At 60.0% G+C, this 47,125-nt stretch carries 54 protein-coding genes and 4 tRNA genes (1 of these 58 running past the window's edge); 54 read left to right on the top strand and 4 right to left on the bottom strand.

Features of this window, described 5'->3' with window-relative positions; translation table 11 throughout:
* Positions 1-194 precede the first annotated feature (194 nt).
* The 11 genes from QCE73_RS13475 (at position 195) to rplL (ending at position 5,380) form a co-directional block, all read left to right on the top strand.
* A tRNA-Tyr gene (locus QCE73_RS13475) sits at positions 195-280 on the top strand.
* Positions 281-310: 30 nt separating this feature from the next.
* Positions 311-384 (top strand) — tRNA-Gly (locus QCE73_RS13470).
* 16 nt (positions 385-400) lie between these two features.
* Positions 401-475: transfer RNA gene (locus tag QCE73_RS13465), tRNA-Thr, on the top strand.
* A 62-nt stretch (positions 476-537) separates the two neighbouring features.
* Positions 538-1,728 carry an elongation factor Tu gene (gene tuf, locus QCE73_RS13460; RefSeq protein WP_309881592.1) on the top strand — a complete coding sequence of 397 codons (1,191 nt, stop codon included), beginning with the start codon at positions 538-540 and terminating at the stop codon, positions 1,726-1,728.
* Positions 1,729-1,795: 67 nt separating this feature from the next.
* Positions 1,796-1,871: transfer RNA gene (locus tag QCE73_RS13455), tRNA-Trp, on the top strand.
* 34 nt (positions 1,872-1,905) lie between these two features.
* Positions 1,906-2,286 (top strand): preprotein translocase subunit SecE, encoded by a 381-nt coding sequence (gene secE, locus QCE73_RS13450; protein WP_008343790.1) that lies wholly within the window; start codon positions 1,906-1,908, stop codon positions 2,284-2,286.
* A 1-nt stretch (position 2,287) separates the two neighbouring features.
* Positions 2,288-2,845, top strand: a complete 558-nt coding sequence (gene nusG / locus QCE73_RS13445; RefSeq protein ID WP_187609765.1) for a transcription termination/antitermination protein NusG — start codon at positions 2,288-2,290, stop codon at positions 2,843-2,845.
* A 147-nt stretch (positions 2,846-2,992) separates the two neighbouring features.
* Positions 2,993-3,424 carry a 50S ribosomal protein L11 gene (gene rplK / locus QCE73_RS13440; RefSeq protein WP_008343796.1) on the top strand — a complete coding sequence of 144 codons (432 nt, stop codon included), beginning with the start codon at positions 2,993-2,995 and terminating at the stop codon, positions 3,422-3,424.
* Positions 3,425-4,123: a 50S ribosomal protein L1 gene (gene rplA / locus QCE73_RS13435; RefSeq protein WP_238295825.1), complete on the top strand. Its 699-nt coding sequence runs from the start codon at positions 3,425-3,427 to the stop codon at positions 4,121-4,123. It abuts the gene before it with no gap.
* Positions 4,124-4,424: 301 nt separating this feature from the next.
* Positions 4,425-4,922, top strand: coding sequence for a 50S ribosomal protein L10 (gene rplJ, locus QCE73_RS13430; RefSeq protein WP_034473109.1), 498 nt, complete (start codon positions 4,425-4,427; stop codon positions 4,920-4,922).
* 83 nt (positions 4,923-5,005) lie between these two features.
* On the top strand, positions 5,006-5,380 hold the full coding sequence (rplL, locus tag QCE73_RS13425; protein WP_035511392.1) for a 50S ribosomal protein L7/L12: 375 nt from the start codon (positions 5,006-5,008) through the stop codon (positions 5,378-5,380).
* 81 nt (positions 5,381-5,461) lie between these two features.
* On the opposite strand, the gene QCE73_RS13420 is transcribed toward rplL, so the two are convergent.
* Positions 5,462-5,626, bottom strand: coding sequence for a hypothetical protein (locus QCE73_RS13420; protein ID WP_309881591.1), 165 nt, complete (start codon positions 5,624-5,626; stop codon positions 5,462-5,464).
* A gap of 122 nt (positions 5,627-5,748) precedes the next feature.
* On the opposite strand from QCE73_RS13420, the gene rpoB reads away from it, so the two are divergent.
* The 38 genes from rpoB (at position 5,749) to dsbD (ending at position 38,000) form a co-directional block, all read left to right on the top strand.
* Positions 5,749-9,855, top strand: coding sequence for a DNA-directed RNA polymerase subunit beta (gene rpoB, locus QCE73_RS13415; RefSeq protein ID WP_035511394.1), 4,107 nt, complete (start codon positions 5,749-5,751; stop codon positions 9,853-9,855).
* A gap of 21 nt (positions 9,856-9,876) precedes the next feature.
* Positions 9,877-14,121 (top strand): DNA-directed RNA polymerase subunit beta', encoded by a 4,245-nt coding sequence (gene rpoC / locus QCE73_RS13410; protein WP_309881589.1) that lies wholly within the window; start codon positions 9,877-9,879, stop codon positions 14,119-14,121.
* 176 nt (positions 14,122-14,297) lie between these two features.
* On the top strand, positions 14,298-16,145 hold the full coding sequence (gene recQ / locus QCE73_RS13405) for a DNA helicase RecQ (RefSeq protein ID WP_309881588.1): 1,848 nt from the start codon (positions 14,298-14,300) through the stop codon (positions 16,143-16,145).
* 218 nt (positions 16,146-16,363) lie between these two features.
* The gene (gene rpsL, locus QCE73_RS13400; RefSeq protein ID WP_006998493.1) at positions 16,364-16,744 is read left to right on the top strand and encodes a 30S ribosomal protein S12; all 381 of its coding nucleotides are present in this window, start codon (positions 16,364-16,366) and stop codon (positions 16,742-16,744) included.
* Between the two features lie 183 nt (positions 16,745-16,927).
* Positions 16,928-17,398 (top strand): 30S ribosomal protein S7, encoded by a 471-nt coding sequence (gene rpsG, locus QCE73_RS13395; RefSeq protein WP_006053291.1) that lies wholly within the window; start codon positions 16,928-16,930, stop codon positions 17,396-17,398.
* A gap of 118 nt (positions 17,399-17,516) precedes the next feature.
* The gene (gene fusA, locus QCE73_RS13390; protein WP_061179122.1) at positions 17,517-19,619 is read left to right on the top strand and encodes an elongation factor G; all 2,103 of its coding nucleotides are present in this window, start codon (positions 17,517-17,519) and stop codon (positions 19,617-19,619) included.
* A gap of 67 nt (positions 19,620-19,686) precedes the next feature.
* Positions 19,687-20,877: an elongation factor Tu gene (tuf, locus tag QCE73_RS13385; RefSeq protein ID WP_309881587.1), complete on the top strand. Its 1,191-nt coding sequence runs from the start codon at positions 19,687-19,689 to the stop codon at positions 20,875-20,877.
* Between the two features lie 140 nt (positions 20,878-21,017).
* Positions 21,018-21,329 (top strand): 30S ribosomal protein S10, encoded by a 312-nt coding sequence (gene rpsJ / locus QCE73_RS13380; RefSeq protein WP_006998489.1) that lies wholly within the window; start codon positions 21,018-21,020, stop codon positions 21,327-21,329.
* Between the two features lie 209 nt (positions 21,330-21,538).
* On the top strand, positions 21,539-22,198 hold the full coding sequence (rplC, locus tag QCE73_RS13375) for a 50S ribosomal protein L3 (protein ID WP_035506792.1): 660 nt from the start codon (positions 21,539-21,541) through the stop codon (positions 22,196-22,198).
* Positions 22,198-22,818 carry a 50S ribosomal protein L4 gene (gene rplD, locus QCE73_RS13370; protein ID WP_035506767.1) on the top strand — a complete coding sequence of 207 codons (621 nt, stop codon included), beginning with the start codon at positions 22,198-22,200 and terminating at the stop codon, positions 22,816-22,818. The genes rplC and rplD overlap by 1 nt, the downstream gene beginning before the upstream one ends.
* Positions 22,815-23,129 (top strand): 50S ribosomal protein L23, encoded by a 315-nt coding sequence (rplW, locus tag QCE73_RS13365; RefSeq protein ID WP_008343846.1) that lies wholly within the window; start codon positions 22,815-22,817, stop codon positions 23,127-23,129. Before rplD ends, rplW begins: the two co-directional genes overlap by 4 nt.
* Before the next feature lie 2 nt (positions 23,130-23,131).
* Positions 23,132-23,959, top strand: a complete 828-nt coding sequence (gene rplB, locus QCE73_RS13360) for a 50S ribosomal protein L2 (protein WP_035506766.1) — start codon at positions 23,132-23,134, stop codon at positions 23,957-23,959.
* A gap of 10 nt (positions 23,960-23,969) precedes the next feature.
* Positions 23,970-24,245 carry a 30S ribosomal protein S19 gene (gene rpsS, locus QCE73_RS13355; protein WP_008343850.1) on the top strand — a complete coding sequence of 92 codons (276 nt, stop codon included), beginning with the start codon at positions 23,970-23,972 and terminating at the stop codon, positions 24,243-24,245.
* A gap of 12 nt (positions 24,246-24,257) precedes the next feature.
* The gene (gene rplV, locus QCE73_RS13350) at positions 24,258-24,587 is read left to right on the top strand and encodes a 50S ribosomal protein L22 (RefSeq protein WP_007730533.1); all 330 of its coding nucleotides are present in this window, start codon (positions 24,258-24,260) and stop codon (positions 24,585-24,587) included.
* An 11-nt stretch (positions 24,588-24,598) separates the two neighbouring features.
* On the top strand, positions 24,599-25,393 hold the full coding sequence (gene rpsC, locus QCE73_RS13345) for a 30S ribosomal protein S3 (RefSeq protein WP_035506762.1): 795 nt from the start codon (positions 24,599-24,601) through the stop codon (positions 25,391-25,393).
* Between the two features lie 2 nt (positions 25,394-25,395).
* Positions 25,396-25,812 carry a 50S ribosomal protein L16 gene (gene rplP / locus QCE73_RS13340; RefSeq protein WP_008343852.1) on the top strand — a complete coding sequence of 139 codons (417 nt, stop codon included), beginning with the start codon at positions 25,396-25,398 and terminating at the stop codon, positions 25,810-25,812.
* A gap of 10 nt (positions 25,813-25,822) precedes the next feature.
* The gene (gene rpmC, locus QCE73_RS13335; RefSeq protein ID WP_007180130.1) at positions 25,823-26,017 is read left to right on the top strand and encodes a 50S ribosomal protein L29; all 195 of its coding nucleotides are present in this window, start codon (positions 25,823-25,825) and stop codon (positions 26,015-26,017) included.
* Positions 26,014-26,286, top strand: a complete 273-nt coding sequence (gene rpsQ / locus QCE73_RS13330; RefSeq protein WP_008343854.1) for a 30S ribosomal protein S17 — start codon at positions 26,014-26,016, stop codon at positions 26,284-26,286. The genes rpmC and rpsQ overlap by 4 nt, the downstream gene beginning before the upstream one ends.
* Positions 26,287-26,588: 302 nt before the next feature.
* Positions 26,589-26,957 carry a 50S ribosomal protein L14 gene (gene rplN / locus QCE73_RS13325; protein WP_006998478.1) on the top strand — a complete coding sequence of 123 codons (369 nt, stop codon included), beginning with the start codon at positions 26,589-26,591 and terminating at the stop codon, positions 26,955-26,957.
* A 9-nt stretch (positions 26,958-26,966) separates the two neighbouring features.
* On the top strand, positions 26,967-27,275 hold the full coding sequence (rplX, locus tag QCE73_RS13320; protein ID WP_035506760.1) for a 50S ribosomal protein L24: 309 nt from the start codon (positions 26,967-26,969) through the stop codon (positions 27,273-27,275).
* A 14-nt stretch (positions 27,276-27,289) separates the two neighbouring features.
* Positions 27,290-27,829 (top strand): 50S ribosomal protein L5, encoded by a 540-nt coding sequence (gene rplE, locus QCE73_RS13315; protein ID WP_016346472.1) that lies wholly within the window; start codon positions 27,290-27,292, stop codon positions 27,827-27,829.
* 7 nt (positions 27,830-27,836) lie between these two features.
* Positions 27,837-28,142, top strand: a complete 306-nt coding sequence (rpsN, locus tag QCE73_RS13310; protein WP_016346471.1) for a 30S ribosomal protein S14 — start codon at positions 27,837-27,839, stop codon at positions 28,140-28,142.
* Between the two features lie 14 nt (positions 28,143-28,156).
* Positions 28,157-28,552, top strand: coding sequence for a 30S ribosomal protein S8 (gene rpsH / locus QCE73_RS13305; RefSeq protein ID WP_035506756.1), 396 nt, complete (start codon positions 28,157-28,159; stop codon positions 28,550-28,552).
* A gap of 18 nt (positions 28,553-28,570) precedes the next feature.
* Positions 28,571-29,104 carry a 50S ribosomal protein L6 gene (rplF, locus tag QCE73_RS13300; RefSeq protein ID WP_035506752.1) on the top strand — a complete coding sequence of 178 codons (534 nt, stop codon included), beginning with the start codon at positions 28,571-28,573 and terminating at the stop codon, positions 29,102-29,104.
* 12 nt (positions 29,105-29,116) lie between these two features.
* A complete protein-coding gene (rplR, locus tag QCE73_RS13295; RefSeq protein ID WP_008343872.1) occupies positions 29,117-29,482 on the top strand; it encodes a 50S ribosomal protein L18 in 366 nt (121 codons plus the stop codon).
* A 14-nt stretch (positions 29,483-29,496) separates the two neighbouring features.
* Positions 29,497-30,015: a 30S ribosomal protein S5 gene (gene rpsE, locus QCE73_RS13290; protein ID WP_008343875.1), complete on the top strand. Its 519-nt coding sequence runs from the start codon at positions 29,497-29,499 to the stop codon at positions 30,013-30,015.
* A 10-nt stretch (positions 30,016-30,025) separates the two neighbouring features.
* On the top strand, positions 30,026-30,208 hold the full coding sequence (gene rpmD / locus QCE73_RS13285) for a 50S ribosomal protein L30 (protein ID WP_028199571.1): 183 nt from the start codon (positions 30,026-30,028) through the stop codon (positions 30,206-30,208).
* Positions 30,209-30,239: 31 nt separating this feature from the next.
* Positions 30,240-30,674 (top strand): 50S ribosomal protein L15, encoded by a 435-nt coding sequence (rplO, locus tag QCE73_RS13280; protein ID WP_309881583.1) that lies wholly within the window; start codon positions 30,240-30,242, stop codon positions 30,672-30,674.
* A 41-nt stretch (positions 30,675-30,715) separates the two neighbouring features.
* Positions 30,716-32,062, top strand: a complete 1,347-nt coding sequence (gene secY, locus QCE73_RS13275) for a preprotein translocase subunit SecY (protein WP_008343935.1) — start codon at positions 30,716-30,718, stop codon at positions 32,060-32,062.
* An 8-nt stretch (positions 32,063-32,070) separates the two neighbouring features.
* Positions 32,071-32,289, top strand: coding sequence for a translation initiation factor IF-1 (gene infA, locus QCE73_RS13270; RefSeq protein ID WP_004521905.1), 219 nt, complete (start codon positions 32,071-32,073; stop codon positions 32,287-32,289).
* A gap of 20 nt (positions 32,290-32,309) precedes the next feature.
* Positions 32,310-32,426, top strand: coding sequence for a 50S ribosomal protein L36 (gene rpmJ / locus QCE73_RS13265; RefSeq protein ID WP_004199844.1), 117 nt, complete (start codon positions 32,310-32,312; stop codon positions 32,424-32,426).
* 41 nt (positions 32,427-32,467) lie between these two features.
* On the top strand, positions 32,468-32,833 hold the full coding sequence (gene rpsM / locus QCE73_RS13260) for a 30S ribosomal protein S13 (RefSeq protein WP_008344037.1): 366 nt from the start codon (positions 32,468-32,470) through the stop codon (positions 32,831-32,833).
* A 28-nt stretch (positions 32,834-32,861) separates the two neighbouring features.
* On the top strand, positions 32,862-33,266 hold the full coding sequence (gene rpsK / locus QCE73_RS13255) for a 30S ribosomal protein S11 (protein ID WP_035506748.1): 405 nt from the start codon (positions 32,862-32,864) through the stop codon (positions 33,264-33,266).
* A gap of 151 nt (positions 33,267-33,417) precedes the next feature.
* Positions 33,418-34,041, top strand: a complete 624-nt coding sequence (gene rpsD, locus QCE73_RS13250; RefSeq protein ID WP_035506745.1) for a 30S ribosomal protein S4 — start codon at positions 33,418-33,420, stop codon at positions 34,039-34,041.
* Positions 34,042-34,175: 134 nt separating this feature from the next.
* Positions 34,176-35,153 carry a DNA-directed RNA polymerase subunit alpha gene (locus QCE73_RS13245; protein WP_035506743.1) on the top strand — a complete coding sequence of 326 codons (978 nt, stop codon included), beginning with the start codon at positions 34,176-34,178 and terminating at the stop codon, positions 35,151-35,153.
* A gap of 139 nt (positions 35,154-35,292) precedes the next feature.
* A complete protein-coding gene (rplQ, locus tag QCE73_RS13240; protein ID WP_016346459.1) occupies positions 35,293-35,688 on the top strand; it encodes a 50S ribosomal protein L17 in 396 nt (131 codons plus the stop codon).
* 154 nt (positions 35,689-35,842) lie between these two features.
* Entirely contained in the window at positions 35,843-36,175 is a 333-nt protein-coding gene (cutA, locus tag QCE73_RS13235) for a divalent-cation tolerance protein CutA (RefSeq protein WP_309881579.1), read from the top strand.
* A complete protein-coding gene (dsbD, locus tag QCE73_RS13230) occupies positions 36,168-38,000 on the top strand; it encodes a protein-disulfide reductase DsbD (RefSeq protein WP_309881577.1) in 1,833 nt (610 codons plus the stop codon). Before cutA ends, dsbD begins: the two co-directional genes overlap by 8 nt.
* A gap of 52 nt (positions 38,001-38,052) precedes the next feature.
* Here the strand turns inward: dsbD and hemB are convergent, their stop codons facing one another.
* A complete protein-coding gene (gene hemB / locus QCE73_RS13225; RefSeq protein WP_035506735.1) occupies positions 38,053-39,051 on the bottom strand; it encodes a porphobilinogen synthase in 999 nt (332 codons plus the stop codon).
* A gap of 256 nt (positions 39,052-39,307) precedes the next feature.
* Complete coding sequence (yihA, locus tag QCE73_RS13220; protein WP_309881575.1) at positions 39,308-39,970, bottom strand: ribosome biogenesis GTP-binding protein YihA/YsxC; 663 nt, start codon at positions 39,968-39,970, stop codon at positions 39,308-39,310.
* Between the two features lie 302 nt (positions 39,971-40,272).
* Between yihA and QCE73_RS13215 the strand changes: the two genes are divergently transcribed.
* From QCE73_RS13215 to msrQ, 5 genes are all read left to right on the top strand, one after another.
* Positions 40,273-40,947 carry a cytochrome c gene (locus QCE73_RS13215; RefSeq protein ID WP_238295328.1) on the top strand — a complete coding sequence of 225 codons (675 nt, stop codon included), beginning with the start codon at positions 40,273-40,275 and terminating at the stop codon, positions 40,945-40,947.
* A gap of 176 nt (positions 40,948-41,123) precedes the next feature.
* Positions 41,124-43,355, top strand: coding sequence for a cytochrome c biogenesis protein ResB (locus tag QCE73_RS13210; protein WP_309881572.1), 2,232 nt, complete (start codon positions 41,124-41,126; stop codon positions 43,353-43,355).
* 4 nt (positions 43,356-43,359) lie between these two features.
* Entirely contained in the window at positions 43,360-44,562 is a 1,203-nt protein-coding gene (ccsB, locus tag QCE73_RS13205; RefSeq protein WP_035506727.1) for a c-type cytochrome biogenesis protein CcsB, read from the top strand.
* A gap of 151 nt (positions 44,563-44,713) precedes the next feature.
* Positions 44,714-45,706, top strand: a complete 993-nt coding sequence (msrP, locus tag QCE73_RS13200; protein WP_309881570.1) for a protein-methionine-sulfoxide reductase catalytic subunit MsrP — start codon at positions 44,714-44,716, stop codon at positions 45,704-45,706.
* Positions 45,707-45,709: 3 nt separating this feature from the next.
* On the top strand, positions 45,710-46,360 hold the full coding sequence (msrQ, locus tag QCE73_RS13195) for a protein-methionine-sulfoxide reductase heme-binding subunit MsrQ (protein WP_309881569.1): 651 nt from the start codon (positions 45,710-45,712) through the stop codon (positions 46,358-46,360).
* A 47-nt stretch (positions 46,361-46,407) separates the two neighbouring features.
* On the opposite strand, the gene lysA is transcribed toward msrQ, so the two are convergent.
* Positions 46,408-47,125: the 3' portion of a diaminopimelate decarboxylase gene (gene lysA, locus QCE73_RS13190; protein ID WP_187609316.1), read on the bottom strand. Its footprint extends 545 nt past the window's final position; the window shows 718 of its 1,263 coding nt (coding positions 546-1,263); its start codon lies beyond the right edge, outside the window; the stop codon is at positions 46,408-46,410.

Below are 47,125 nucleotides of genomic sequence, written 5' to 3'. Positions count from 1 at the left end.
CGATGATAGTGCGGATCACCCGTGTGAAAGTAGGTAATCGTCAGGCTCCTCATGCTAAAAACAAAAACCCCACCCCATAAAGGTGGGGTTTTTGCGTTTCTGTTTTCACCTATAGGTGAGAGCATCGAATGTTTCGGAGCGTAAGAAACGCTTGACAATGGCGTGTTGTTACCCCATAATCGATAGTTCTCTGCGGAGGGGTGCCCGAGTGGCTAAAGGGGGCAGACTGTAAATCTGTTGGCTTACGCCTACGTTGGTTCGAATCCAACCTCCTCCACCAGAATTCAAGCGGTAAGGGAATCCGGCCCTCGCGGGTGTAGCTCAATGGTAGAGCAGAAGCCTTCCAAGCTTATGACGAGGGTTCGATTCCCTTCACCCGCTCCAGTACCTGTTTTGTAGTGCCCATGTGGCTCAGTGGTAGAGCACTCCCTTGGTAAGGGAGAGGTCGGCAGTTCGATCCTGCCCATGGGCACCAGTTGTATCAGTCTAGTAAGTTGCGCGCGGCGCAAGGTGCGAAAATCCTGTTAGGAGTCGAAAATGGCCAAAGGTAAATTCGAGCGGACCAAGCCGCACGTGAACGTGGGCACGATCGGTCACGTTGACCACGGCAAGACCACGCTGACGGCAGCGATCACGACGGTTCTCACGCAGAAGTTCGGCGGCGAAGCCAAGGCGTATGACCAGATCGACGCAGCGCCGGAAGAAAAGGCGCGTGGTATCACGATCAACACCGCGCACGTCGAGTACGAAACGGCTAACCGCCACTACGCACACGTCGACTGCCCGGGCCACGCTGACTATGTGAAGAACATGATCACGGGCGCGGCGCAGATGGACGGCGCAATCCTGGTGTGCTCGGCCGCTGACGGCCCGATGCCGCAAACGCGTGAGCACATCCTGCTGGCCCGTCAGGTTGGCGTGCCGTACATCATCGTGTTCCTGAACAAGTGCGACATGGTGGACGACGCCGAACTGCTCGAGCTCGTCGAAATGGAAGTGCGTGAGCTTCTTTCGAAGTACGACTTCCCGGGCGACGATACCCCGATCATCAAGGGTTCGGCCAAGCTGGCGCTGGAAGGCGACACGGGCGAGCTGGGCGAAGTGGCGATCATGAACCTGGCTGACGCACTGGACACGTACATCCCGACGCCGGAGCGCGCAGTGGACGGTTCGTTCCTGATGCCGGTGGAAGACGTGTTCTCGATCTCGGGTCGTGGCACGGTGGTGACGGGTCGTATCGAGCGCGGCGTAGTGAAGGTCGGCGAGGAAATCGAAATCGTCGGTATCAAGCCGACGGTGAAGACGACCTGCACGGGCGTGGAAATGTTCCGCAAGCTGCTCGACCAAGGTCAAGCGGGCGACAACGTCGGTATCCTGCTGCGCGGCACGAAGCGTGAAGACGTGGAGCGCGGCCAAGTACTGTCGAAGCCGGGTTCGATCACGCCGCACACGCACTTCACGGCTGAAGTGTACGTGCTGAGCAAGGACGAAGGCGGCCGTCACACGCCGTTCTTCAACAACTACCGTCCGCAGTTCTACTTCCGTACGACGGACGTGACGGGCTCGATCGAGCTGCCGAAGGACAAGGAAATGGTGATGCCGGGCGACAACGTGTCGATCACGGTGAAGCTGATCGCTCCGATCGCCATGGAAGAAGGTCTGCGCTTCGCCATTCGCGAAGGCGGCCGTACCGTCGGCGCCGGTGTCGTGGCAAAGATTATCGAGTAAGAGCCAGAAATCTTCTCGATAGTTAGTGGTTTCGGGGTCGGCGAAGTCCGTCGACCCCAAATGGTTTAGGGGTATAGCTCAACTGGCAGAGCGTCGGTCTCCAAAACCGAAGGTTGGGGGTTCGATTCCCTCTGCCCCTGCCAACTTCTCGCGCCAAGTGGCGCTGTTTAAGGTGTTATGGCGAATCCTTCCGTCGAAACTGTAAATACCTCCGGCGACAAGTTGATGTTGGTGGCGGGCGTATTGTTGGTCTTGGCCGGGTTCGTTGGGTTCTTCTGGCTCTCGGGCCAAGAATGGTACGTCCGCGGCGCAGCGCTTGCTGTCGGTGTCATCGCGGGTGTCGCAGTCGGTCTTCTCTCTGCGCCGGGCAAAGGGTTCATCGCGTTCGCCAAGGACTCGTACAAGGAAGTCCGCAAGGTTGTCTGGCCAACTCGCAAAGAGGCCACTCAGACGACTCTGGTGGTCTTCGCGTTTGTTCTGATCATGGCCATTTTTCTCTGGCTTAGCGATAAGTCGATCGAATGGGTGATTTTCTCGGCGATTCTGGGTTGGAAATGATATGAGCGATACTCCGGCATCCCCGAGTGGAAAGCGTTGGTATGTGGTGCACGCCTACTCCGGCATGGAGAAGAGCGTGCAACGTGCGCTTCAGGAGCGCATTGACCGTGCGGGAATGCAAGATCAATTCGGTCAGATTCTTGTCCCGACGGAAGAAGTTGTTGAAGTAAAAGGCGGTCACAAGTCGGTCACAGAGCGTCGTTTCTTCCCGGGCTATGTCCTGGTCGAGATGGAAATGACGGACGAAACATGGCATCTGGTCAAGAATACGGCCAAGGTGACGGGTTTCGTCGGTGGCGCGCGTAACCGCCCGAGTCCCATTTCGCCGCGTGAAGTCGAAAAGATCATGTCGCAGATGCAGGAGGGCGTCGAGAAGCCGCGGCCGAAGACGCTGTTCGAGGTGGGCGAAATGGTCCGCGTGAAGGAAGGTCCGTTCACCGACTTCAATGGCAACGTCGAGGAAGTGAACTACGAAAAGTCTCGAGTTCGTGTCTCCGTCACGATTTTCGGGCGCTCGACACCTGTCGAACTCGAGTTCGGTCAGGTCGAAAAGCTCTAATTGAATTCATCGCGCGTGGCTTCCGAGTCATCGCGCGATTCGCGCTTACGGTCCGCATCATGACCGTTGAGGAGCGTCAGTAGCCGGCAACGGCAAACGCGCGCTATCACTCATCGGACGCTCAAGCGTCCAGCAGAGGTTTTCAACATGGCAAAGAAAATCATCGGCTTTATCAAACTGCAGATTCCTGCAGGTAAAGCCAACCCGTCGCCGCCGGTCGGTCCGGCACTGGGCCAGCGTGGCCTGAACATCATGGAGTTCTGCAAGGCGTTCAACGCGCAGACTCAAGGTATGGAGCCGGGTCTGCCGGTGCCGGTCGTTATTACGGCATTTGCAGACAAGAGCTTCACCTTCATCATGAAGACGCCGCCGGCTACCGTTCTGATCAAGAAGGCGGCCGCTGTGCAAAAGGGTTCGAGCAAGCCGCATACCGACAAGGTCGGCAACATCACCCGCGCTCAAGCGGAAGAAATCGCGAAGACCAAGATGCCGGATCTTACGGCAGCTGATCTGGATGCCGCCGTGCGGACGATCGCCGGCAGCGCGCGTTCGATGGGCATCACTGTGGAGGGCGTGTAAATGGCTAAGCTTTCTAAGCGCCTTCAGGCATTCGCGAGCAAGGTTGATCGTCAAAAGCTGTACGCGATCGAGGACGCTCTGGCTCTCGTCAAGGAATGCGCGAGCGCGAAGTTTGACGAATCGATCGACGTCGCAGTTCAGCTCGGCATCGACGCGAAGAAGTCTGACCAAGTCGTTCGTGGTTCCGTCGTTTTGCCGGCTGGTACCGGCAAGTCGGTTCGCGTGGCAGTGTTCGCTCAAGGCGACAAGGCCGAGCAAGCTCGTGCAGCTGGTGCAGACGTGGTCGGCATGGAAGACCTGGCCGAGCAAGTCAAGGCAGGCAATCTGAACTTTGACGTCGTGATCGCTTCGCCGGATACGATGCGTGTCGTTGGTACGCTGGGTCAGATCCTCGGTCCGCGTGGTCTCATGCCGAATCCGAAGGTTGGCACCGTCACGCCGGACGTTGCTCAAGCAGTCAAGAACGCAAAGGCGGGTCAGGTTCAGTTCCGCGTCGACAAGGCCGGTATCATCCACGGCACGATCGGTCGCGCATCGTTCGAACCGGCATCGCTGCGTCAAAACCTGGCTGCGCTCATCGAAGCGCTGCAAAAGGCGAAGCCGGCGACGAGCAAGGGTGTGTATCTGCGCAAGATCGCTGTGTCGAGCACGATGGGTGTCGGCGTTCGCGTGGATCAAGCCACGCTGGCGCAACAATAAGAATTTGTGGCGTGGCCGCAAGGTCGCGCCGTTAAAGGGCTTTGGGCGGTTGCAAGATTGCGGTTCCGGGTCGAGCAACCGGTTGTCAAAGACCGTTGGTGGTGATGCAGCAAGCAGGCAGCACCTTAATTCAAGCCAACGCAGATGGCGAACCCGAAACAGTTTTGCAGTGGTTGAAGTCGGTTGTCGATCATCCTGAATGATCACCGATCGATCGAAATACTCCTAACAGTCGGACGCCGTTGTTGAACGTGGTGCATGAGGGTTGTGGCCCGAGTGCATCGAATCTGGAGGTTTAACCGTGCCACTGAACAAAGAAGATAAGCAGGCAGTCGTCGCTGAAGTCGCCGCGCAAGTCGCGAAGGCTCAGACGATGGTGCTCGCTGAGTATCGTGGGATCACGGTTGGCGATCTGACCAAGCTGCGCGCGAAAGCGCGTGAGCAACAGGTGTATCTGCGCGTGTTGAAGAACACGCTGGCGCGTCGCGCTGTCGAAGGTACCCCGTTCGCTCCGCTGGCCGAGCAGATGACCGGTCCTCTGATCTACGGCATCTCGGAAGATGCCATTGCCGCTGCCAAGGTCGTCAACGACTTCGGCAAGAGCAATGACAAGTTGATCATCAAGGCTGGTTCCTACGAAGGCAATGTGATGGACAAGGCAGGCGTGCAAGCGCTGGCCAACATCCCGAGCCGCGAAGAACTGCTCTCCAAGCTGCTGTTCGTCATGCAAGCACCTGTTTCCGGCTTCGCGCGCGCTTTGGCCGCGCTCGCCGAAAAGAAACAAGGCGAAGCTGCATAACGCACGCACTTGGGCACCAGTTGCTCAGTTAGGTATTAGCTAGATCGCTAGCTCGATCCGAATTCAATTTAGGAGTATTTCAAATGGCAATCGCAAAAGAAGACATCCTGGAAGCCGTTGGCTCGATGTCGGTTCTCGAACTGAACGAACTGGTCAAGGCGTTCGAAGAGAAGTTTGGCGTGTCGGCTGCTGCTGTCGCAGTTGCTGGCCCGGCTGGTGGCGGCGCAGCTGCTGCTGTCGAAGAGCAAACCGAGTTCACCGTGAACCTGCTCGAAGTCGGCGCAAACAAGGTTTCCGTGATTAAGGCTGTTCGTGAACTGACGGGTCTCGGCCTGAAAGAAGCGAAGGACCTGGTCGACGGCGCACCGAAGCCCGTGAAGGAAGCGGTGCCGAAGGCTGCTGCTGAAGAAGCGAAGAAGAAGCTGGAAGAAGCAGGCGCGAAGGCTGAAATCAAGTAAGTTTCATTGCGCCGTGCGAAGGCTGGCGGTTTTCCACCGCCGGCCTTTTTGTGCTTTGTGGGGACCGAGTTTTGATGCCTGTCAGCAGGTATAAAAGTCCTCATAGAAGCCAAAGCGAACGGTCGGATCGGTATGAATTTCCGGCGGTTCGCTTTGTCTTCTGAAGCGACTGCAGAAGGCAAGTTTGGTCGGGTAGCGGGAAACACAGGCATCCGCTGCCGTCAGCCAGCGGTTGGTAGCGGCCAACCACCAAGCTTCTAGGCTCGCGCGTCCTCCCCGGACATGTGCGCGGGTCTCAGTCGGTGAACACCGGGCTGTGACACCGAGGTATCCCGCCTCGGTAACACCCGCCGTGATTCGGAGATCGTATGCAATATTCCTTCACCGAGAAGAAGCGTATTCGCAAGAGTTTCGCGAAGCGCCCCATCGTTCACCAAGTTCCCTTTTTGCTGGCGACCCAGCTTGAATCATTCCAGACGTTTCTGCAAGCAGACACGTCGTCGTCGCAGCGCAAGTCAGAAGGCTTGCAGGCTGCGTTCACGTCAGTTTTCCCCATCGTTTCGCACAACGGTTTCGCGCGGCTCGAGTTCGTCAGCTACATGCTGTCGTCGCCCGCATTCAACATCAAGGAATGCCAGCAGCGCGGCCTGACGTACTGCTCGGCGTTGCGCGCAAAAGTGCGCCTGGTTCTGCTCGATAAGGAGTCGCCGAGCAAGCCGGTCGTCAAGGAAGTGAAAGAGCAGGAAGTATACATGGGCGAAATTCCGCTCATGACGCCGACGGGTTCGTTCGTCATCAACGGAACCGAGCGCGTGATCGTGTCGCAGCTCCACCGTTCGCCTGGCGTGTTCTTCGAGCACGACAAGGGCAAGACGCACAGCTCCGGCAAGCTGCTGTTCTCGGCGCGGATCATTCCTTACCGTGGCTCGTGGCTCGACTTCGAATTCGATCCGAAGGACGTGCTGTACTTCCGCGTCGACCGTCGTCGGAAGATGCCGGTCACGATTCTGCTGAAAGCCATCGGCATGACGCCGGAGCAGATCCTCGCGAACTTCTTCGTGTTCGACAACTTCGGCCTGATGAGCGAAGGCGCGCAAATGGAATTCGTTCCCGAGCGCCTGCGCGGTGAAGTCGCGCGCTTCGACATCCAAGATCGCGACGGCAACGTCATCGTCACCAAGGACAAGCGGATCAACGCGAAGCACATTCGCGACCTCGAAAACGCCAAGACGAAGTTCATCTCGGTGCCCGAGGAGTACCTGCTCGGCCGCGTGCTGGCGAAGAACGTGATCGATCCGGAAACGGGCGAAGTGATCGCGAACGCCAACGAGGAAATCACGGAAACGGTTCTCGAGAAGCTGCGCGAGGCGAAGGTCAAGGACATCCAGACGCTCTACACGAACGACCTGGACCAGGGGCCGTATATCTCGTCGACGCTGCGTATCGACGAAACCGCCGACAAGATGGCCGCGCGCATCGCGATTTACCGCATGATGCGTCCGGGCGAACCGCCGACCGAAGAAGCGGTCGAGGCGCTGTTCAACCGTCTGTTCTACAGCGAAGACGCGTACGACCTGTCGAAGGTCGGCCGTATGAAGTTCAATCGCCGTGTCGGTCGTGACGAAATCGTCGGCCCGATGACGCTGCAGGACGACGACATCCTCGCGACGATCAAGATCCTCGTCGAGCTGCGTAACGGCAAGGGCGAAGTGGACGACATCGACCACTTGGGCAATCGTCGTGTGCGTTGCGTCGGCGAACTCGCGGAGAACCAGTTCCGCGCGGGTCTCGTGCGCGTCGAGCGCGCGGTGAAGGAACGCCTCGGCCAGGCCGAAAGTGAAAACCTGATGCCGCACGATCTGATCAACTCGAAGCCGATTTCCTCGGCGATTCGCGAGTTCTTCGGTTCGTCGCAGCTCTCGCAGTTCATGGACCAGACCAACCCGCTGTCGGAAATCACGCACAAGCGTCGTGTTTCCGCACTGGGGCCGGGCGGTCTGACGCGCGAGCGCGCGGGCTTCGAAGTCCGCGACGTGCATCCGACGCACTATGGCCGCGTGTGCCCGATCGAAACGCCGGAAGGTCCGAACATCGGTCTGATCAACTCGCTGGCGCTGTATGCCCACCTGAACGAATACGGTTTCCTCGAAACGCCGTACCGCAAGGTCGTGGACAGCAAGGTGACCGACCAGATCGACTACCTGTCGGCAATCGAAGAAGGCCGTTACGTGATCGCTCAGGCGAACGCGGCAGTGGCCGACGACGGCACGCTGACCGACGAACTCGTGTCGTCGCGTGAAGCGGGCGAAACGCTGATGGTCACGCCGGACCGCATCCAGTACATGGACGTGGCGCCGTCGCAGATCGTGTCGGTGGCTGCATCGCTGATTCCGTTCCTCGAGCACGACGACGCGAACCGCGCGTTGATGGGCTCGAACATGCAGCGTCAGGCCGTGCCTTGCCTGCGTCCGGAAAAGCCGGTCGTCGGTACGGGCATCGAGCGTACGGTTGCGGTCGACTCGGGTACGACCGTGCAGGCGCTGCGTGGCGGTGTGGTGGATTACGTCGACGCGGGCCGTATCGTGATTCGCGTGAACGACGATGAAGCCGTTGCCGGCGACGTCGGCGTGGACATCTACAACCTGATCAAGTACACGCGTTCGAACCAGAACACGAACATCAACCAGCGTCCGATCGCGAAGGTTGGCGACAAGGTTTCGCGCGGCGACGTGCTGGCCGACGGCGCCTCGACGGATCTGGGCGAGCTCGCGCTCGGCCAGAACATGCTGGTCGCGTTCATGCCGTGGAACGGCTACAACTTCGAAGACTCGATCCTGATCTCGGAAAAGGTCGTGGCCGACGATCGCTACACGTCGATCCACATCGAAGAGTTGAACGTCGTTGCTCGCGACACGAAGCTCGGACCGGAAGAAATCACGCGCGACATTTCGAACCTCGCGGAAGTGCAGCTTGGCCGTCTCGACGAGTCGGGCATCGTGTACATCGGCGCGGAAGTGGAAGCGGGCGACGTGCTGGTCGGCAAGGTCACGCCGAAGGGCGAAACCCAGCTGACGCCGGAAGAAAAGCTGCTGCGCGCGATCTTCGGCGAGAAAGCATCGGACGTGAAGGACACGTCGCTGCGCGTGCCGTCGGGCATGAGCGGCACGGTCATCGACGTCCAGGTGTTCACGCGCGAAGGCATCACGCGTGACAAGCGTGCGCAACAGATCATCGACGATGAACTGAAGCGCTATCGCCTCGACCTGAACGACCAGCTTCGTATCGTGGAAGGCGACGCGTTCCAGCGTCTCGCGCGTATGCTGAACGGCAAGGTCGCGAACGGCGGTCCGAAGAAGCTCGCTAAGGGCACGAAGATCGACCTCCCGTACCTCGAAGATCTCGACCATTACCACTGGTTCGACATCCGCCTCGCGGATGAAGAAGCAGCGGCGCAGCTGGAAGCGATCAAGGATTCGATCGAACAGAAGCGTCACCAGTTCGACCTCGCATTCGAAGAGAAGCGCAAGAAGCTCACGCAAGGCGACGAATTGCCGCCGGGCGTGCTGAAGATGGTCAAGGTGTACCTCGCCGTGAAGCGTCGTTTGCAGCCTGGCGACAAGATGGCGGGCCGTCACGGTAACAAGGGTGTCGTGTCGAAGATCGTGCCGATCGAAGACATGCCGTACATGGCCGATGGCCGTCCGGCCGACGTCGTGCTGAATCCGCTCGGCGTGCCGTCGCGGATGAACGTGGGTCAGATTCTCGAAGTGCATCTGGGCTGGGCCGCGAAGGGTCTCGGCTGGCGTATCGGCGAAATGCTGGCGCGTCAGACGAAGATCGAGGAACTGCGCCAGTTCCTGACGAAGATCTACAACGAGTCGGGCCGCAAGGAAGAGCTGGAAAGCTTCTCCGATGACGAAATCTTCGAACTCGCGAAGAACCTGCGCGAAGGCGTGCCGTTCGCAACGCCGGTGTTCGATGGCGCGACCGAAGAGGAAATGGGGCGTGCGCTCGATCTGGCGTATCCGGACGACATCGCCACGAACCTCGGCATGAACTCGTCGAAGAATCAGGTTCAGCTGCACGATGGTCGCACCGGCGAGCCGTTTGAGCGGAAGGTCACGGTCGGCTACATGCACTACCTGAAGCTGCACCACTTGGTCGACGACAAGATGCACGCGCGTTCGACCGGTCCGTACTCGCTCGTCACGCAGCAGCCGCTGGGTGGTAAGGCGCAGTTCGGTGGTCAGCGCTTCGGTGAGATGGAAGTGTGGGCGCTCGAGGCGTATGGCGCATCGTATGTGCTGCAGGAAATGCTGACGGTCAAGTCGGACGACGTGACGGGCCGGACCAAGGTGTATGAGAACCTGGTCAAGGGCGATCACGTAATCGACGCGGGCATGCCGGAATCCTTCAACGTGTTGGTGAAGGAAATCCGCTCGCTCGGTATTGATATCGATCTGGACCGCAACTAATCGGACTACGGAGAGAAAGCAATGAAAGCTCTGCTCGATCTATTCAAGCAAGTCCAACAAGAAGAAGTTTTTGATGCGATCAAGATCGGCCTCGCGTCGCCCGACAAGATTCGTTCTTGGTCGTTCGGTGAAGTGAAGAAGCCTGAGACCATCAACTACCGCACGTTCAAGCCGGAGCGGGATGGTCTGTTCTGCGCGAAGATTTTTGGTCCGATCAAGGACTACGAATGCCTTTGCGGCAAGTACAAGCGCCTGAAGCACCGTGGCGTGATCTGCGAGAAGTGCGGCGTCGAAGTGACGCTGGCGAAGGTGCGTCGCGAGCGGATGGGCCACATCGAACTGGCCTCGCCGGTCGCGCACATCTGGTTCCTGAAGTCGCTGCCGTCGCGTCTGGGCATGGTGCTCGACATGACGCTGCGCGACATCGAGCGCGTGCTGTACTTCGAAGCATATGTGGTGATCGATCCGGGCATGACGCCGCTGAAAGCGCGGCAGATCATGACCGAAGAGGATTACTACAACAAGGTCGAAGAGTACGGTGACGAATTCCGTGCCGAGATGGGCGCGGAAGGCGTGCGCGAGTTGCTGCGCGCGATCAACATCGACGAACAGGTCGAGATGCTGCGCACCGAACTCAAGAACACGGGTTCGGAAGCGAAGATCAAGAAGTACGCGAAGCGCCTGAAAGTGCTCGAAGCTTTCCAGCGTTCGGGCATCAAGCCGGACTGGATGGTGCTCGAAGTGCTGCCGGTGCTGCCGCCGGAACTGCGTCCGCTGGTGCCGCTGGACGGCGGCCGTTTCGCGACGTCGGACCTGAACGACCTGTATCGCCGCGTGATCAACCGTAACAACCGGTTGAAGCGTCTGCTCGAACTGAAGGCGCCTGAAATCATCGTCCGCAACGAAAAGCGGATGCTGCAGGAAGCCGTCGATTCGCTGCTCGACAACGGCCGTCGCGGCAAGGCGATGACCGGCGCGAACAAGCGTCCGCTGAAGTCGCTCGCCGACATGATCAAGGGTAAGGGCGGTCGTTTCCGTCAGAACCTGCTCGGTAAGCGCGTGGACTACTCGGGCCGTTCGGTGATCGTGGTCGGTCCGACGCTCAAGCTGCATCAGTGCGGTCTGCCGAAGCTGATGGCGCTCGAACTGTTCAAGCCTTTCATCTTCAACAAGCTGGAAGTGATGGGCGTCGCGACGACCATCAAGGCCGCGAAGAAGGAAGTCGAGAACCAGACGGCGGTGGTGTGGGACATCCTGGAAGAGGTGATCCGCGAACATCCGGTGATGCTGAACCGCGCGCCTACGCTTCACCGACTCGGCATTCAGGCTTTCGAGCCGGTGCTGATCGAAGGCAAGGCGATTCAGCTCCATCCGCTCGTCTGCGCGGCATTCAACGCCGACTTCGACGGTGACCAGATGGCCGTTCACGTGCCGCTGTCGCTCGAAGCGCAGATGGAAGCGCGCACGCTGATGCTGGCGTCGAACAACGTCCTGTTCCCGGCGAACGGCGATCCGTCGATCGTGCCGTCGCAGGATATCGTGCTGGGCCTTTACTACGCGTCGCGTGAAGCGATCAACGGCAAGGGCGAAGGCATGACGTTCACGGGCGTGTCGGAAGTGATCCGCGCGTACGAGAACAAGGAAGTCGAGCTGGCTTCGCGCGTCAACGTGCGTATCACCGAAATGGTGGCGAACGAGGACACGAGCGAAGGCGCGCCGGCGTTCGTGCCGAAGATCTCGCTGTATGCGACGACCGTCGGCCGTTCGATCCTGTCGGAGATTCTGCCGCCGGGCCTGCCGTTCACGGTGCTGAACAAGCCGCTGAAGAAGAAGGAAATCTCGCGCCTGATCAACACGGCGTTCCGCAAGTGCGGTCTGCGCGAGACGGTGATTTTCGCCGACCAGCTGATGCAGATGGGCTTCCGCCTCGCAACGCGCGCCGGCATCTCGATTTGCGTGGACGACATGCTCGTGCCGCCGCAGAAAGAGACGATCGTCGGCGACGCGGCGAAGAAGGTGAAGGAGTACGACCGGCAGTACATGTCGGGTCTCGTAACCGCGCAAGAGCGCTATAACAACGTGGTCGACATCTGGTCGGCGACGTCGGAAAGCGTCGGCAAGGCGATGATGGAGCAGCTCGCGACGGAACCCGTCACCGACCGTGACGGCAACGAAACGAAGCAGGAGTCGTTCAACTCCATCTACATGATGGCCGACTCGGGCGCTCGTGGTTCCGCGGTGCAGATTCGTCAGCTGGCCGGTATGCGCGGCCTGATGGCGAAGCCGGACGGCTCGATTATCGAGACGCCGATTACCGCGAACTTCCGCGAAGGCCTGAACGTGTTGCAGTACTTCATCTCGACCCACGGCGCTCGTAAAGGTCTCGCGGATACGGCACTGAAGACTGCGAACTCGGGTTACCTGACGCGTCGTCTCGTCGACGTGACGCAGGATCTGGTTGTCGTCGAAGACGATTGCGGTACGTCGAACGGCGTGGCGATGAAGGCGTTGGTGGAAGGCGGTGAAGTCGTCGAAGCGCTGCGTGACCGTATTCTCGGTCGCGTCGCGGTGGCGGACGTCGTCAATCCGGAAACGCAGGAAACGCTGTACGCGTCGGGCGATCTGCTCGACGAAGACGCGGTCGAGGAAATCGAACGCCTCGGCATCGACGAAGTGCGCGTGCGCACGCCGTTGACCTGCGAAACGCGCTATGGCCTGTGCGCCGCGTGCTACGGCCGCGACCTCGGCCGCGGTTCGCGCGTGAACGTCGGTGAGGCGGTCGGCGTGATCGCTGCTCAGTCGATCGGCGAGCCGGGCACGCAGCTGACGATGCGTACGTTCCACATCGGTGGTGCGGCATCGCGTGCGGCGGTTGCTTCGACGGTCGAAGCGAAGAGCAACGGTACGGTGCGCTTCACGGCGACGATGCGTTACGTCACCAACGCGAAGGGCGAGCAGGTCGTCATCTCCCGTTCGGGCGAGGCGATCATCGCGGACGACTTCGGTCGCGAGCGTGAGCGTCACAAGGTGCCGTACGGCGCGACGCTGCTGCAACTCGACGGCGCGCAGATCAAGGCCGGTGCGCAACTGGCGCAATGGGATCCGCTGACGCGTCCGATCATCACCGAGTGGGGCGGTACGGTGAAGTTCGAAAACGTCGAGGAAGGCGTGACGGTTGCGAAGCAGATCGACGACGTGACCGGTCTTTCGACCCTGGTCGTGATCGACGTGAAGCGTCGCGGCTCGCAAGCTTCGAAGAGCGTGCGTCCGCAGGTGAAACTGCTCGACGCGAACGGCGAGGAAGTGAAGATCCCGAACACCGAGCATTCGGTGCAGATCGGCTTCCAGGTCGGCGCACTGATCACCGTGAAGGATGGTCAGCAAGTGCAGGTCGGTGAAGTGCTGGCACGTATCCCGGTTGAAGCGCAGAAGACGCGTGACATTACCGGTGGTCTGCCGCGCGTGGCCGAACTGTTCGAAGCGCGCTCGCCGAAGGACGCCGGTATTCTCGCGGAAGTCACGGGCACGACGTCGTTCGGTAAGGACACGAAGGGCAAGCAGCGTCTCGTCATCACGGACCTCGAGGGCAATCAGCACGAGTTCCTGATCGCGAAGGAAAAGCAGGTGCTGGTGCACGATGGTCAGGTCGTCAACAAGGGCGAAATGATCGTCGACGGTCCTGCCGATCCGCACGACATCCTGCGTCTGCAGGGTATCGAGGCGCTCTCGCGCTACATCGTGGACGAAGTGCAGGACGTGTACCGTCTGCAGGGCGTGAAGATCAACGACAAGCACATCGAAGTGATCGTGCGTCAGATGCTGCGTCGTGTGCAGATCGTCGACAACGGCGATACGCGCTTCATCCCGGGCGAGCAGGTCGAGCGTTCGGACATGCTGGACGAAAACGACAAGATGATCGCGGAAGACAAGCGTCCGGCGACGTACGACAACGTGCTGCTCGGTATCACGAAGGCATCGCTGTCGACCGATTCGTTCATCTCGGCGGCGTCGTTCCAGGAAACGACGCGCGTGTTGACCGAAGCGGCGATCATGGGCAAGCGCGACGATCTGCGTGGCCTGAAGGAAAACGTGATCGTCGGCCGTCTGATTCCGGCCGGTACGGGTCTCGCGTTCCACAAGGCACGCAAGGCGAAGGAATCGTCGGATCGCGAGCGTTTCGACCAGATCGCGGCCGAAGAGGCATTCGACTTTGGTACGCCGGAAACCCCGGCGGCGGAGCAGCAGCAGCCGCATACCAACGAGTAAGCATCGTTCGCTCGTAGTAGCCACGAACCGCTCAGCTTCGGCTGAGCGGTTTTTTTTCGTCTGTCGATTTCGCCCGTTGCCTCCGTCATTCGGCTAACGCGCATTCTTGCGCGTCGGTGCGCGTGGATGCGTTGGTAGAATTCGTTATCTCTCATCGCAGTACGCACCCGTCTTCCATGTCCCGCCCACTCGAAATACTCAACGAAATCTTCGGCTATCCCGCATTTCGCGGACAACAGGCGGAGATCGTCGAGCATGTCGCGAACGGCGGCGATTCGCTCGTGCTGATGCCAACGGGCGGCGGCAAGTCGCTGTGCTATCAGATCCCGTCCCTCGTGCGCAGCGAGGCCGGGCTCGGCGCGGGCATCGTGGTGTCCCCATTGATCGCGCTGATGCAGGATCAGGTCGCGGCCCTCAAGGAAGTCGGCGTGCGCGCCGCATATCTGAATTCGACCTTGTCGGGCGCCGAGGCCGCGGCCACCGAGCGCGCGCTACGCGATGGCGACATCGATCTTCTTTACGTCGCGCCAGAACGCCTGATGACGCCGCGCTTTCTCGAACTGCTCGAACGCGCGCGCGTCGGCCTTTTCGCCATCGACGAAGCGCACTGTGTGTCGCAATGGGGGCACGATTTCCGCCCTGAGTACATCCAGCTTTCGGTGCTGCACGAGCGGTTTCCGGATGTCCCGCGCATCGCGCTCACCGCCACTGCCGATGCGATCACGCGCGATGAAATCGTCCATCGGCTCGCGTTGGACGACGCGCGCATCTTCGTTTCCAGTTTCGACCGGCCGAACATTCGTTATCGGATCGTCGAGAAGGACAACGCGCGCTCGCAGCTGCTCGATTTCATCCGGGCCGAGCATACGAACAAGGACGGCACGACGGATGCCGGCGTGGTGTACTGTCTGTCGCGGCGCAAGGTCGAAGAAACCGCGGAGTGGATGAAGGGCCAGGGCATTCGCGCGCTGCCTTACCACGCCGGCATGGAGTTCGAGATACGCCAAAAGCATCAGGAGATGTTTCAGCGCGAGGAAGGCGTCGTCATGTGCGCGACGATCGCGTTCGGCATGGGCATCGACAAGCCGGACGTGCGCTTCGTCGCGCATCTGGATTTGCCGAAGAGCGTCGAGGGCTATTACCAGGAAACGGGGCGCGCAGGACGCGACGGTCTACCGGCGAACGCGTGGATGGCGTACGGGTTGGGCGACGTCGTGCAGCAGCGCAAGATGATCGACGAATCCGAAGCCGACGACGCACACAAGCGCGTGCAGACCGGCAAGCTCGATGCGCTGCTGGGCCTGTGCGAGGTTGCGTCGTGCCGTCGCGTGCGTCTGCTTGCGTACTTTGGTGAGACGAGCAAGCCGTGCGGCAACTGCGATACATGCCTTGAGCCGCCCGCGTCCTTCGATGCCACACGCGAGGCGCAGATGGCGCTGTCGTGTGTGTATCGCGCGCAGAAGGCGAGCGGATTTCGTTTCGGCGCGGGCCATCTCATCGATATCCTGCGCGGCACCCGCAGCGAGAAAGTCCTGCAGCGCGGACACGAGAAGATTTCGACCTTCGGTGTCGGCGCCGCGCTTTCCGAACCCGAGTGGCGCGCCGTGTTCCGGCAACTCGTGGCGTTCGGCTATCTCGCCGTCGATCACGACGGTTTTGGCGCGCTCGTGCTGACCGACGCCAGCAAGCCTGTCCTGAAGGGCGAGGAGCACGTCACGCTGCGCAAGTATGTAAAGCCGACTCGAGCACGCCAGTCTTCCAGTCGCACCGGCGAGCGCGCGGATCCGACCGCCGGCATGTCAGCGCGCGAAAAGGCCCGCTGGGAGCGTCTGCGCAGCTGGCGCGCGGAGACCGCGAAGAGCGACGGTGTGCCGGCCTATGTCATTTTCCACGACGCCACGCTGGCCGAGATCGTGCGCAGCGATCCCGATACGATCGACGATCTGCGCCACATTCCTGGCATCGGCGTGCGCAAACTGGAACGCTTCGGCGACGAATTGCTCGCCGTCGTCGGCTCCGATTGATGCTACGCATGCGAAAAGTCTTCGAAATTGTCGCAACGTATTGACCCGATTGCGATTTTCGGAATATCATGCTTGGTTCTCGTTCTTGGTCCGCCTTCGGAACCGGCTTAGCGCCGGGTGCAAAAAGCGGAATTCATCGGCGAGATCGTCAAACGCGCAATTGTCTTCGCTTTGCCCGAAAAAATTGCGCGGATTCTGTTCATTTTTAGGATTAAACAATGCCAACCATCAATCAACTGGTTCGCAAAGGCCGCGCGTCGGAAACGACGAAGAGCAAGTCGCCGGCCCTGCAGGACTGCCCTCAGCGTCGTGGCGTGTGCACTCGCGTGTACACCACGACGCCGAAGAAGCCGAACTCGGCACTTCGTAAAGTTGCAAAGGTTCGTCTGACGAACGGCTTCGAAGTCATTTCGTACATCGGCGGTGAAGGCCACAACCTGCAAGAGCACTCGGTTGTGCTGATCCGCGGCGGCCGTGTGAAGGACTTGCCGGGTGTGCGTTACCACATGGTTCGCGGCTCGCTGGATACCCAGGGCGTCAAGGACCGTAAGCAAGCTCGCTCGAAGTACGGTGCGAAGCGCGCGAAGGCTGGCAAGTAAGTCGCCGGTCGAAAGTAAGGAATCAGGTCGCCGCAAGGCGGTTAAGGCGGTGGTGCCGGAGTTGCCGGTGCTGTCGAGTAAGTGGTCACCCGGCCAAGCTGGTTAGTCGAATAGATGGATCGGGTTTGTTGGTGGCCGCGGAGTTGAGAACCAACTCCAACTGAAAAAAGTAAAGGAAGAATCATGCCGCGTCGTCGCGAAGTCCCCAAGCGGGAAGTGTTGCCGGATCCGAAGTTCGGTAACGTAGATGTAGCCAAGTTCATGAACGTGCTGATGCTCTCCGGCAAGAAGTCGGTTGCCGAGCGTATCGTGTACGGCGCTTTTGAACAGATCCAGACCAAGGGTGGCAAGGACCCGCTGGAAGTGTTCACGGTTGCGCTCAACAACGTGAAGCCGGTGGTCGAAGTGAAGAGCCGTCGCGTTGGTGGTGCTAACTATCAGGTTCCGGTCGAAGTGCGTCCCTCGCGTCGTATGGCATTGGCGATGCGTTGGTTGCGTGAAGCCGCGAAGAAGCGCAGCGAAAAGTCGATGGCCCTGCGTCTGGCAGGTGAACTCTCCGAAGCGGCTGAAGGCCGCGGCGGCGCGATGAAGAAGCGCGACGAAGTTCACCGCATGGCAGAGGCCAACAAGGCATTCTCGCACTTCCGTTTCTAAGCTCCCGCTCGTAGAGCAAACGGAAAAATCAGGGCGGGTGCGCTACTCCAGGCGCCTCGCCCGTTTGTGTTAGGGCGCGCTCGCACTCGCTGGCGCGTCGACCGAAAAAGGATCCAAAGTGGCTCGCAAGACACCTATCGAGCGCTACCGCAATATCGGTATCAGCGCTCACATCGACGCCGGCAAAACGACGACGACCGAGCGCATCCTGTTTTACACGGGCGTGAACCACAAGATCGGTGAAGTTCACGACGGCGCAGCAACGATGGACTGGATGGAGCAGGAGCAGGAGCGCGGCATCACCATCACGTCGGCTGCTACCACGGCCTTCTGGAAGGGCATGGGCGGCAACTATCCCGAGCACCGCATCAACATCATCGACACCCCGGGGCACGTCGACTTCACGATCGAAGTGGAGCGCTCGATGCGCGTTCTCGACGGCGCGTGCATGGTCTACTGCGCAGTGGGCGGCGTGCAGCCGCAGTCGGAAACCGTGTGGCGTCAGGCTAACAAGTACAAGGTTCCCCGTCTCGCGTTCGTCAATAAGATGGACCGTACCGGCGCGAACTTCTTCAAGGTCTACGACCAGTTGAAGACGCGTCTGAAGGCGAACCCGGTTCCTGTCGTAGTGCCGATCGGCGCTGAAGACACGTTCACGGGCGTGGTCGACCTGATCAAGATGAAGGCGATCATTTGGGACGAAGCGTCGCAAGGCACGAAGTTCGACTACGTCGATATCCCGGCTGAACTCGTCGACACGTGCAACGAGTGGCGCGAGAAGATGATCGAGTCGGCTGCCGAAGCGACCGAAGAGCTGATGGAAAAGTACCTCGGCGGCGAAGAGCTGACCGAAGCGGAAATCGTCAAGGCGATCCGCGACCGGACCATCGCGTGCGAGATCCAGCCGATGCTGTGCGGCACCGCGTTCAAGAACAAGGGCGTGCAGCGCATGCTCGACGCCGTGATCGACTTCCTGCCGTCGCCGATCGACATTCCGCCGGTTACGGGCGAACTCGAAAGCGGCGAGAAGGGCGAGCGTCGTGCATCCGACGACGAGAAGTTCTCGTCGCTGGCGTTCAAGATCATGACGGACCCGTTCGTCGGCCAGCTGATCTTCTTCCGCGTGTACTCCGGCGTTGTGAATTCGGGTGACACCGTGCTGAACGCGACCAAGGACAAGAAGGAACGTCTCGGCCGTATTCTGCAGATGCACGCCAACCAGCGCGAAGAAATCAAGGAAGTGCGCGCGGGCGATATCGCGGCGGCAGTCGGCCTGAAAGAAGCGACCACCGGCGACACGCTGTGCGATCCGCAGCACCCGATCGTGCTGGAACGCATGATCTTCCCGGAGCCGGTGATTTCGCAGGCAGTCGAGCCGAAGACGAAGCCCGACCAGGAAAAGATGGGTCTGGCGCTGAACCGTCTGGCACAGGAAGATCCGTCGTTCCGCGTGCAAACGGACGAAGAATCGGGCCAAACCATCATTTCGGGCATGGGCGAGCTCCACCTGGAAATTCTGGTTGACCGTATGCGTCGCGAATTCGGCGTGGAAGCGACTGTCGGCAAGCCGCAGGTTGCTTACCGCGAGACGATCCGCAGCAAGGCGGAAGATGTCGACGGCAAGTTCGTCAAGCAGTCGGGTGGTCGCGGTCAGTACGGTCACGCGGTCATCACGCTCGAGCCGAACGAGCAGGGCAAGGGCTACGAGTTCCTGGACGAGATCAAGGGCGGCGTGATTCCGCGCGAATACATCCCGGCCGTGGACAAGGGTATCCAGGAAACGCTGAAGTCGGGCGTGCTGGCTGGCTTCCCGGTGGTCGACGTGAAGGTTCACCTGACGTTCGGTTCGTACCACGACGTGGACTCGAACGAAAACGCGTTCCGCATGGCCGGTTCGATGGCGTTTAAGGAAGCGATGCGCAAGGCAAGCCCGGTCATCCTCGAACCGATGATGGCTGTGGAAGTCGAAACGCCGGAAGACTACATGGGCAACGTGATGGGCGACCTGTCGGGCCGTCGCGGTATCGTCCAGGGCATGGAAGACATGATTGGCGGCGGCAAGATCGTTCGCGCCGAAGTGCCGCTGTCGGAAATGTTCGGCTACTCGACGTCGCTGCGTTCGCTGACGCAAGGCCGCGCCACGTACACGATGGAGTTCAAGCACTACTCCGAAGCTCCGCGTAACGTCGCCGAAGCGATCATCAACGCCAAGGGTAAGTAATACCCGCAAGTAATTCGGCGCAAGCCACAAGCTTTAACCGATAACCAAACTTTGAAAGAAGGTAATCATGGCAAAAGGTAAATTCGAGCGGACCAAGCCGCACGTGAACGTGGGCACGATCGGTCACGTTGACCACGGCAAGACCACGCTGACGGCAGCGATCACGACGGTGCTGACCAAGAAGTTCGGCGGCGAAGCAAAGGCATACGACCAGATCGATGCAGCGCCGGAAGAAAAGGCGCGCGGTATCACCATCAACACCGCGCACGTCGAGTACGAAACGGCTAACCGCCACTACGCACACGTCGACTGCCCGGGCCACGCTGACTATGTGAAGAACATGATCACGGGCGCGGCGCAGATGGACGGCGCAATCCTGGTGTGCTCGGCCGCTGACGGCCCGATGCCGCAAACGCGTGAGCACATCCTGCTGGCCCGTCAGGTTGGCGTGCCGTACATCATCGTGTTCCTGAACAAGTGCGACATGGTGGACGACGCCGAACTGCTCGAGCTCGTCGAAATGGAAGTGCGTGAGCTTCTTTCGAAGTACGACTTCCCGGGCGACGATACCCCGATCATCAAGGGTTCGGCCAAGCTGGCGCTGGAAGGCGACACGGGCGAGCTGGGCGAAGTGGCGATCATGAACCTGGCTGACGCACTGGACACGTACATCCCGACGCCGGAGCGCGCAGTGGACGGTTCGTTCCTGATGCCGGTGGAAGACGTGTTCTCGATCTCGGGTCGTGGCACGGTGGTGACGGGTCGTATCGAGCGCGGCGTAGTGAAGGTCGGCGAGGAAATCGAAATCGTCGGTATCAAGCCGACGGTGAAGACGACCTGCACGGGCGTGGAAATGTTCCGCAAGCTGCTCGACCAAGGTCAAGCGGGCGACAACGTCGGTATCCTGCTGCGCGGCACGAAGCGTGAAGACGTGGAGCGCGGCCAAGTACTGTCGAAGCCGGGTTCGATCACGCCGCACACGCACTTCACGGCTGAAGTGTACGTGCTGAGCAAGGACGAAGGCGGCCGTCACACGCCGTTCTTCAACAACTACCGTCCGCAGTTCTACTTCCGTACGACGGACGTGACGGGCTCGATCGAGCTGCCGAAGGACAAGGAAATGGTGATGCCGGGCGACAACGTGTCGATCACGGTGAAGCTGATCGCTCCGATCGCCATGGAAGAAGGTCTGCGCTTCGCAATCCGCGAAGGCGGTCGTACCGTCGGCGCCGGTGTCGTGGCGAAGATTATCGAGTAAGATATCGGGCTTGCTCGATTGAAGTTGCAGTAATGCAGTAAAAACAGGGACCGGACGCTCGCCCCCAGCGAGCGTCCGGTCCCACGCTCTTTTGCCAGATGTGCGGTGCAATACCGCCTCGCTCTTTTCAAGGAATCGTCATGCAGAATCAGAAAATCCGTATTCGTCTGAAGGCTTTCGACTATCGCCTGATCGATCAATCGGCAGCCGAAATCGTCGATACCGCGAAGCGGACTGGCGCGATCGTCCGTGGCCCGGTGCCACTGCCGACGCGTATTCAACGTTTTGACATCCTGCGTTCGCCGCACGTCAACAAGACGTCGCGCGATCAGCTCGAAATCCGTACGCACCAGCGCCTGATGGACATCGTCGATCCGACGGACAAGACCGTCGACGCGCTGATGAAGCTCGATCTGCCCGCTGGCGTCGACGTCGAGATCAAGCTGCAGTAAGTCCCGAAAGCTGTCTGGCGTGCCTGCGGGTGCGTCAGAAGACGCTAAGTCTTTGATTGCTTGCGGGATTCGAAAAGCCTTGTTATACTCCAAGGCTTTTCGCGCCTATTCGCACGAAGAAGACGCAAGTAAGCCGACCCAGTTTCTCGTAACGAAGCCGGCATTTGTAAATCAGCCCCGACCAATCGCAGTTGGGAATGGAGAAAACGATGAGCCTTGGACTCGTAGGTCGCAAGGTTGGCATGACCCGTATCTTCACGCCTGAAGGGGATTCGATCCCCGTCACCGTGCTGGACGTGTCGGACAACCGCGTGACGCAGATCAAGACCGTTGAAACGGATGGTTATACCGCCGTTCAGGTTGCATTCGGTGCTCGCCGCGCATCTCGCGTGACGAAGCCGCTGGCGGGTCACCTCGCCAAAGCCGGTGTTCAAGCCGGTGAAATCCTCAAGGAATTCCATATCGATACGGCCAAGGCAGGTGAACTGTCGAACGGCGCCGTGATCGGTACGGACATTTTCGAAGTCGGCCAGAAGGTTGATGTGCAGGGCACGTCGATCGGTAAGGGCTACGCCGGCACGATCAAGCGCTACAACTTCGCCTCGGGTCGCGCGACGCACGGTAACTCGCGTTCGCACAACGTTCCGGGTTCGATCGGTATGGCGCAGGATCCGGGTCGCGTGTTCCCCGGCAAGCGCATGACGGGTCACCTCGGTGATGAAACCGTCACGGTTCAAAATCTCGAAATCGCCCGCATCGACGCTGAGCGCAATCTGCTGCTCGTCCGCGGTGCAGTTCCGGGTGCGAAGGGCGGCAAGGTCTTCGTGACCCCGGCCGTCAAGGCGCGTGCTGTGAAAGGAGCGAAATAATGGAACTTAAGCTCCTGAATGCCAATGGTCAGGAAGGCGCTGGCGTGAACGCATCGGACGTCGTGTTCGGTCGCGATTACAACGAAGCCCTGATTCACCAGATCGTCGTCGCTTATCAGGCGAATGCACGTAGCGGCAACCGCGCGCAGAAGGACCGCGAGCAGGTCAAGCACACCACCAAGAAGCCGTGGCGCCAGAAGGGTACGGGCCGTGCTCGTGCCGGTATGTCGTCGAGCCCGTTGTGGCGCGGCGGTGGTCGTATCTTCCCGAACTCTCCGGAAGAAAACTTCTCGCACAAGGTCAATAAGAAGATGCATCGCGCAGGCCTCTGCTCGATCTTCTCGCAGCTGGCTCGCGAAGGCCGTATCGCGGTGGTCGAAGACCTCGCGCTCGAAGCCCCGAAGACCAAGCTGTTGGCCGATAAATTCAAGGCGATGGGTCTCGAATCCGTGTTGGTCATTACCGATACGGTCGACGAGAACCTGTACCTCGCGTCGCGCAATCTGGCCCACGTGGCCGTTGTCGAGCCGCGTTACGCCGACCCGCTCTCGCTGATCTATTTCAAGAAGATTCTGATCACGAAGGCTGCGGTCGCTCAGATCGAGGAGTTGCTGTCATGAGCGAAATTCGCAAAAACGATCATCGTTTGATGCAAGTTCTGCTCGCTCCGGTGATCTCCGAAAAGGCGACGCTGGTTGCCGACAAGAACGAGCAAGTCGTGTTCGAAGTCGCGCCGGACGCCACGAAGCAGGAAGTAAAGGCTGCTGTCGAGCTGCTGTTCAAGGTCGAAGTCAATTCCGTCAACGTGCTCGTCACGAAGGGCAAAGCCAAGCGCTTTGGCCGCTTCAACGGTAAGCGCAAGGACGTGAAGAAGGCGTACGTCTGCCTGAAGCCCGGCCAGGAAATCAACTTTGAAGCGGAGGCCAAGTAATCATGGCAATCGTGAAAGTTAAGCCGACCTCGCCGGGTCGCCGCGCGATGGTCAAGATCGTCAACAAGGATCTGCATAAGGGCGCGCCGCACGCAGCGCTGCTCGACTCGCAATCCAAGTCGGCGGGCCGTAACAACAACGGCCGGATCACCACGCGTCACCAGGGCGGTGGTCACAAGCAGCACTATCGTATCGTCGATTTCCGTCGCAACAAGGACGGCATCCCGGCAAAGGTCGAGCGTCTCGAGTACGACCCGAACCGTAGCGCGAACATCGCGCTGGTTCTGTACGCAGATGGCGAGCGTCGCTACATTATCGCGCCGAAGGGCGTGACGGTTGGTACGCCGCTGATGTCGGGTTCGGAAGCGCCGATCAAGGCGGGTAACACCCTGCCGATCCGCAACATTCCGGTCGGTACGACGATCCACTGCATCGAAATGCTGCCGGGCAAGGGCGCGCAAATCGCGCGTTCGGCTGGTACGTCGGCCATGCTGCTGGCTCGCGAAGGCGTCTACGCTCAAGTGCGTCTGCGTTCGGGCGAAATCCGTCGGGTGCACGTCGAGTGCCGCGCGACGATCGGCGAAGTGGGTAACGAAGAGCACAGCCTCCGTCAAATCGGTAAGGCCGGTGCAAACCGCTGGCGCGGTATTCGTCCGACGGTGCGTGGTGTTGCGATGAATCCGGTCGATCACCCGCACGGCGGTGGTGAAGGAAAGACGGCGGCAGGTCGTGATCCGGTGAGCCCGTGGGGCACGCCGACGAAGGGCTATCGCACCCGCAGCAACAAGCGCACGACGACGATGATCGTCCAGCGCCGTCACAAGCGTTAAGGAGTAGGCAATGACACGTTCTGCTAAAAAAGGTCCGTTCTGCGACGCTCATTTGCTGAAGAAGGTTGAGGCTGCAGCATCGACGCGTGACAAGAAGCCGATCAAGACTTGGTCGCGTCGTTCGACGATTCTGCCGGACTTCATCGGTCTGACGATCGCTGTTCACAACGGCCGTCAACACGTTCCGGTGTACGTCACGGAAAACATGGTCGGCCACAAGCTTGGCGAGTTCGCACTGACCCGTACGTTCAAGGGTCACGCGGCCGACAAGAAGGCCAAGAAATAAGGGGCTATCAAGATGGAAGTGAAAGCAATTCATCGCGGTGCCCGCATCTCGGCGCAGAAAACGCGCCTTGTGGCTGACCAGATTCGTGGTTTGCCGGTCGACAAGGCGCTGAACGTCCTGACGTTCTCGCCGAAGAAGGCGGCGGGTATCGTCAAGAAGGTCGTGCTGTCTGCGATCGCGAATGCGGAACACAACGAAGGCGCCGATATCGACGAGCTCAAGATCACGAGCATCTACGTCGACAAGGCTGCTTCGCTGAAGCGTTTCACCGCACGCGCAAAGGGTCGCGGTAACCGCATCGAGAAGCAATCCTGTCACATCACTGTGACGGTCGGGAATTAAGGAGCCATACGATGGGACAGAAAATTCATCCGACTGGCTTCCGTTTGGCCGTCAGCCGCAATTGGGCTTCGCGCTGGTACGCGAACAACAATAATTTCGCGGCGATGTTGCAGGAAGACATCGGTGTTCGTGAATACCTGAAGAAGAAGCTGAAGAACGCTTCGGTCGGTCGCGTCGTCATCGAGCGTCCGGCTAAGAACGCGCGCATCACGATTTACAGTTCGCGTCCGGGCGTCGTCATCGGCAAGAAGGGAGAGGACATCGAATCGCTGAAGGCTGAACTGCAGAAGCGCATGGGCGTTCCGGTTCACGTCAACATCGAAGAGATCCGCAAGCCGGAAACCGATGCTCAGCTGATCGCTGACTCCATCACGCAGCAGCTCGAGCGCCGGATCATGTTCCGCCGCGCGATGAAGCGCGCGATGCAGAACGCAATGCGTCTTGGTGCCCAAGGTATCAAGATCATGAGCGCGGGCCGTCTGAACGGTATCGAAATCGCTCGTACCGAGTGGTATCGCGAAGGTCGCGTGCCCCTCCATACGCTGCGTGCGGATATCGACTACGCGACGTCGGAAGCGAAGACCACGTACGGCATCATCGGCGTGAAGGTGTGGGTCTACAAGGGCGACACCCTGGGCCGCAACGAAGCGCCGGTGGTTGAAGAAGTGGCGGAAGAAAAGCGTCCGCGCCGCAACGCACGTCCGGGTGGCGATCGCCGTCCGCGTCGTGACGGTGAAGGCGCTCCGGCTGGTGCGCGTCGTGGTGCACCCCGTCGCGCTGGCGGTGACGCGAAGACTGGAGAATAACGATGCTGCAACCGAAACGCAGAAAGTATCGCAAAGAGCAGAAGGGTCGTAACACCGGCAAGGCGACGCGCGGCAACGCGGTGTCGTTCGGTGAATACGGTCTGAAGGCTATCGGTCGCGGCCGTTTGACCGCGCGTCAAATCGAAGCGGCACGTCGTGCAATGACGCGTCACATCAAGCGTGGTGGCCGGATCTGGATCCGTATTTTCCCGGACAAGCCGATTTCGCAGAAGCCGGCCGAAGTGCGTATGGGTAACGGTAAGGGTAACCCGGAGTACTACGTCGCTGAAATTCAACCGGGCAAGATGCTGTACGAAATGGACGGTGTCTCCGAAGAACTGGCGCGCGAAGCGTTCCGTCTGGCTGCAGCCAAGCTGCCGCTCAAGACGAACTTCGTCGTACGTCAGCTCGGCGCCTAAGGAGTAAATGATGAAGGCATCTGAACTTCACCAGAAAGACCAGGCCGCGCTCAACAAAGAGCTGTCGGACCTGCTGAAGGCGCAATTCGGCTTGCGTATGCAACTCGCGACCCAGCAGCTCACGAACACGAGCCAGCTGAAGAAGGTCCGTCGCGACATCGCACGTGTGCGCACCGTCCTGACTGAGAAGGCGAACCAGAAATGAACGATAGCGTAAAAACCTCGCTCAAGCGGACGCTGGTCGGCAAGGTCGTCAGCAACAAGATGGACAAGACGGTCACCGTTCTGGTCGAGCACCGCGTGAAGCATCCGATCTACGGCAAGTACGTCGTGCGTTCGAAGAAATACCACGCGCATGACGACGCGAACACGTACAACGAAGGCGATCTCGTCGAGATCCAGGAAACACGTCCGATTTCGAAGACGAAAGCCTGGGTTGTGTCGAAGCTGGTTGAAGCGGCTCGCGTGATCTGATGCAGAAGTAGTAGTACCGCGATGCAGTAGCAAATCGTGTCGCAGTAAGTTTCGCTTGCAAGACCGAGATTATTTGTTATAATCTCGGTCTTCCCTCTTTGTGGGAGCCCCGTCGCGGGCGAAACTGGTGGGGGAAGCCGGTTCGGGCGCCAGCCTGAGTCGACAGATTCACCGGATTGCGATGGCGGGTTTCGTCTGCCCTCGCTGCCTGTTCTAACCCAAGCAGCCAGTTGGCTGACGGGACCAAGACTGACCGGCTGTGCCATGGTGGTGCGACCGGATTAAGTTGGGAAAGATAAACCATGATCCAGACCGAAACTCGGCTTGAAGTGGCCGACAACACGGGTGCGCGTGAAGTCATGTGCATCAAGGTGCTCGGCGGTTCGAAGCGTCGTTACGCTAGCATTGGCGACATCATTAAGGTGACCGTCAAGGAAGCGACGCCGCGCGGACGCGTGAAAAAGGGCGAAATCTACAACGCCGTGGTCGTTCGTACGGCCAAGGGCGTGCGTCGCCAGGATGGCTCGCTCATCAAGTTCGACGGCAATGCCGCCGTTTTGTTGAATACCAAGCTCGAGCCGATCGGCACGCGTATTTTTGGGCCGGTTACGCGTGAACTGCGTAGCGAACGATTCATGAAGATCGTTTCGCTCGCGCCGGAAGTGCTGTAAGGAGTCGCGATGAACAAGATTCGCAAGGGTGACGAAGTCGTCGTCATCACCGGCAAGGACAAGGGCAAGCGCGGCACCGTGCTGGTCGTTGCGGAAGATCGTGTGACGGTCGAGGGCATCAACCTCGTCAAGAAGCACGTGAAGCCGAACCCGATGAAGGGTACGACGGGCGGTGTGGAAGCCAAAACGATGCCGCTGCATATTTCGAACGTCGCATTGGTCGACGCGAATGGCAAGGCATCGCGTGTGGGCATCAAGGTCGAAGACGGAAAGAAGGTTCGCTTCTTGAAGTCGACCGGCGCCACGCTTAACGCCTGACGCGGAGTTAAAAAATGGCTCGTCTGCAAGAGATTTATAAAGAAAAGGTTGTGCCGCAACTCGTCGAAAAGTTCGGCTACAAGTCTGTCATGGAAGTGCCGCGCATCACCAAGATCACCCTGAACATGGGCCTTGGCGAAGCCGTCGCCGACAAGAAGATCATCGAAAACGCCGTGGGCGACCTGACGAAGATCGCTGGCCAGAAGCCGGTTATCACGAAGGCGCGCAAGGCAATCGCAGGCTTCAAGATTCGTCAGGGCTACCCGATCGGCGCGATGGTCACGCTGCGCGGCCAAGCGATGTACGAATTCCTCGACCGTTTCGTGACGGTTGCGCTCCCGCGTGTGCGTGACTTCCGTGGCGTGTCGGGCCGTGCATTCGACGGTCGTGGCAACTACAACATCGGTGTGAAAGAGCAGATCATTTTCCCCGAAATCGACTACGACAAGATCGACGCGCTGCGTGGGCTGAACATCAGCATCACGACCACCGCGAAGACTGACGACGAAGCAAAGGCGCTGCTCGCCGGCTTCAAGTTCCCGTTCAGAAACTGAGGTTACCGTGGCTAAACTGGCACTGATCGAACGTGAAAAGAAGCGCGCGCGCCTGGCAGCCAAGTACGCTCCGAAGCGTGCTGAGCTGAAGGCTGTGATCGATGACGCAAGCAAGTCGGACGAAGAGCGTTATTTCGCGCGTCTGGCGCTGCAACAACTGCCGCGTAACTCGAACCCCACTCGCAAGCGTAACCGCTGCGCGATCACGGGTCGTCCGCGTGGCACGTTCCGTAAGTTCGGACTCGCGCGCGGCAAGATTCGTGAAATCGCTTTCCGCGGCGAAATCCCTGGCCTGACCAAGGCGAGCTGGTAATAGGAGAAACATAAATGAGCATGAGTGATCCTATCGCCGATATGCTGACTCGCATCCGCAACGCGCAGATGGTCGAGAAGGTTTCGGTGACTATGCCCTCGTCGAAAGTCAAGGTTGCGATTGCGCAGGTTTTGAAGGACGAAGGTTATATCGACGACTTCGCAGTGAAGGCTGAAGGCGCGAAGATCGAATTGAATATCGCGTTGAAGTACTACGCTGGCCGTCCGGTGATCGAGCGCCTCGAGCGCGTCTCGAAGCCTGGTCTGCGTGTGTACCGCGGTCGCAACGACATTCCGCAGGTCATGAACGGCCTCGGCGTTGCAATCGTGTCGACGCCGAAGGGTGTGATGACCGACCGCAAGGCGCGCCAGAACGGCGTCGGCGGCGAAGTCATCTGCTACGTCGCTTAACGCCTAAGGAGAAGAAACATGTCTCGAGTAGGTAAAAGCCCGATCGCGCTGCCGCAAGGCGCGGAAGTGGCCATCAAGAGCGACGTCATCACCGTTAAGGGCCCGCTCGGCACGATTTCGCAACCGGCTAACAAGCTGGTGACCGTGACGAACGACAACGGCACGTTGAAGCTCGCTCCGGCCGACGAAAGCCGCGAAGCAAACGCGATGTCCGGCACGATGCGCGCCCTGGTGGCGAACATGGTGCAGGGCGTCACCAAGGGTTTCGAGCGCAAGCTGACGCTGGTTGGCGTTGGTTATCGTGCGCAAGCGCAAGGCGACAAGCTGAACCTGTCGCTGGGTTTCTCGCACCCCGTGGTGCACCAGATGCCGGAAGGCGTCAAGGCTGAAACTCCGTCGCAAACCGAAATCGTGATCAAGGGGATCGACAAGCAGAAAGTCGGACAGACCGCAGCAGAAGTGCGCGGCTATCGTCCGCCTGAGCCGTACAAGGGCAAAGGCGTGCGCTATTCCGACGAGGTCGTGATCCTCAAAGAAACGAAGAAGAAGTAAGGGTGCGCAATCATGGATAAGACTCAATCTCGCCTGCGCCGCGCTCGTCAGACGCGTATCAAGATCGCTGAGCTGCAGGTTCCGCGTCTGGCCGTGCATCGCACGAATACGCATATCTACGCGCAAGTGTTCTCGGCGTGCGGTACGAAGGTCGTGGCAAGCGCCTCGACGCTCGAAGCTGAAGTGCGCGCTGAACTCGCCGACAAGTCGGGCAAGGGCGGCAACGTCAACGCTGCGACCCTGATCGGCAAGCGTATCGCCGAAAAGGCCAAGGCTGCCGGCATCGAATCCGTCGCCTTTGACCGCTCGGGTTTCCGCTACCACGGCCGCGTGAAGGCGCTGGCTGATGCGGCGCGTGAAGCCGGGCTCAAGTTCTAAGGGAAGAATTCGTCATGGCAAAGATGCAAGCGAAAGTTCAGGCTGACGAACGCGACGACGGCCTGCGCGAAAAGATGATTTCGGTCAACCGCGTGACCAAGGTCGTGAAGGGTGGCCGTATTCTCGGCTTCGCCGCACTGACCGTGGTTGGTGACGGTGACGGCCGAATCGGCATGGGCAAGGGCAAGGCCAAGGAAGTTCCGGTTGCTGTTCAAAAGGCAATGGAACAGGCCCGCCGCAACATGTTCAAGGTGCCCCTGAAGAACGGCACGCTGCAACACGAAGTGCACGGTAAGCATGGCGCATCGGCGGTTCTCCTCGCTCCGGCGAAGGACGGTACCGGCGTGATCGCTGGCGGTCCGATGCGCGCAGTGTTCGACGTGATGGGCGTGCAAAACGTTGTGGCCAAGAGCCACGGTTCGACGAACCCGTACAACCTCGTTCGCGCAACGCTGGACGGTCTGCGCAAGCAGTCGACCCCGGCCGACATCGCGGCGAAGCGTGGGAAGTCCGTCGAAGACATTCTGGGCTAAGGTGGGCACCATGTCTGATAAAACTGTCAAGGTTCAGCTCGTCAAGAGCCTGATCGGGACTCGCGAAACGCACCGTGCAACGGTGCGTGGCCTCGGCCTGCGCCGACTCAACTCGGTCTCCGAGTTGCAGGACACGCCGGCAGTGCGCGGGATGATCAACAAGGTCTCGTACCTCGTTAAGGTCATCGGCTAAGCGGCTGACCCTAGGATCCAAGGAGTTGAACATGGAATTGAATAACCTGAAGCCGGCAGAAGGCGCGAAGCACGCTAAGCGTCGCGTCGGTCGCGGTATCGGTTCGGGCCTCGGCAAGACCGCTGGTCGCGGCCACAAGGGTCAGAAATCGCGTTCGGGCGGCTTTCACAAGGTCGGTTTCGAAGGCGGTCAGATGCCTCTGCAGCGTCGTCTGCCGAAGCGTGGCTTCACCTCGCTGACGAAGGAATTCGTTGGTGAAGTGCGCCTGTCTGATCTCGAAAAGCTGCCGGTCGACGAAATCGATCTGTTGGCGTTGAAGCAAGCGGGTTTCGTCGGCGAGCTCATCAAGAGCGCAAAGATCATCAAGACCGGCGAGATCACGCGCAAGGTCACGGTGAAGGGCCTGATGGCAACGAAAGGCGCCCGTGAGGCAATCGAAGCCGCTGGCGGCTCGTTCGCCGAGTAACGCGCTTTCGCCGTTACTAGCACTAGCATCGGAGAAGGTACTTGGCTAACAGCCCGAGTCTCGCAAAAACCGGTCGAAGCGCGGCGAAATTCGGCGATCTGCGTCGGCGTGCAGTGTTCCTGCTGCTGGCGCTGATCGTCTACCGCATTGGTGCGCATATTCCGGTACCCGGCATCGATCCGGATCAACTGGCCAAGCTGTTTCAAAGCCAGTCTGGCGGCATCCTGGGCATGTTCAACATGTTCTCGGGTGGCGCGCTGTCGCGATTCACGATCTTTGCGCTGGGCATCATGCCCTACATTTCGGCGTCGATCATCATGCAGTTGCTGTCGATCGTGTCGCCGCAGATGGAGGCGTTGAAGAAGGAAGGGCAAGCGGGACAACGGAAGATCACGCAGTACACGCGTATCTTCACGGTGGTTCTGGCGACCTTCCAGGCGTTCGGTATCGCAGTCGCGCTGGAAAACCAGCCGGCTCTGGTCCTGGACCCCGGCATGGTGTTCCGGTTGACGACGGTCGTCACGCTGGTGACGGGCACGATGTTCCTGATGTGGCTGGGTGAGCAGATCACGGAGCGCGGTCTCGGCAACGGCATCTCGATCATTATCTTCGGTGGTATCGCGGCGGGCTTCCCCAACGCAATCGGTGGTCTGTTCGAGCTGGTTCGCACCGGTTCGATGAGCATCATCTCGGCGATCATCATCGTCGTGTTGATCGCGGCGGTCACGTATCTGGTCGTGTTCATCGAACGCGGTCAGCGCAAGATCCTCGTGAACTACGCGAAGCGCCAGGTCGGTAACAAGATTTACGGCGGACAGTCGTCTCATCTGCCGCTGAAGTTGAACATGTCGGGTGTGATTCCGCCGATCTTCGCGTCGTCGATCATTCTCTTTCCGGCAACAATCCTGAATTGGTTCAGTTCGGGTACGCGCACCAACTGGTTCGCAAACACGCTGCACAACGTGGCCGAGGCACTTAAGCCCGGTCAACCCGTGTACGTGTTGCTGTACGCGTTGGCGATCGTTTTCTTCTGCTTCTTTTACACCGCACTGGTGTTCAACAGCCGGGAAACTGCCGACAACTTGAAGAAGAGCGGTGCTTTCGTTCCGGGTATCCGTCCGGGCGATCAGACTGCACGATATATCGACCGCATCCTCACGCGTCTTACGCTGGCTGGTGCGATCTACATCGTATTCGTGTGCCTGCTGCCTGAGTTTCTGGTGTTGCGCTGGAACGTGCCGTTTTATTTTGGTGGAACGTCGCTGCTGATCATTGTCGTCGTCACGATGGACTTCATGGCTCAGGTGCAGTCGTACGTTATGTCGCAACAATATGAATCGCTGCTCAAGAAGGCAAACTTCAAGGGTGGCAACGTCCCGATGCGTTAATAAGGACTATGGCCAAAGACGATGTTATCCAGATGCAGGGTGAGGTCATCGAAAACCTTCCCAACGCTACTTTCCGGGTGAAATTGGAAAATGGCCATGTCGTCCTGGGGCATATTTCCGGAAAGATGCGGATGCACTACATCCGCATCCTACCGGGCGACAAGGTTACGGTTGAATTGACGCCTTACGATCTGTCTCGTGCACGGATCGTGTTCCGGGCGAAGTGATTTGAAAAAAGGGTAATATCATGAAAGTGATGGCATCGGTTAAGCGCATTTGCCGCAATTGCAAGATCATCAAGCGCAAGGGCGTTGTGCGCGTGATTTGCAGCTCTGATCCGCGCCACAAACAGCGTCAAGGCTGAACGCCGCGCTTTTGCTTGCGCTTTTTGTTTGAGGAAAAACAATGGCTCGTATCGCAGGGGTTAACATCCCGAATCACCAGCATACCGAGATCGGCCTGACGGCAATCTTCGGCATCGGTCGCACGCGTTCCCGCGGCATTTGCACGGCAGCTGGTGTGGAATTTTCGAAGAAGGTCAAGGACCTCACTGACGCAGACCTCGAAAAGCTGCGTGACGAAGTGGGTAAGTTCATCGTCGAAGGCGACCTGCGCCGTGAAGTGACGATGAATATCAAGCGCCTGATGGACTTGGGTTGCTACCGCGGCATGCGCCATCGCAAGGGCCTGCCCCTGCGTGGCCAGCGTACGCGCACGAATGCCCGTACGCGCAAGGGTCCGCGTCGTGCAGCGCAATCGCTGAAGAAGTAAGCGGAACTGACAGTTACAGGAAAACGTAATGGCTAAGGCTTCGAACAACTCCGCGGCGCAACGCGTTCGCAAGAAGGTCAAGAAGAACGTCGCCGAGGGCGTGGTTCACGTTCACGCGTCGTTCAACAACACCATTATCACGATCACTGACCGTCAAGGTAACGCGCTGGCATGGGCGACCTCGGGTGGTCAGGGCTTCAAGGGCTCGCGTAAGTCGACGCCGTTTGCAGCTCAGGTCGCAGCCGAATCGGCTGGCCGCGTGGCATTGGAATACGGCGTGAAGAACCTCGAAGTGCGGATCAAGGGCCCCGGCCCTGGCCGTGAATCGGCGGTGCGCGCGCTGCATGGTCTTGGCATCAAGATCACCGCGATCTCCGACGTGACGCCGGTCCCGCACAACGGCTGCCGTCCGCCGAAGCGCCGTCGTATCTAAAGTCCGACGACGCGACCGCATGTTTCCTGTCGATGCGCAAGTATCGGCGGGTTTCGTGCGTTATGAAGTTTTGACTAAGCCCACCGTTCGACCCGAAGGGTTCGGACTAGCGCAGACGAAAGTCTGCGTGATCAATATTTAAGGATGCAACGTGGCACGCTATACCGGTCCCAAAGCAAAGCTGTCCCGCCGTGAAGGCACTGATCTGTTCCTGAAGAGCGCACGCCGCTCCCTCGCCGACAAGTGCAAGCTCGACAGCAAGCCCGGCCAACACGGCCGCACCTCGGGCGCGCGTACGTCTGACTACGGCACCCAGTTGCGCGAGAAGCAAAAAGTGAAGCGTATCTATGGTGTGCTGGAGCGTCAGTTCCGCCGCTACTTCGCTGAAGCCGACCGCCGCAAGGGCCCGACGGGCGAAAACCTGCTGCAGTTGCTCGAGTCGCGTCTCGACAACGTCGTCTATCGCATGGGCTTCGGCTCGACGCGCGCCGAAGCGCGTCAGCTCGTGAGCCACAAGTCGATCGTGGTGAACGGCCAGGTCGTGAACATCCCGTCGATGCAGGTGAAATCGGGCGACGTCGTGTCCGTGCGTGAGCAATCGCGCAAGCAGGCTCGTATCGTCGAAGCCCTGTCGCTGGCCGAGCAAGGCGGAATGCCGAGCTGGGTGTCGGTCGACGCGAAGAAATTCGAAGGCACGTTCAAGTCGATGCCCGAGCGTAGCGATATCGCTGGCGACATCAACGAAAGCCTGATCGTCGAATTGTATTCGCGTTAATCGCGGCGGTAATGGATTGACAGCCGGGGAGCCTGATTGCTCGTGGCAAGGGGTGGCCTCGGCTGCTTATTTTCAGGTTGTTACCGGTCAGCCTTATCGGTGTAACGAGCCGAGGGTATTGAAAAGGAAAACCTATGCAAACCAGTTTGTTGAAGCCCAAGATCATTGCTGTTGAATCGCTTGGTGAAAACCATGCGAAGGTGGTTATGGAGCCGTTCGAACGCGGCTATGGCCACACCTTGGGTAACGCGCTTCGGCGCGTGCTGCTGTCGTCGATGATCGGCTATGCGCCGACCGAAGTGACGATCGCAGGCGTCGTGCATGAATATTCGACGCTCGATGGTGTGCAAGAGGATGTGGTCAACCTGCTGTTGAACCTGAAGGGCGTCGTTTTCAAGCTGCACAACCGCGATGAAGTCACGGTGACGCTGCGCAAGGAAGGCGAAGGACTTGTCACGGCCGGCGATATCGAACTCGCGCACGATTGCGAGGTCATCAACCCGGAACACGTGGTCGCACACCTGTCGAAGGGCGGCAAGCTCGACGTTCAGATCAAGATCGAAAAGGGCCGCGGCTATGTGCCGGGCAACGTGCGTCGTTACGGTGAAGATTCGGCCAAGATCATCGGCCGCATCGTGCTGGATGCGTCGTTCTCGCCGGTTCGCCGTGTGAGCTACGCCGTTGAAAGCGCGCGTGTCGAACAGCGTACCGACCTCGACAAGCTCGTGATGAACATCGAGACCAACGGCGTGATTTCGCCGGAAGAAGCGATCCGTCAGTCGGCGCGTATTCTGGTCGATCAGTTGTCGGTATTCGCAGCGCTCGAAGGCACGGAAGCGGCAGCAGAAGCGCCGTCGCGTGCGCCGCAGATCGATCCGATCCTGCTGCGTCCGGTGGATGACCTCGAACTCACGGTGCGTTCCGCGAACTGCCTGAAGGCCGAGAACATCTACTACATCGGCGATCTGATCCAGCGCACGGAAAACGAGTTGCTGAAGACGCCGAACCTGGGCCGCAAGTCGCTGAACGAAATCAAGGAAGTGCTGGCTTCGCGTGGTCTGACGCTTGGTATGAAGCTCGAAAACTGGCCGCCGGCTGGTCTCGACAAGTAACAGGCGAAGTCGCTGGGTAACTTTGCAAAGACGCGGATTCTGCTTTAAAATCCGCGTCTTGCTTTATTTTCGACCGGCCCGTGCGCTGATGTAGGGCGCAATAGAAGAGCTGGATCAAAACTCGTTAAAGGAACTGAAAATGCGTCATAAGCATGGTCTGCGGAAACTGAACCGCACGAGCAGCCATCGTCTGGCAATGCTCCGCAATATGTCGAATTCGCTCATCGAGCACGAAGTCATCAAGACGACGCTGCCGAAGGCCAAGGAACTGCGCAAGGTCGTCGAGCCCCTCATCACGCTCGGCAAGAAGCCGTCGCTCGCGAACCGCCGTCTGGCGTTCAACCGCCTGCGCGATCGTGATTCCGTCGCGAAGCTGTTCGACGTCCTCGGCCCGCGCTACGCGAGCCGTCCGGGTGGCTACCTGAGCATCCTGAAGTTCGGTTTCCGCGTCGGCGACAACGCTCCGATGGCGCTGGTCCAGTTGATGGATCGCCCGGAAGTTGAAGAGACGGAAGAAGTGCAAGAAGCGGAATAAATTCCGTTTCCAGTTGTTCACAGAAAGGCCAGGCTCAAAGCTTGGCCTTTTTGCTTTCTGCCTGCGACGTTTCAGCGCGCCGATGCGTAAAAGTGTGTGTCGGTCGCCGATGCTACGATATGCAATTGGCCTGCCGTTTATCCGGAGTATCCGCGTGAATGTCCCCGTCGTTATGATGCTTTCCACGCTGCCTGACGCCGCCGCGGCCGATGCGCTCGCGCAAGCGGCGCTGGACGCGCGGCTCGCCGCCTGCGTGACGAGCCTCGGTGCCGTGGCCTCGCAGTACCACTGGAAGGGCGTTCTGGAGTCGTCGCAGGAAGTGCAATTGTTGTTCAAGACGAGCATCGCGCGCAGCGAAGAATTGCAGCGCTTCGTCGAGGCTCGACATCCGTACGAGACACCCGAAATCCTCGTCTGGCAGGTGGATGCATCGCCGGCCTATGGTCAATGGGTCAACGCAGAAACGCAGCGTCCTCTTCATGTGTGAGTTTTCCCGACTTTTCGCGCGGCGATTCTTCGGCGCGTTCCTGTTTCTCGCGGCGTTGATACTGCTGTCGGGCGCCGTGCGCGCAGCCGACGATTTCCTCGATCCCGACGTCGCGTTCAAATTCAGCGCGTCGGAAAAGCCCGGCGAAGTGGACGTGCGCTACAAGATCGCCGACGGCTACTACATGTACCGTGAGCGCTTCGCGTTCGCGGTGAAGAGCGGCGATGCGACCATCGGGCCCGCGCAACTGCCGGCGGGCAAAGTCCACTTCGATCAGACGTTCAACAAGGACGTCGAAACCTATCGCGGCGAGCTGCACATCCGCATTCCCGTCACGCAGGCGAAGGGGCCATTCGAGCTCGCGGTGACGTCGCAGGGATGCGCGGATCAGGGCATCTGCTATCCGCCGATGGAGAAGACCTATCGCGTGAAGGGCGACGCGCTGCAAGCGGCAGGCGCCGCGTCGACTACCGTGAGGCCGGACACCGGAAGTTCATGGTTCGAGCGCGCGACCAGCGCCGACTACGCGCAGTCCATGCTCGAAGGCGGTGGCTTTTTCGCGGTCGTCGGCATGTATTTTCTTGCCGGCATGGTGTTGAGCCTTCTGCCGTGTTCGTATCCGATGATCCCGATATTGTCCGCGATCATCGTCGGAGAAGGCGCGCGCGTGACACGTTCGCGCGGATTCGCGTTGTCGGTTTCGTATGTGATCGGCATGGCGCTCGTTTATACGGTGCTCGGTATTGTTGCCGCGCTGATCGGACAGAGCCTCGGCGCGTGGCTGCAGAACCCGTGGGTGCTCGGCGCGTTCGGTCTACTGCTCGCAGCGTTCGCCGTCGCGCTGATTTCGGGCGTCGACATCAAGTTGCCTGAACGCTGGCAAAGCGGGGTGAATGAGGCTTCGCAGAAGCGCAGCGGGGGCAAGTTCGCCGCGGTCGCGGTGATGGGCGCGTTATCCGCGCTCGTCGTCGGTGCGTGCATGACGGCGCCGCTGTTCGCGGTGCTCGCGTTCATCGCGCATACCGGCAACGCCGTGCTCGGCGGCGCGGCGCTCTTCGCGATGGGTATCGGACTGGGCGTGCCGCTTTTGATCATCGGCCTGGGCGCGGGGTCGATCCTGCCTCGCGCAGGCGCGTGGATGGACGGCGTGAAGGTGTTTTTCGGCGTGGTCCTGCTCGCGGCCGCACTGTGGATCGTGTGGCCGGTTATCGGCGGCGTCGCGCAGATGCTGCTCGCCGCGCTGTGGCTGTTGATCGCGGCCGCATCGCTCGGATTGTTCTCATCGGGAGCATCGGCGGCTGTCGGGGTCTGGAAGCGACTCGGACGCGGTCTCGCCGCGGCGTTCGCGATCTGGGCGGCGACATTGCTCGTCGGCCTGGCTGCGGGTTCCACGGATCCGCTGCGCCCGCTCGCGGTGCTTGCTTCCCGAGGCGCGTCGTCGGCGGCTACGAACGCACAAGCGGAAGGACCGACGTTCGCGCCGGTGCGTTCGTCGGCGGAACTGGATTCGGCGGTGAAAGCCGCCGCGCGTCCTGCGATGCTCGACTTCTACGCCGATTGGTGCGTGTCCTGCAAGGAAATGGAGAAGCTGACTTTCTCCGATGCCCGCGTACAGGCGCGACTCGCGCAACTGAATCTTCTGCGCGCAGACGTGACCGCCAACAACGCCGACGATCAGGCGCTGCTCAAGCGCTTCAAGCTTTTCGGGCCGCCGGGCATCATCTTCTTCGATGCGCAAGGCAACGAAGTCGCGCGCGTCGTCGGGTATGAATCGGCCGATACTTTCCTGAAAAGCCTCGACCGAGTCGGGCCGTCGAACGGATAAAAAGAGGGCGATGCATCGAGCATCGCCCTCTTCACATCGCGAGCAGGAAGCGTTATTTCGATGCCCGCAGAATGCGCGCCGCATCCAGCGCAAAGTACGTCAGCACGCCGTCCGCGCCCGCACGCTTGAACGCGAGCAGCGCTTCCATCATCACCTTGTCGTGATCGATCCAGCCGTTTTGCGAGGCGGCCTTGATCATCGCGTACTCGCCGCTGACTTGATACGCGTACGTTGGGAAGCGGAATTCGTCCTTCACGCGACGCACGATGTCGAGATACGGCATGCCGGGCTTGACCATCACCATGTCCGCGCCTTCCTCGATGTCCATGCGCACTTCGCGCATCGCTTCATCGGAGTTGGCCGGGTCCATCTGATAAGTCATCTTGTTGCTCTTGCCGAGATTCGCGGCCGAGCCGACTGCATCGCGGAACGGACCGTAGAACGCCGACGCGTACTTCGCCGCGTACGCCATGATGCGCGTGTGAATGTGGCTCTCGCTTTCGAGCATCTCGCGGATCGCGCCGATGCGGCCGTCCATCATGTCCGACGGCGCGACGATATCCACGCCCGCTTCGGCCTGCACGCGCGCCTGCTCGACAAGGATCTCGCTCGTTTCGTCGTTCTTCACGTAGCCTTCCTCGTCGAGCACGCCGTCCTGGCCGTGGCTCGTGTACGGGTCGAGCGCGACGTCGGTCAGCACGCCGAGCATCGGGAAGTTCTTTTTCAGCTCGCGCACGGCACGCGGAATGAGTCCTTCGGGATTCGTGGCTTCACGACCATCGGGCGTCTTGAGCGACGGCTCGATCGCAGGAAACAGCGACAGCACCGGCACGCCCAGTTCCACGCACTGTTCGGCGACTTTCATCAGCAAATCGACGGACGTGCGCTCGACGCCGGGCATCGACGGCACCGCTTGCCGCACATTCGCGCCTTCGACGATGAACACCGGATAAATGAGGTCGTTCGTCGTGAGGAGGTTTTCGCGCATCAGACGGCGCGAGAAGTCATCGCGGCGCATCCGGCGCGGGCGATGGTGGGGATAGAAGCTCATGTCTTGACTCGAATTTGGAGTGGTCTTCGGGGCGATCGAAAACGGCTTCCGGAATGCGTAAATCCTTGCCGAACAAGCACTTGGACGCGTCTGAAACCGTTTTGAGACAATGGTATATCATACCGATCGAGCGAGGCGCTTGCCGCCGGACTCCCCGCTTCTCCTCCCTGAGCGGGTGCCTGTCGATGTTCGATTAGGCTGTTAACCCGCCGTCATGCGGCGGGTTTTTTTCATGCCGGCGCGTGCGCGCGACGGCTCACCCGGCTGCGTCTTCTGACGCGTTCTCGCCGGCTTCCCCAGGCATCAGCCAGCTTTCGATCTGCTCGTGCGCTTCTTCCAGCCCCGTGCGCTTGAGCGCGGAGAAGAGCTGCACGGTGAGTTCGCCGCGATAGCCCGCATCCTTGTATTCAGCCAGCGATTTCTTCGTCGTGCGGAGGGCGTTGGTCATTTCCTGTCGCGTCAATTTGTCGCATTTCGTGAGCAGCGTGTGAATCGGCTTTCCGGTCGGCGCGAACCAGTCGATCATGATGCGATCGAGGTCCGTCAGCGGACGGCGCGAATCCATCATCAGGATCATGCCGCGCAGTTGCGCGCGACTCTGAAGATAAGTGGACAGCAGACGCTGCCAGTGTTCCTTCGCGGCTCCCGGCACTTCGGCGTAACCGTAACCCGGAAGATCGACGAGATAGCCGGTCGGCGCGGCTTCCGGCCCGACCGAGAAGTAGTTGATATGCTGAGTGCGTCCCGGCGTCTTGCTGGCGAACGCGAGCCGCTTCTGGTTGCACAGAATATTGATGGCCGTCGATTTTCCCGCGTTCGATCGTCCCCCGAACGCGATTTCGGGCTGCGGCGTGGGCGGCAGATCGCGGAGATGATTGACGGTCGTGAAGAAGCGGGATTGGTGAAGCAGAAATGACATGGCGGGCCCAATCGAAAGAGCTGCGAAAACTTCAAGCCTTGAGAACCCGGCAAATACTGGGCATGCCCCGACTGGCGTCTTTGCGTGTAGCGGGTTATTGTACAATACGACGGATTTTTAAAGACCAGCACGGGCACGCAAGACCCAAGCCGCAGGCGGCACCCACAGAGGAGCGAGACAGTTTTCGGGGCACTTTTTGAGCCTCTTCGTTCAGTGAGTTCGGGTATCTTGCGGCGATAATCGGTCGCCGTCGTTTTTTGCAGAACCTCACATTCTCACAAGACGAAAAACAGGGTACGCGAATGAACCGACTGTACAGGTCTCTGGTGGTGATTCGGGCAGCGGCGGCTTTCGGTGCGGGTTTGAGTGGTCTAGCAGTATCGATGTCAGTGAACGCGGCGGAGCCCGCGCAAGCGGCGAAGCCGGATGCGGCGCGAGGACAGGCCATCGCGACGCAGGTGTGTGCGGCGTGTCACGCAGCGGACGGCAACAGCGCCGGTGCCGCGTTTCCTAAGCTCGCTGGCCAGCACGCCGAATACATCGTCAAGCAATTGAAGGATTACAAGACGCAGCCGGGCGCGAAGGCGCCGGCGCGTAACAATCCGATCATGGCGGGCATTGCGGGCGCGCTATCGGATCAGGACATGGTGAACGTCGCGGCGTACTTCGCGTCGCAGAAGGCCAAGCCCAACTTCGCGCGCGACAAGAACGACGTCACGCTGGGTCAGAAGATTTACCGCGGCGGCATCGCGGACAAGGGCGTACCGGCGTGCGCCGCTTGCCACGGCGCGACCGGCATGGGTATCCCGGTGCAGTATCCGCGGCTGTCATGGCAGTGGGGCGATTACACGGTGGCGCAGTTGAACGCGTTCGCATCGGGACAACGCGCCAACAGCGAGCCGATGCACCAGATTTCCTCGCGTCTGAACGAAGCGGAGATGAAGGCGGTTGCCGACTACATCGCCGGTTTGCATTAAGCGTAAAGCAGTCAGCGTCCAGCGGTTCCCGGCAGCACACGCCGGAGTCGCCCATACTACGAAGCCGGTCCCGGGCAGATCCGAGAAGACCGGCGCGAGAACAAGAAAAGGGTGGGACGTCGGTCGATGAGACCGCCAGCGTCTCCACCCTTTTTTGCTGTCCAGTCGGAGTTTGAATGAGCGTCACCACATCGGGTTTGCAGTCGAAGTCGAGCCGTCGGGCCATCAGGCATTTCGTCGAACTCGTCAGTTCGATGCGCTTCGCTATCGCGTTGCTGGTCATTCTGGCGATCGCGAGCATCATCGGTACGGTGCTCACGCAAGAGGACCCGTATCCCAACTACGTGAATCAGTTCGGTCCGTTCTGGGCCGACATCTTCCGCGGCGTGAGCCTCTACAACGTGTACAGCGCGTGGTGGTTCATGCTCATCCTGATCTTCCTCGTGATCTCGGTGTCGTTGTGCGTCGTGCGCAACAGCCCGAAGATGATCGCGGACCTCAAGAGCTGGAAGGATCGCGTGCATGAAGGCGGCCTGCGCGCGTTCCATCACAAGGGCGAGTTCGCGGTATCGACGAATCGCGCGCAGACAGCCGCGACGCTCGAGCGGCTCGCCGCGAAGATGGGCTATCGCTTCAAGACGCGCGAGACCGACAACGGCGCGACGCTCATCACCGCCAAGCGCGGCGCGATGACGAAGATCGGCTACATCTCGGCGCACGTCGCGATCGTCGTGATCTGCATCGGCGGGCTGCTCGACAGCAATCTGCCCATCAAATTGCAGATGTGGATGTTCAACAAGACGCCGATCGTCAGCAACGCCGTCATCAACGACATTCCGCCAGAGCATCGTCTTTCGACGTCGAATCCGACGTTCCGCGGCTACGCGTGGGTGCCGGAAGGGCAGAACGTCGGCACGGCGATCCTGAATCAGCAGGACGGCTCGATCATCCAGGATCTGCCGTTTTCGATTCAGTTGAACAAGTTCATCGTCGATTACTACTCGACCGGCATGCCGAAGCTCTTCGCGAGCGACATCGTCGTGATCGATCACAAGACGGGCAAGCGCATTCCGGCGCGCGTCGAAGTGAACAAGCCGTTCACGTACGACGGCATCTCGATCTATCAGTCGAGTTTCCAGGACGGCGGCTCGAAGCTCGAAATGACCGCATGGCCGATGACCGGCGGCAGCGCGAAGACTTCGCCTTTCAACGGCACGATCGGCGGCACGTCGCCGATCGGCACGCAGTTCACCGGCGCGCAAGGTGAAACCGTCGAGTTCACGGATTTCCGCGCGATCAACGTCGAGAACATGACCGACGGCAGCGGTGCACCGGACGCGCGCGGTGTCGGCAAGACGGAAACGCTGCGCGACGCATTCGACGAGCGTCTCGGCTCCGGCGCGAAAACCTCGAAGCCGACGGATCTGCGCAATATCGGTCCGTCCGTGCAATACAAGGTGCGCGGCACGGACGGCCAGGCGCGCGAGTACAGCAATTACATGCTGCCGGTCGATGTGAGCGGACAGCGCATGTTCCTCGCAGGCATGCGCGTGAGCCCGAACGATCCGTTCCGCTACCTGCGCATTCCCGCCGACGAACAGGGCACGATGAAACAGTGGATGGACTTGCGCGCCGCGCTCGCCACGCCCGCGACGCGCGTCGAGGCCGCGCACCGGTTTGCGGTGCGTTCGGTTCCGCAGGAAAACGGCGAGTTGCAGAAGCATCTGGAAGAAAGCGCGGTTCGCGTGCTGAATCTCTTCGCTGGCGTCGACGAAACGGGCAAGGCGACGACGAATCCGCAGATGATTGGCGGTTTCCAGAGCATCGCGACGTTCATCGACCGTTCGGTGCCGAAGGGCGAGCAGGAAAAGGCGGCGGGCCTCTTGATGCGCATGCTCGAAGGCGCGATGTGGGACGTATGGCAGATTTCCCGCGAGCAAAACGGCCAGCCCGACGCTAAAGTGGATGAAAAGAACTCCGCATTCGTTCAGTCGTCCATCAACGCGCTTTCCGATAGCTTTCTGTACGGTTCGCCCGTCTTTCTGCAACTGGACAACTTCAAGCAGGTGCAAGCTTCGGTATTCCAGTTGACGCGCGCGCCGGGTAAAAATCTGGTGTATCTTGGCAGCCTTCTGCTGGTCGTCGGGATTTTCTCGATGTTCTACGTCCGCGAACGCCGGCTCTGGTTCTGGCTCAAAGATGCAGGGCAGGGCGGCGCGAGCGTGCTGATGGCGATGTCGACGGCGCGCCGGACGTTCGATTTCGAGAAGGAGTTCGTCCGCACGCGCGCGCAGATCGCGGCAGCGCTCGACGCGAAGCCGACAGAACCGGCTGATCCGTCCCCGGCATCCAGTGCGCCCCAGCACTCGCAATCCGAGACTCCGAGCTCGGAAGTTTCGACACGGTAAGATCATGGACCTCACACAGACTTCCTCCCACGCCTCCGCCAAGACGGAACGTCCGGCATCGAGCCTTCCCGATGTCGCCGTGTTCGACGATCGTCCGTTCCTGCGCCGACTGACGCTGATCGATTGGCTCTTCGCCCTCGCGATGGTCGCAGGCGCGGGTTTCGCGCTGAACCGCTATCACGCGTACATGGATGTGTACGACACGGCGGTGCTGGTCGGCGCAGTGCCGACGTTCGTCGTGCTCGGCTGGCGCTGGAAACCGGTGCGTCTGCTGATCGCGATGATCGCGCTGCTCGCGCTGTCGTCGATCCAGCTTTATCAGCACGATCTCGCACGCGCCGACACCAATTTTTTCCTCAAGTACTTCCTGTCGAGTCAATCGGCGATCCTGTGGATGAGCGCGCTCTTCATCCTCGCGACGCTCTTTTACTGGATTGGACTCGTGACACGCTCGCAGACCGGCGGCGCGATCGGTTCGCGCATGACATGGGTCGCGGTGCTGATGGGCTTCACCGGCCTGATGGTGCGCTGGTACGAGTCGTACATGATCGGCTCGGACGTCGGCCATATTCCGATCTCGAATCTGTATGAAGTGTTCGTGCTGTTCTGCCTGATCACGGCGCTGTTCTACCTCTACTACGAACAGCATTACTCGACGCGGCAGATGGGCGCGTTCGTGCTGCTCGTGATCAGCGCGGCCGTCGGCTTCCTGATGTGGTACTCGATCGCCCGCGACGCGCAGCAAATCCAGCCGCTCGTGCCCGCGCTGCAAAGCTGGTGGATGAAGATCCACGTGCCGGCGAACTTCATCGGCTACGGCAGCTTCGCGCTCTCGGCGATGGTCTCCGTCGCGTACCTCGCGAAACAGCGCGGTTTCATGGCGGACCGCCTGCCGTCGCTCGAAGTCCTCGACGACGTGATGTACAAGTCGATCGCCGTCGGCTTCGCGTTCTTCACGATCGCGACGATTCTCGGCGCGCTGTGGGCCGCGGAAGCGTGGGGCGGTTACTGGAGCTGGGACCCGAAGGAAACGTGGGCGCTGATCGTCTGGTTGAACTACGCGGCGTGGCTGCACATGCGTCTCATGAAGGGCCTGCGCGGCGCGGCGGCGGCGTGGTGGGCGCTCACCGGCCTGATCGTCACGACGTTCGCCTTCCTCGGCGTGAACATGTTCCTGTCGGGCTTGCATAGTTACGGCAAGCTCTGATCGGTTGTTTCGACTGTTAAAAAAAACCGCCATGCATCACGCTGGCGGTTTTTTTTTGCTTTTTCGGTGGAATACTGGCGTCGGGACTGCTGTTTTCCCTTTATGAGCATTCAGCGGCGACATCCTGAGCGTCGCAATGGAAGGAACGCAAATGTGGATCAAACGAAATCGTCATCTGTATGGCGACGACATCGCGGGTCATGAGATCACGCCGCGCGACGTGTTCGAAAATCGCCGGCGCGCGCTGCGCTCGATCGGCGCGTTCGCCGCAACAGGACTCGCCGGCGCAAGCAGCCTCGCCCACGCGACGCTCACGTCGCCGGACGCCAAAGGCCAGAAGCTCGTGTCGGCGAAGACCAATCCGAAGTTCGTCGCGCTGGACAAGCCGACGTCGTTCAAGGACATCACGACCTACAACAACTTCTACGAATTTGGCACCGACAAGGGCGATCCCGTCGAGCACGCGGGTACGTTGCGTCCGCGTCCGTGGAAGGTGTCGGTCGAAGGCGCGATCAAGAACCCGAAGGTCTACGACATCGACGATATCCTGAAGCTCGCGCCGCTCGAAGAACGCGTGTACCGGCTGCGCTGCGTCGAAGGCTGGTCGATGGTGATTCCGTGGATCGGCGTGTCGTTGTCCGAGCTCATCAAGCGCGCCGAGCCGACGGGCAGTGCGAAGTACGTGCAGTTCATCACGCTCGCCGATCCGTCGCAGATGCCGGGCCTCTCGACGCCGATTCTCGAATGGCCGTATTCCGAAGGTCTGCGCATGGACGAGGCGATGAACCCGCTCACGCTCCTGACCGTCGGTTTGTACGGCCAGGTGCTGCCGAACCAGAACGGCGCGCCCGTGCGCGTGGTCGTGCCGTGGAAATACGGCTTCAAGAGCGCGAAGTCGCTCGTGAAGATCCGCTTCGTCGAGAAAGAGCCGCCGACGAGCTGGAATCTTTACGCGCCGAGCGAATACGGCTTCTTTTCGAACGTGAATCCGAACGTCGATCATCCGCGCTGGAGTCAGGCGACGGAGCGGCGCATCGGCGAGGACGGCTTCTTTGCGCCGAAGCGCAAGACGCTTATGTTCAACGGCTACGGCGATCAGGTCGCGTCGTTGTATCAGGGCATGGATCTCAAGAAGAACTTCTGAACGATGCCGACCGCTTCCGATATCAAAGGCACGCGGGCGAGCGCGGGCGTTCGCTGGGTCGTTCCGGCGAAGGTCGTCGTATTCATCGCGATGCTGTTTCCGCTCGCGCGACTCGTGCTGCTCGGCGTGACGGGCGGCCTGGGCGCGAATCCGATCGAATTCATCACGCGATCGACCGGTCTCTGGACGCTCGTCTATCTGTGCATCACGCTCGCGATCACCCCGGTGCGCCGCATGACCGGCATCACGGCGCTCGCGCGCTTTCGCCGGATGATCGGGCTGTACGCGTTCTTCTTCGCCGTGCTGCATTTCACGACGTACATCTGGTTCGACAAATGGTTCGATGTCGCCGCGATGCTGAAGGACATCGGCAAGCGGCCGTTCATCACGGTGGGTTTCGCGGCGTTCGTGCTGCTGATTCCGCTCGCGGTCACATCGCCGAAAGTCATGGTGAGAAAACTCGGGCGCCGCTGGCAGACCTTGCATCGCGCGATCTATCTGATCGCCGCGCTCGCGATCCTGCATTTCTGGTGGATGAAGGCGGGCAAGCACGATTTCGAACTGCCGAAGATCTACGGCTCGATCGTGATCGTCCTGCTCGGCTGGCGCGTGATCGCGTGGCTTCGAACGCGAGCGACACGGCGGCGCGCATAAAAAAAGCGATGCCTCGGCATCGCTTTTTTGTTGAAGCGTACGAAGCTTCAGTCCGGCAGAATCGATTCCCCGGCGAACAACTGCTTCACGTCTTCGCGTTCGCGCACGAGACGCGCGCGTTCGCCATCGACCATGATTTCGGCGGCGCGCGGACGCGTGTTGTAGTTCGAGCTCATCACGAAGCCGTACGCGCCCGCGGAGCAGATCGCGAGCAGGTCGCCCGGTTCGATGGCCAGTTCACGGTCCCGCCCGAGCCAGTCGCCGCTTTCGCAGACCGGACCGACGACATCGTACTTGTGCGCCTGCGCGTCGCGCTTCACGACCGGCACGATGCGATGAAACGCCTCGTACATCGCGGGACGCGCGAGATCGTTCATCGCGGCATCGACGATGGCGAAGTTCTTTTCCTCGCCCGGCTTCAGAAACTCGACGCGCGTCAACAGTACGCCGGCATTGCCGACGAGCGAACGCCCCGGCTCGAAATACACTTCGCGCTGACCGTGGCCGCGTTTCTCGATGTGATCGAGCACCGTCTTCACGAACTCGCCGATATCGGGCGGCGTTTCGTCGTCGTACGTGATGCCGAGACCGCCGCCGACATTGACGTGATGAATGTGCATGCCGTCCGCTTCGATCTGCTCGACGAGCTCGAGCAGTTTGTCGACGGCATCCAGATACGGGCTGATCTCGGTGATCTGCGAACCGATGTGACAGTCGATGCCGACGACATCGAGGTTCGACATCGCATGCGCTTGCGCGTAGGTC

Origin of the sequence: Caballeronia sp. LZ029, assembly GCF_031451275.1 — a bacterium.
GTDB classification, from domain to species: Bacteria; Pseudomonadota; Gammaproteobacteria; order Burkholderiales; family Burkholderiaceae; genus Caballeronia; species Caballeronia jiangsuensis.
The sequence above is the reverse complement of the archived record's forward strand: the minus strand, read 5'-3'. Positions and strand labels throughout refer to the sequence as shown.

Coding starts and splice junctions, on each gene's coding strand:
- tuf (WP_309881592.1), top strand. CDS start 538: ATGGCCAAAGGTAAATTCGAGCGGACCAAGCCGCACGTGAACGTGGGC.
- secE (WP_008343790.1), top strand. CDS start 1,906: ATGGCGAATCCTTCCGTCGAAACTGTAAATACCTCCGGCGACAAGTTG.
- nusG (WP_187609765.1), top strand. CDS start 2,288: ATGAGCGATACTCCGGCATCCCCGAGTGGAAAGCGTTGGTATGTGGTG.
- rplK (WP_008343796.1), top strand. CDS start 2,993: ATGGCAAAGAAAATCATCGGCTTTATCAAACTGCAGATTCCTGCAGGT.
- rplA (WP_238295825.1), top strand. CDS start 3,425: ATGGCTAAGCTTTCTAAGCGCCTTCAGGCATTCGCGAGCAAGGTTGAT.
- rplL (WP_035511392.1), top strand. CDS start 5,006: ATGGCAATCGCAAAAGAAGACATCCTGGAAGCCGTTGGCTCGATGTCG.
- rpoB (WP_035511394.1), top strand. CDS start 5,749: ATGCAATATTCCTTCACCGAGAAGAAGCGTATTCGCAAGAGTTTCGCG.
- rpoC (WP_309881589.1), top strand. CDS start 9,877: ATGAAAGCTCTGCTCGATCTATTCAAGCAAGTCCAACAAGAAGAAGTT.
- recQ (WP_309881588.1), top strand. CDS start 14,298: ATGTCCCGCCCACTCGAAATACTCAACGAAATCTTCGGCTATCCCGCA.
- rpsL (WP_006998493.1), top strand. CDS start 16,364: ATGCCAACCATCAATCAACTGGTTCGCAAAGGCCGCGCGTCGGAAACG.
- rpsG (WP_006053291.1), top strand. CDS start 16,928: ATGCCGCGTCGTCGCGAAGTCCCCAAGCGGGAAGTGTTGCCGGATCCG.
- tuf (WP_309881587.1), top strand. CDS start 19,687: ATGGCAAAAGGTAAATTCGAGCGGACCAAGCCGCACGTGAACGTGGGC.
- rpsJ (WP_006998489.1), top strand. CDS start 21,018: ATGCAGAATCAGAAAATCCGTATTCGTCTGAAGGCTTTCGACTATCGC.
- rplC (WP_035506792.1), top strand. CDS start 21,539: ATGAGCCTTGGACTCGTAGGTCGCAAGGTTGGCATGACCCGTATCTTC.
- rplD (WP_035506767.1), top strand. CDS start 22,198: ATGGAACTTAAGCTCCTGAATGCCAATGGTCAGGAAGGCGCTGGCGTG.
- rplW (WP_008343846.1), top strand. CDS start 22,815: ATGAGCGAAATTCGCAAAAACGATCATCGTTTGATGCAAGTTCTGCTC.
- rplB (WP_035506766.1), top strand. CDS start 23,132: ATGGCAATCGTGAAAGTTAAGCCGACCTCGCCGGGTCGCCGCGCGATG.
- rpsS (WP_008343850.1), top strand. CDS start 23,970: ATGACACGTTCTGCTAAAAAAGGTCCGTTCTGCGACGCTCATTTGCTG.
- rplV (WP_007730533.1), top strand. CDS start 24,258: ATGGAAGTGAAAGCAATTCATCGCGGTGCCCGCATCTCGGCGCAGAAA.
- rpsC (WP_035506762.1), top strand. CDS start 24,599: ATGGGACAGAAAATTCATCCGACTGGCTTCCGTTTGGCCGTCAGCCGC.
- rplP (WP_008343852.1), top strand. CDS start 25,396: ATGCTGCAACCGAAACGCAGAAAGTATCGCAAAGAGCAGAAGGGTCGT.
- rpmC (WP_007180130.1), top strand. CDS start 25,823: ATGAAGGCATCTGAACTTCACCAGAAAGACCAGGCCGCGCTCAACAAA.
- rpsQ (WP_008343854.1), top strand. CDS start 26,014: ATGAACGATAGCGTAAAAACCTCGCTCAAGCGGACGCTGGTCGGCAAG.
- rplN (WP_006998478.1), top strand. CDS start 26,589: ATGATCCAGACCGAAACTCGGCTTGAAGTGGCCGACAACACGGGTGCG.
- rplX (WP_035506760.1), top strand. CDS start 26,967: ATGAACAAGATTCGCAAGGGTGACGAAGTCGTCGTCATCACCGGCAAG.
- rplE (WP_016346472.1), top strand. CDS start 27,290: ATGGCTCGTCTGCAAGAGATTTATAAAGAAAAGGTTGTGCCGCAACTC.
- rpsH (WP_035506756.1), top strand. CDS start 28,157: ATGAGCATGAGTGATCCTATCGCCGATATGCTGACTCGCATCCGCAAC.
- rplF (WP_035506752.1), top strand. CDS start 28,571: ATGTCTCGAGTAGGTAAAAGCCCGATCGCGCTGCCGCAAGGCGCGGAA.
- rplR (WP_008343872.1), top strand. CDS start 29,117: ATGGATAAGACTCAATCTCGCCTGCGCCGCGCTCGTCAGACGCGTATC.
- rpsE (WP_008343875.1), top strand. CDS start 29,497: ATGGCAAAGATGCAAGCGAAAGTTCAGGCTGACGAACGCGACGACGGC.
- rpmD (WP_028199571.1), top strand. CDS start 30,026: ATGTCTGATAAAACTGTCAAGGTTCAGCTCGTCAAGAGCCTGATCGGG.
- rplO (WP_309881583.1), top strand. CDS start 30,240: ATGGAATTGAATAACCTGAAGCCGGCAGAAGGCGCGAAGCACGCTAAG.
- infA (WP_004521905.1), top strand. CDS start 32,071: ATGGCCAAAGACGATGTTATCCAGATGCAGGGTGAGGTCATCGAAAAC.
- rpmJ (WP_004199844.1), top strand. CDS start 32,310: ATGAAAGTGATGGCATCGGTTAAGCGCATTTGCCGCAATTGCAAGATC.
- rpsM (WP_008344037.1), top strand. CDS start 32,468: ATGGCTCGTATCGCAGGGGTTAACATCCCGAATCACCAGCATACCGAG.
- rpsK (WP_035506748.1), top strand. CDS start 32,862: ATGGCTAAGGCTTCGAACAACTCCGCGGCGCAACGCGTTCGCAAGAAG.
- QCE73_RS13245 (WP_035506743.1), top strand. CDS start 34,176: ATGCAAACCAGTTTGTTGAAGCCCAAGATCATTGCTGTTGAATCGCTT.
- rplQ (WP_016346459.1), top strand. CDS start 35,293: ATGCGTCATAAGCATGGTCTGCGGAAACTGAACCGCACGAGCAGCCAT.
- dsbD (WP_309881577.1), top strand. CDS start 36,168: ATGTGTGAGTTTTCCCGACTTTTCGCGCGGCGATTCTTCGGCGCGTTC.
- hemB (WP_035506735.1), bottom strand. CDS start 39,051: ATGAGCTTCTATCCCCACCATCGCCCGCGCCGGATGCGCCGCGATGAC.
- yihA (WP_309881575.1), bottom strand. CDS start 39,970: ATGTCATTTCTGCTTCACCAATCCCGCTTCTTCACGACCGTCAATCAT.
- QCE73_RS13215 (WP_238295328.1), top strand. CDS start 40,273: ATGAACCGACTGTACAGGTCTCTGGTGGTGATTCGGGCAGCGGCGGCT.
- QCE73_RS13210 (WP_309881572.1), top strand. CDS start 41,124: ATGAGCGTCACCACATCGGGTTTGCAGTCGAAGTCGAGCCGTCGGGCC.
- ccsB (WP_035506727.1), top strand. CDS start 43,360: ATGGACCTCACACAGACTTCCTCCCACGCCTCCGCCAAGACGGAACGT.
- msrP (WP_309881570.1), top strand. CDS start 44,714: ATGTGGATCAAACGAAATCGTCATCTGTATGGCGACGACATCGCGGGT.
- msrQ (WP_309881569.1), top strand. CDS start 45,710: ATGCCGACCGCTTCCGATATCAAAGGCACGCGGGCGAGCGCGGGCGTT.